Below are 56,645 nucleotides of genomic sequence, written 5' to 3'. Positions count from 1 at the left end.
TGTCCTGACAGACAGCGCATCAGCGTGGTCTTCCCGCTTCCGCGCGGGCCGATCAGGGCGAGGATCTCGCCCTCGCGCACGCCCAGGGAGACGCCGGTGAGAACGTCCGAACCCTCCAGGGTGCAGTGCAGGGAACGCGCCCAGAGCACGTCGTTGTCCGGTGGGGCCATCGCGTACACCTCGATGTCGGATCCGATTCTTGCGTTCCCCCGTCCGGGGGAACGAAGGGACGGGCCTGTCGGTCACTGGGCACCGTAAGTATTCGGATCCGTTTGTACGGACAGCACGCGGCCCGGGCCGCCGCCATCCACTCGGATGGCGGCATACCCGGGCCGGGGTCACGCCGTGAGGGCGGCGTGAGGTCCTGTGCCTCGAAGGGCGGGGACGGTCAGAGCTTGGTCCACGCCTCGGTGAGCACCGAGCGCAGGATGCCTTCGATCTCGTCGAAGGTGCCCTGGTCGGCGATGAGCGGCGGGGCCAGCTGGATGACCGGGTCGCCACGGTCGTCGGCGCGGCAGTACAGGCCGTTCTCGAACAGCGCCTTGGAGAGGAAGCCGTAGAGGACGCGCTCGGTCTCCTCGTCCGTGAAGGACTCCTTGGTGACCTTGTCCTTCACGAGCTCGATGCCGTAGAAGAAGCCGTTGCCGCGGACGTCGCCGACGATCGGGAGGTCGTGCAGCTTCTTCAGGGTCTCGAAGAAGTTGCCCTCCTGGTCCAGCACGTGCTGGTTCAGGCCTTCCTTGTCGAAGATGTCGAGGTTGGCGATGGCGACCGCCGACGACACCGGGTGGCCACCGAAGGTGTAGCCGTGCAGGAAGGTGTTGTCGCCCTTGTAGAACGGCTCCGCGATGCGGTCCGAGACGATGCAGGCGCCGATCGGGGAGTAGCCCGAGGTCATGCCCTTGGCGCAGGTGATCATGTCGGGCACGTAGCCGAACTTGTCACAGGCGAACATCGTGCCGAGGCGGCCGAAGGCGCAGATCGTCTCGTCGGAGACGAGCAGCACGTCGTACTGGTCGCAGATCTCGCGGACCCGCTGGAAGTACCCGGGCGGCGGCGGGAAGCAGCCGCCGGCGTTCTGCACCGGCTCCAGGAAGACGGCCGCGACGGTCTCGGGGCCCTCGAAGAGGATCTGCTGCTCGATCTGGTCGGCGGCCCAGCGGCCGAAGGCCTCGGGGTCGTCGCCGTGGATCGGGGCGCGGTAGATGTTGGTGTTCGGCACCTTGTGCGCGCCGGGGACCAGCGGCTCGAAGGGGGCCTTCAGGGCCGGCAGACCGGTGATCGACAGGGCGCCCTGCGGGGTGCCGTGGTAGGCGACCGCACGCGAGATGACCTTGTACTTGGTGTGCTTGCCCTGCAGCTTGAAGTACTGCTTGGCCAGCTTCCAGGCGGTCTCGACGGCCTCGCCGCCACCGGTGGTGAAGAAGACCTTGTTCAGGTCGCCCGGGGCGTAGTCGGCCAGCCGCTCGGCGAGCTCGACGGCCTTGGGGTGCGCGTACGACCACACGGGGAAGAACGCGAGCTCCTGGGCCTGCTTGTACGCGACCTCGGCCAGCTCCTTGCGGCCGTGACCGGCGTTGACCACGAAGAGACCCGCGAGACCGTCAAGGTAGCGCTTGCCCTTGTCGTCGAAGATGTAGGTGCCCTCACCACGCACGATGGTGGGGACGGGGTTGTTCTCGTACGACGACATGCGGGTGAAGTGCATCCACAGGTGGTCGTACGCGGTCTTGGACAGGTCCTGGGTCACGGTTATCGAGTTCCCCACATATAGGTCTGCTTCTTGAGCTTGAGGTAGACGAAACTCTCCGTGGAGCGCACGCCGGGGAGAGTCCGGATGCGCTTGTTGATCACATCCAGCAGGTGGTCGTCGTCCTCGCAGACGACCTCCACCATCAGGTCGAACGAGCCCGCGGTCATCACCACGTACTCACATTCAGACATGGCAGTCAGGGCGTCCGCGACCGGATCGAGGTCACCCTCGACGTTGATGCCGACCATCGCCTGCCGCCGGAGGCCCACGGTGAGGGGGTCGGTGACGGCGACGATCTGCATGACGCCCTGGTCGAGCAGCTTCTGGACGCGCTGTCGTACGGCTGCCTCGGAGAGGCCCACGGCCTTGCCGATGGCGGCGTACGGACGGCGGCCGTCCTCCTGGAGCTGCTCGATGATCGCCAGGGAGACGGCATCGATCGTCGGGGACGAACCGGAACCGGTTCTGGAGTTCGTGCTTTGACTGGCCACGGCTTCACTCTGCACCGAGACTCGTCGGTCTGGCAAGCCCGGAGCGATGTAATTCGTTGTTTCAGGCTGCAGATCTCACTGAATCCGAAGTTGGCGGATGTCGGGCCTGTCGAAAGCGTCAGGGAAGCGATTAGGCTGAGGTGTCTCAGCAAACGGGACGCCGCACGATGAAGTGCGACCAAGAACGTGACAGGAGGGGTGGCAAAGTGACCACCGAGCTGCGCCGGCTGCGTAACTACATCAACGGGGAGTTCCGGGACGCCGCCGACGGACGGACCATCGATGTGGTCAACCCGGCCACGGGCGAGGTCTTCGCCACGTCTCCGCTCTCCGGACAGGCGGACGTCGACGCCGCCATGGACGCGGCCGAGGCCGCGTTCCCGGCCTGGCGGGACACGACGCCGGCCGAGCGCCAGAAGGTCCTGCTGAAGATCGCGGACGCCTTCGAGGAGCGCGCCGAGGACCTGATCGCCGCCGAGGTCGAGAACACCGGCAAGCCCGTCGCCCTGACGGCGAGCGAAGAGATTCCCCCCATGGTGGACCAGATCCGCTTCTTCGCGGGTGCCGCCCGGATGCTCGAGGGCCGTTCGGCCGGCGAGTACATGGAGGGCATGACCTCCATCGTCCGCCGCGAGCCCGTGGGTGTCTGCGCCCAGGTCGCGCCGTGGAACTACCCGATGATGATGGCCGTGTGGAAGTTCGCCCCGGCGCTCGCGGCGGGCAACACGGTCGTCCTCAAGCCGTCCGACACGACCCCCGCGTCGACCGTCCTGATCGCCGAGATCATCGGGCAGATCGTGCCCAAGGGCGTCTTCAACGTGATCTGTGGCGACCGCGAGACCGGCAAGGCGATGGTCGAGCACCCGACCCCGGCGATGGCCTCCATCACCGGTTCGGTACGCGCCGGCATGCAGGTCGCCGAGTCGGCGTCCAAGGACGTCAAGCGCGTCCACCTGGAGCTGGGCGGCAAGGCCCCGGTCGTCGTCTTCGAGGACACCGACATCGCCAAGGCCGTCGAGGACATCTCGGTGGCGGGCTTCTTCAACGCGGGCCAGGACTGTACGGCCGCGACTCGTGTCCTCGTGCACGAGTCGATCCACGACGAGTTCGTGGCGCAGCTCGCCAAGGCGGCCACGGACACGAAGACCGGTCAGCCGGACGACGAGGACGTGCTGTACGGCCCGCTGAACAACGCCAACCAGCTGAAGCAGGTCTCCGGCTTCATCGACCGCCTCCCGGCCCACGCCAAGGTCGAGGCCGGCGGCCACCAGGTCGGCGACAAGGGCTACTTCTACGCCCCGACCGTCGTCTCCGGCCTCAAGCAGGACGACGAGATCGTCCAGAACGAGGTCTTCGGCCCGGTCATCACCGTCCAGTCCTTCCGTGACGAGGACCAGGCCCTGGAGTTCGCCAACGGCGTCGAGTTCGCCCTCGCGTCCTCGGTCTGGACGAAGGACCACGCCCGCGCGATGCGCATGTCGAAGTCCCTCGACTTCGGCTGCGTGTGGATCAACACCCACATCCCGCTGGTGGCGGAGATGCCGCACGGCGGCTACAAGAAGTCCGGCTACGGCAAGGACCTCTCGGCGTACGGCTTCGAGGACTACACGCGCATCAAGCACGTGATGACGTCCCTCGGCTAGATCGCCGGCTTCTCCGTCCGCGGCCCCGACACCCTTGATCGACAGGGTGTCGGGGCCGCGGCCGTTCGGTCGACGTACCGTCCATTGTTCCTTCGTGGCGGGCCCGGGATGCTGCACGGGTGAGAGCGACAGCCAGGAACAACATGTCCCGCCGGTCCCTGCTGCGCGGGATCGGTGGTGTGGGGGCCGCGACCGTGCTCGCCGGGTGCGGGGTGCCCGCCGCCTATGTCGAGCCGGGGGAGCGGGCCGGGCGGGACCTGTCCGCCCGGGACCGGACGCTCGACTTCGCGAACTGGCCCCTCTACATCGACACCGATGACGACGACACCTCGAAGCGGCCCACGCTGGACGCCTTCGGCGCCCGCACCGGGATCTCCGTCCGCTACACCGAGGAGATCAACGACAACGACGAGTTCTTCGGCAAGATCAGCCCGGCTCTGATGAACCACCAGGAGATCGGCCGCGACCTCATCGTCGTCAGCGACTGGATGGCCGCCCGGTTCGTACGGCTCGGCTGGGTGCAGGAGATGGACCGGGCGAAGCAGCCGAACATCACCCGGCACCTGGACCCGCAGTTGCGCTCGCCCTCCTTCGACGAGGGCCGGCTGCACTCCGTCCCCTGGCAGTCCGGGATCACCGGCATCGCGTACAACCGCAGGAAGCTGGGCCGGGAGATCCGGTCGGTCAAGGAGCTGTGGGACGACGAACTGCGCGGGAAGGTCACCCTGCTCTCCGGGCTCGACGAGTCCTTCGCGCTGCTCATGCAGGGCAACGGCGTCGACGTGACCAAGTGGACCGCCGACGACTTCCACGCGGTGTGCGAGCAGATCGAGGGGCTCGTACGGAACCGGCACATCCGGCGCTTCACCGGCAACGACTACATCAAGGACCTGTCGACCGGCGACGTGCTGGCCTGCCAGGCCTACTCGGGCGACGTGATCCAGCTCCAGGCCGACAACCCCGACATCGAGTTCGTCGTCCCCGAGGAGGGCGCCGAGCTGTGGGCCGAGTCGCTGATGATCCCCAACCTGGCGCGGCACAAGACCAACGCCGAGAAGCTGATCGACTACTACTACGAGCCCGAGGTCGCCGCCGAGCTCGCCGCCTGGGTCAACTACGTCTGCCCGGTCCCCGCCGCCCGTGACGTCCTCGCCGACTCCGACGACGAGGAGCTCGCGGCCCTCGCCGAGGACCCCCTGATCTTCCCCGACGACGAGATGCGGGGGCGGCTGGCGATCGCCCGGGACATCACCTCACAGGAGCGGACCGCGTTCGCGAAGAGGTGGAACTCGATCGTCGGCCTGTGAGTTCACCGGGGGTGACCTCGAACGTGAACGCGAACGTGAACTCGGCCGTGACGTACGGACTGTTGGCGGCCTGGGCCCTGCACGACACCGAGGAGGTCCTCTTCGGGCCACGCTGGCTCCGGGAGCATCTGCCGGAGCTGCGCGAGCGCTTCCCGCAGGCCCCGGAGGCGGTGTGGAAGGTCGTGGAGAGCATCGACGAAAGGGAGTTCGCCGTCGCCGTGACGGCGGTGGGGGCCGTCGTGGCCGCCGCGGCCGTCGCCGGACAGCGCTCCGGCGGCCGGTCGGCCTTCTACCAGGCCGCGCTGAACGGCTTCGGCCTGCACGGCCTCGTCCATCTGGCGCAGGCCGCCGCCGTCCGCGGGTACACACCCGGATCGGCGACCACACCGCTGATCGTCGTGCCCTTCACGCTCTGGGCGCGCGGGCGGCTGCGGCGGGCCGGTGTGCTGCGGCCGACGAGGGCGCGGGACCTGGTGACGGGGCTCGGGGTGGCCGGCGGTGTGACCGTCGCCGCGCACGCCCTCGCTCGGAGGGTGACCGGCCGCCCCGGTTTTTGAACGCGTTCATGACGGGCGTAGGGTGCTGTCATGAACGAGACGAAGGGGCCGCAGGCCCTTCTCAGGCGTATCCGTGTGTGGCTGGTCGTCTTCATCGTCTGTCTGGTGCTGAGCGGGGTCACCGCCTTCCCGCTCGTCACCGAACTGCACCTGGCCGAGGACGCGTTGACGTCCTGGGCGTCGCCCGTCGCCGAGCTCTTCCCCGGTCTCCTGGAGTGGATCGAGCGGGTGAGGGACGGACTCGACACCGCCGACGCGCAGTACCCCTTCCTGCTCTACGGCACCGACTGGCTGGCCTTCGCCCACCTCGTCATCGCCGTCGCGTTCTACGGTCCCTACCGCGACCCGGTCCGGAACATCTGGGTGATCGAGTTCGGGATGATCGCCTGCGCCGGCATCATCCCGCTCGCCCTGATCTGCGGACCGATCCGGGGCATCCCCTTCTGGTGGTCCGTCATCGACATGTCGTTCGGCGTCTTCGGAGTGATCCCGCTGCTCGTCGTACGACGGATGATCAAGCGCCTCGAAGCGGTGCGGGCCGTTGCCGAGGCGCCTCAGGCCGTCGGCGCGCCGTAGGCCGCCACCATGATGTTCAGCGCGACCTTGTTGACGTCCTGGCCCTTCGCGTCCGTGGAGTTGACGCTGTAGACCAGGGTGCGCGCGCCGTCGCGGGTCGAGGCGATCGCCGCGTTGTAGCCCCAGCGGCCGCCCGTCTTGCCCCACACCTCGCGCCCGCCCAGCTTCTTCATCGCCAGCCCGGCCGCGTACGCGGCCGGGTCGCCGCTCGTGAAGTCCGTGACCTTCGGCAGCGTGAACATCTCCTCCAGGAGCGGGCCGCGCACCACCCGACCCCGGAACAGGGCCGTCGTGAAGCGCTCCAGATCGGCCGTCGTCGAGATGATGTCGCCGGCCGCCCAGCCGTCCGTCGTCCCCCACACCGACACATCGCGCAGCCCGGTCGTGCCGTCTTCCAGCCTCATCGTCTGGTACCCGTGGTTGTGCGGACCCCTGATACGGGGGTCGGTCCCGGGGAAGTAGGTGTCGCGCAGTCCCAGCGGCCGCAGGACGCGCGCCGCGACCTGGTCCTCGTACGTGTCGCCGGTGACCCGCTCGATCAGCAGACCCGCGATCGTGTAGCCGATGTTGAGGTAGTGCTGGCGGGTGCCGGGGGCGAACTCCCGCTCCTTCGCCGTCGCGGAGCGGACCATCTCCCTCGGGTCGTGGATCTCGAAGCGGTTCGCGTACCACTCCTCGACCGTCGTGCCGGCGAAGTCCGGGGCCGGGATGCCGTGCGTGTGGTTGATCAGCTGGCGGACCGTCACCTTCCCGTACCGGTACGGAATCAGCTCCGGCAGGTAGGAGCGGGCCGGGCGGTCCAGGTCCAGCCGCCCCTCGGCGGCCAACTGGAGGACGACCGCGGCCGTGAACACCTTGGTCACCGAGCCGGCCCGGAAGCGCGCGCCCGCGTCGGCCGGTCGCATCGTCGTCAGATCGTGCACGCCCGAGGCGCCGCGCCAGACGCCCTCGGTGCCCCCGACCCGCACCAGCGCGGCCGTGGCAGAGGCCTTCGGCAGTCCGGCGATCGCCGCTTCGAGCGCCGGGTCCGAGATCGGCGCCGCGACGGACGCGGGAGCCGACGGGCCGGTCGCGGAGGCCGGCAGCACCGCGGGGCCCGCCACGACCCCCAGGACGAGGGCGGCGGCCAGCAGCGTGCGCGTGGTGTTCCTCATGGTCAACTCCGTGGATGTGAGCCGGTGTTCTCGATGTCTCTCATCCTGCTGACCTGCGGCGATCCGCGGATCGCCGGAGCGGGGGATCTTCGCCCGCCGCGTTCATCCCCCGGGCGGGGGAGAGCCGGCCGTGATCAGCCCGCTCTCGTACGCGCAGATCACCGCCTGGATCCGGTCCCGAAGACCCAGCTTGGCGAGCACGTTCCCCACATGCGTCTTCACCGTGTGGTCGCTTACCACCAGCTCCGTCGCGATCTCCGCGTTGGAGAGGCCCCGCGCGAGCAGCATCAGCGTCTCCCGCTCGCGGGCCGTCAGCGCGTCGAGGCGCGGATCGGGCCGGGGCGCGCGCCGGGTCGGGCGGGTGTACTCCGCCACCAGGCGCCGGGCCACGGACGGAGCGAGCAGCGAGTCGCCCCGCGCCACCACCCGTACCGCATGCACCAGGTCGTCCCGGCGCACGTCCTTCAGCAGGAAGCCGCTCGCGCCCGCGTGCAGTGCCTCGTACACGTACTCGTCGGAGTCGAAGGTCGTCAGCATCACCGTCCGGCAGGCCGACTCGGCGCTGATCGTCCGGCAGGCCTCGATGCCGTCCATGCCCGGCATCCGGATGTCGAGCAGCGCCACATCGGGGTCGAGCCGGCGCACGGCCTCGACCGCCTCGGCCCCGTCGCCCGCCTCCGCGACCACCTCGATGTCCGACTGCCCCTCCAGGATCATCGCGAAGCCGCTGCGGACCAGCTCCTGGTCGTCGGCCACCACCACGCGGATCGTCAACGCGCCACCTCCGAGATCGACGTCACGGGGAACGCGACCCGTACCTCGAAGCCCTGGCCGTCCGGCCCCGGTCCACACACCGCGGTGCCGCCGTGCGCCGCCGCCCGCTCGCGGATCCCGACGAGCCCGTGCCCGCCGGAGCCCACCGGGGAGCCGCGCCGCGAACCGCGCCCGTCGTCCGTCACCACGATCTCCAGGACGCCGTCCGCATGGTCCAGCCGTACGGAGGCGGTGCGCGCCCCGGCGTGCTTCACCACGTTCGTCAGCGCCTCCTGGACGATGCGGTGGACGGTCGCCCCGACGGCGGACGGCAGGGCCCGCACCCCGCCCGTCGTCGTGTACGAGACGTCCAGCCCACTGGCCCGGACCCGTTCCACCAGCGCCGGGAGCCCACCGAGATCCGGCTGCGGCTCCCGGGGAGCGTCGCTCTCCGTCCCGTCGCGCAGCACTCCCAGCATCCGGCGCAGCTGCACCATGGCGTCCCGGCCGGTCGCGGAGATCGCGTCGAACGCGGCCTCCGCCCGCTCCGGAGCCGCCCGCACCGCCACCGGACCGGCCTCCGCCTGCACGACCATCAGACTCACCGCATGGGAGAGGATGTCGTGCATCTCCCGGGCGATCCGGGCCCGTTCACGCGCCGCCGCCTGCTCGGCCTCGACGCGATGGGCCCGCTGCCGGGCGTCGGTCAGCCGCCCGAAGACGTAGGCCGCCGCGAACACGAAGAGGGAGAAGGTCAGTTCACGCGCCGAGCGGGTGTTGAGCCACACCGACACGGGCACCGCCACCACCAGCAGCGCCAGGGTCGTGAGCCGCTGCCACGCCGGCGCCATCGCGGCGATCGTGTAGACCACGACGAGCCCGGTGTACGGCAGCGGCTGGCCCGGACCCTCCACGGCCAGCTTGTACAGCGCACTGGCCACCAGGACCGCCAGGAGCGTCGCGAAGGGCGCGCGCCGCCGCCAGACCAGAGGCAGCACCGTGAGCGTGGTCAGCCCGTACGCCGGCCAGGTCGCCGGCTCCAGCTCCGGCGGGCGGGGCACCACGAACGGCATCGTCATGGCCGCCTGGACGAGCAGCGCGATCCCGACGTCCACGGCCTGCGGACGGGAGGCCCCGAACTCCCGCGCCCGCTCCCACCACCCTCGTACGTCCCCCCGTATGCCCATTACGGCTTCCGGCCCACCGCGCCGAACTGGGCCACCTCGCTCGCCGGGGCGAACCGCCAGCTCGCGCAGGAGACGATCCCCGGCTCCAGGACGTCGAGACCGTCCAGGAAGGAGGTGAACTCGGCGCGGGTGCGGGCCGTGATCGGCGGCGTCGCGTTCTCGTTCCAGAACGCCATCGCCGCCACGTTCCCCTCGCCGCCGAGCTCCGGCTCCAGCGTCGGATGGGTCAGCACGAGGTACGAGCCGGAGGGGACCGCGTCCATCAGCGTGCGGACCACGGACCGGGCCTCGTCGGTGTCCAGGACGAAGTTGAGGATGCCGAGCATCATCACCGCGACCGGACGCGACAGGTCGAGCGTCCGCGCCGCCGCCTCCAGGATGAGCTCCGGGCTCCGCGCGTCCGCGTCGATGTACTCGGTGACCCCCTCCGGGGCGCTGGTCAGCAGCGCGCGGGCGTGCGTGAGCACGATCGGGTCGTTGTCGACGTAGACGATCCTGGCCTCCGGCGCGACCCGCTGGGCGACCTCGTGGGTGTTGTCGGCCGTCGGCAGGCCCGTGCCGATGTCCAGGAACTGGCGCACCCCGCCCTCGCCCGCCAGATGCGTCACCGCCCGGCCGAGGAACGCCCGGTCCGCGCGGGCCACTTCACCGATGCTCGGGTAGAGGCCGGTGACCTGGTCGCCGACCGCCCGGTCGACGGGATAGTAGTCCTTCCCGCCCAACCAGTAGTTCCACACGCGGGCGTTGTGCGCGATGTCGGTCCGGATCCGCTCGGCCCCTGTCACCGGTGGTCTCCCCTTCGCAGTTCGGCGGCTCGCAGTTCGGCTGCGAGCGCGTCCACCCGGTTGGTGGTGATCGCATCCACCCCGTGGGACAGGAGCTTACGCATGGAGCGCCGGGTGTCCGCGGTCCAGGCCGACAGCAGGTAACCGTCCCGGTGCACGTGCTCCACCAGCGCCCGACTCACCAGGCCGAAGCGGTAGTTGAGCCACCGCGGCCTGACCGCGTCCAGGAGCACCGCACGCGGTGGCGCCAGCGTCGTCCATGTCAGGGCGATCTCCGCGGCCGGGTCGGCGGCCCGGACCTGGAGCATCGCCACCCCGCCCGCGCAGTAGTACACGCGCTCGGCGGCCCCGCACTCGCGGACCGTGCCGACGATCGTGCGGACCGACTCCTCGTTGCCGCCGGGCAGGTCGAGCATCAGCCGGTGCGGCCCGGCCGCGATCAGCGCCTCGCGCAGCGTCGGCACCCCGCCGTAGGTCAGCTCCCGCAGCTGCGCGTGGGTGAGCGCGGACAGCGGCCGGTCGTGACCCCACAGCCGTTCGAGCGTGTCGTCGTGGAGCAGGACGGGGACACCGTCACGGGTGAGCCGTACATCGATCTCCACGGCGTCCGCGCCGCCCTCGATCGCCGAGACGATCGAGGGGATCGTGTTCTCCCGCACGCGGTACGGGTCGCCGCGGTGGCCTACGACAGTGACGTGGTCCGGGGTGACGTGGTCCATGGGGCCATTGTTGCGGCTGGGACGCCGCTCAGCGCGCGAGCCACGTCTCCGTGTAGTCGTCGATCTCGGCGGCGAGGCGGGCCTTTCCGGCCTCGTCCAGGAAGGACGCCTCGACCGCGTTCTTGGCGAGGGCGGCCAGACCGCGCTCGTCGAGCTCCAGGAGGCGGGCGGCGACCGCGTACTCGTTGTTCAGGTCCGTACCGAACATCGGCGGGTCGTCACTGTTGATCGTCACCAGGACGCCGGCCGCGACCATCTCCTTGATGGGGTGCTGGTCCAGATCGGCCACCGCGCGGGTCGCGATGTTCGAGGTCGGGCAGACCTCCAGGGCGATCCGGTGCTCCGCGAGGTGGGCCAGGAGCGCCGGGTCCCGCACGGCGCTGGTGCCGTGACCGATGCGCTGGGCGCCCAGCTCGTTCAGGGCGTCCCAGATCGTCTCCGGGCCCGTCGTCTCGCCCGCGTGCGGAACGGAGCGCAGGCCGGCCGCGATCGCCCGGTCGAAGTACGGCTTGAACTGCGGGCGCGGTACGCCGATCTCCGGGCCGCCGAGGCCGAAGGAGACGAGGCCCTCGGGGCGCAGGTCGACCGCGAGCCGGGCGGTCTCCTCCGCGGCCTCCAGACCGGCCTCGCCGGGGATGTCGAAGCACCAGCGCAGCACGATGCCCAGCTCGGCCTCGGCGGCCTTGCGGGCGTCCTCGATGGCCGCCATGAAGGCGCGCTCGTCGATCCCGCGGCGGGTGGAGCTGTAGGGGGTGATGGTCAGCTCGGCGTACCGGATGTTCTGCCGCGCCATGTCCCGGGCGACCTCGTACGTCAGCAGCCGGACGTCCTCCGGGGTGCGGACGAGGTCGACGACCGAGAGGTAGACCTCGATGAAGTGCGCGAAGTCGGTGAAGGTGAAGTAGTCGACGAGCGCCTCGGGGTCCGTGGGGACCTTCGAGTCGGGGTGACGGGCGGCCAGCTCGGAGACGATCCGCGGGGAGGCGGAGCCGACGTGGTGGACGTGCAGCTCGGCCTTGGGGAGGCCCGCGATGAAGGCGTGGAGATCGGTCATCGGATCATCGTAGGCCGGGCAGGTCCGCCGTCGGAGCGAGGTCGTAGCATGGCGTGACCACGATGGGGGAGGCCCATGTCTGACAACAGCGACCAGCCTCGGGGCGGGTACGACCCGGCGGACCCGTGGGCTCCGCCGAACCGGGACGGGGTGGAACTGAGCAAGCCGGCGACGCCCGCGCCACAGGACCGTCCGCCGGTGCACGATCAGCCGACGATGACGTCGATGCCGGCGGCCGGGGACGTTCCGCCGCCGCCCGTCGCCCCCGGGGGGCCCGCGACCACGCCCGGCGCGTACGGCTACCCGGCCGCGACGCCGGCCGCGCCCGCGCCGGCGGCGTACGGCTACCCCGGCTACCCGGGATACAGCGGCGGCGGCTACGGCCAGACCGGCTGGCAGGCGGCCCCGTCCAACGGGATGGGCACGGCGTCGATGGTGCTCGGCATCATCGCGACCGTCGGCTTCTGCATGTACGGCCTCGGGGTCGTCCTGGGCATCCTGGCCCTGGTCTTCGGCATCATCGGCCGCAAGAAGGTGCAGCGGGGCGAGGCGAGCAACGGCGGCATGGCGACCGCGGGCATCGTCCTCGGCTCGATCGGCATCCTGATCAGCTCGGTGTTCCTGGGCTTCATCATCTGGGCCATCGCCCAGGACGAGACCTACGGCAGTGACTCGGACGACCCGTGGCAGACGAGCCTGGTGGTCCGGAACCGCTAGGACGCCTCGCACAGGAGAAGGGGCCCCGCGCGCCTGCCGGCCGCCGGGCCCCTTCTCCTTCGCGCCGCCCATGCCGCTACGCGCGGCGCAGGCGCTCCCGCGCCTCCATGAGCGCGAAGCCCAGCAGGTTCAGCCCCCGCCAGCGGGCGGGATCCATCGCACGGGGGTCGTCGGCGGCGAGCCCGATGCCCCACACGCGGTCCAGCGGGCTCGCCTCCACCAGGACGCGGCCTCCCGTGCCGAGCAGGTACGCCCGCAGCGCCTCGTCCGACGCGAACTTGTGGACGCTGCCCTCGACGACGATCCCGAAGCGCTCCCGCTCCCACACCGCCTCGTCGAACCCGCGGACCAGCCGCCCCGCCTTCTTCGCCTCCGCGGGCGTAAGGGACGACAGCGCGGCCCGCTCGGCCTCCGGGTCGCCGAAGAGCCGGGCCTTCGCCGCCATCATCCAGTGCTCGGCCGTCGCGTACCGCACCCCGTCGACCTCGAAGGGTGACGTCCACCATTGGCTGAGACAGCTCGCCGAGAGCTGCCCGTCCGGCCTCGGGCGGTGGCCCCAGAAATGCAGCCACTTCACCTTCTCGCCCCTGCTGACCTGCTCCGTCAGCTCGTCGATCTTCCTCATGCACGCGATTCTGGCAGCCGCCACGGACATTCCGTACGGTCATTTACCCGACCCCTCGACACATGGTCGACCGATTCCGTCGCGTAACCAAAAGGCAACAACGGAATCACTTGTTGGCCTGGTATAGCTCTGTCAGGATCGGCACTCAATTCGAGCTGGAACAACGGAGAGCGTCATGGGCAACCGCTTCCAGGTGACGGACCGCTTCGCGGACGGCGCACAGTACATCGGCGGGCGTCTGCGGCCCGGGACCTCGGGTGAGGAACACAGTGTCGTCGACCCGGCCACGGGCGAGCGCGTGTACACCTACACACTCGCGAGCACGGCGGACGTGGACGCCGCCGTCGCCGCCGCGAAGGAGGCGTTCCCCGGCTGGGCCGGTGCCACCCCCGGCGAGCGCTCGGACGCGCTGCACCGGTTCGCCGGCGTGCTCGCCGAGCGGGCCGAGGACTTCGCCCGCGTCGAGTCCCTCCAGTGCGGCAAGCCCATCAAGCTGTCCACCGAGTTCGACGTACCGGGCACGGTCGACAACACCGCCTTCTTCGCCGGGGCGGCCCGCCACCTCCAGGGTCAGTCGGCCGGCGAGTACAGCGGCGACCACACCTCGTACGTACGGCGCGAGCCGATCGGTGTCGTCGGCTCCATCGCCCCCTGGAACTACCCCCTCCAGATGGCCGCCTGGAAGATCCTCCCGGCGATCGCGGCCGGCAACACGATCGTCCTGAAGCCGGCCGAACTCACCCCGCTCACCTCGCTGATGTTCGCCCAGGCGGCCACCGACGCCGGTATCCCCGACGGTGTCGTCAACATCGTCAACGGCGCCGGACGCACCGCCGGCGAGCGCCTCGTCGGCCACCCGGACGTGGTCATGACCTCCTTCACCGGCTCCACCGCGGTCGGCAAGCGCGTCGCCGAGATCGCCACCTCCACCGTGAAGCGGCTCCACCTCGAACTCGGCGGCAAGGCCCCCTTCGTCGTCTTCGACGACGCCGACCTGGAGGCCGCGGCCCACGGCGCCGTCGCGGCCTCCCTCATCAACACGGGCCAGGACTGCACCGCCGCCACGCGCGCGTACGTCCAGCGCCCGCTCTTCGACGCCTTCGTCGCCCGCGTCGCCGAACTGATGGAGACCGTCCGCCTGGGCGACCCCTTCGACCCGTCCACCGACCTGGGCCCGCTGATCAGCCACGTCCAGCGCGACCGGGTCGCCGCCTTCGTCGACCGCGCCCGCGGCTACGCCACCGTCGTCACCGGCGGCGAGGCCCCGGGCGGGGAGCTGAAGAACGGCGCGTACTACCGTCCGACCCTGATCACCGGCGCCGCGCAGGACAGCGAGGTCGTGCAGTCGGAGATCTTCGGACCGGTCCTGGTGGCGCTGCCCTTCGACAGCGACGACGAGGGCATCCGGCTCGCCAACGACACCCCCTACGGCCTCGCCGCCTCCGCCTGGACCCGCGAGGTCTTCCGGGCGAACCGCGCCACCCGCGAGATCAAGGCGGGCTGCGTCTGGGTCAACGACCACATCCCGATCATCAGCGAGATGCCGCACGGCGGCTACAAGGCCTCCGGCTTCGGCAAGGACATGTCGGCGTATTCCTTCGAGGAGTACACGCAGGTCAAGCATGTGATGTACGAAAACACCGCGGTGGCCAGGAAGGACTGGCACCGCACGATCTTCGGAGACCGGTAGTCCTCCCCAACCCCCGAGAGGCACAGCGCATGGAGCAGTACGAGCCCGACAGCCTGTCCCCCGCGCAACTCGCCGCGATGCGGCGCAGTCTGACGAGCGGCCGGGGCGCCCTCACCCGCCGTTCGATGCTGCGCGCCGGAGGCGTCGGCGCGCTCACGATCGGCGGCCTCGCGTCCCTGAGCGCCTGTGGCATCCCGCCGGCCAAGCGCGAGGGCCAGGGCGGCCCCGCGTCCACGGACTTCTCGGCCAAGGAGAAGCAGGTCGCCTTCTCCAACTGGACCGAGTACATGGACGTCAGCGAGGACGAGAAGTCCCGCCCGACCCTGGAGGCGTTCACCAAGCGCACCGGGATCAAGATCAAGTACACCGAGGACATCAACGACAACGTCGAGTTCTTCGGCAAGATCAAGCCTCAGCTCGCGGCCGGCCAGGACACCGGACGCGACCTGATCTGCGTCACCGACTGGCTCGCGGCGCGCATCATCCGGCTCGGCTGGGCGCAGAAGCTCGACGCGGCCAACCTCCCCACCGCGTACGCCAACCTGTCCGCGCAGTTCCGTCGCCCCGACTGGGACCCGGGCCGCGCCTACTCGTACCCGTGGACCGGCATCTCCACCGTCATCGCCTACAACTCCAAGGCGACCGGCGGCAAGAAGGTCGACTCCGTCACGCAGCTCCTCGACGATCCCTCGCTCAAGGGCCGGGTCGGCTTCCTCACCGAGATGCGCGACTCCGTCGGCATGACCCTGCTCGACATGGGCAAGGACCCGGGGAAGTTCACCGACGCCGAGTACGACGAGGCGATCGGCCGGCTGCAGAAGGGCGTCGACAAGAAGCAGATCCGGCGCTTCACCGGCAACGACTACACCTCCGACCTGGACAAGGGCGACCTCGCGGCCTGCCTCGCCTGGGCCGGTGACGTCATCCAGCTCCAGGCCGACAACCCGGACATCAAGTTCGCGATACCTTCCGCCGGTTACATCACCTCCAGCGACAACCTGCTGGTCCCGGCCAAGGCGCGCCACAAGGCCAACGCCGAGAAGCTCATCGACTACTACTACGAGCTCCCGGTCGCCGCGCAGCTTGCCGCGTACATCAACTACGTCTGCCCGGTCGACGGGGTCAAGGACGAGCTCGCCAAGATCGACCCCGAGCTGGCCAACAACACGCTGATCCTGCCGGACAAGGCCATGGCCGCGAAGTCGCACGCCTTCCGCTCGCTCACCAGCGAGGAAGAGACGGCGTACGAGGAGAAGTTCACCAAGCTCATCGGTGCCTGATCTCCCGCAGCGGCAAGCGCGGGGGCGCCACCATCGTCGTCCACCTCTTACGAACCTGGGATCGCAACCCATGACTGACAAGAACACCGGCGGCGACGTCCGTCTCACCGGGATCAGCAAGACCTACGGCTCCTTCACCGCCGTCCATCCGCTCGACCTGACGATCCCGCAGGGCTCGTTCTTCGCCCTCCTCGGCGCCTCCGGCTGCGGCAAGACCACCACGCTGCGCATGATCGCCGGCCTGGAGGAGCCCACCGGCGGCACCGTGTTCCTCGGCGACAAGGACGTCACCGACCTCCCGCCCTACAAGCGGCCGGTCAACACCGTCTTCCAGTCCTACGCGCTCTTCCCGCACATGGACATCTACGAGAACATCGCCTTCGGTCTGCGCCGACGGGGCATCAAGTCGGTGAAGAAGCAGGTCGACGACATGCTGGAGCTCGTCCAGCTCGGCGACAAGGCCCGCCACAAGCCGCACCAGCTCTCCGGCGGCCAGCAGCAGCGCGTCGCCGTGGCCCGGGCCCTCATCAACCACCCGCAGGTCCTCCTCCTCGACGAGCCGCTCGGCGCCCTCGACCTCAAGCTGCGCCGCCAGATGCAGCTGGAGCTCAAGCGCATCCAGACCGAGGTCGGCATCACCTTCGTCCACGTCACCCACGACCAGGAGGAGGCCATGACCATGGCCGACCAGGTCGCGGTCATGAACGGCGGACGGGTCGAGCAGCTCGGCGACCCCGCCGACCTGTACGAGAACCCGCGGACCACGTTCGTGGCGAACTTCCTGGGCACCTCCAACCTCATCGAGGCCGAGGTCGTCGAGAACGGCGGTTCCGACCTGGTCGTGACGGCCGGCGGCGGCAAGCTCCGGCTGCCCGCGGACCGCTGTTCGGCGACCGTGCGCACCGGGGGCAAGGTCCTCGTCGGTGTCCGCCCCGAGAAGATCTCGCTCGCGCACGCCGACGACGCGGGGAAGATCGCCGACGGCCGCAACAAGGTCACCGGCCGCATAGCCGACTCCTCCTTCATCGGCGTCTCCACCCAGTACGTGGTGAACTCGCCGGCGGGGGCGGAGCTCCAGGTCTACGAGCAGAACATCGAGCGGGACGCGCGTCTGCTGCCCGGCGCCGAGGTCGTCCTGCACTGGAACCCGGCCCATACGTTCGGCCTGGACGCCGATCAGGACATCGACGCGGGCGTGGAGACGGTGGAGGACGCCGGATGAGCACTTCCACCCTCACCAAGGAGGAGGAGACCGCGCCGGCCGCAGTACCGGCGACGCGCAAGCCCTCCACCCGCAAGCGGCTCGTCCCGTACTGGCTGCTGCTGCCCGGCATCGTCTGGCTGCTCGTCTTCTTCGCGCTGCCGATGGTCTACCAGGCGTCGACCTCCGTGCAGACCGGCTCGCTGGAGAAGGGCTTCGAGGTCACCTGGCACTTCCAGACGTACTGGGACGCCTTCCAGGAGTACTGGCCGCAGTTCGTCCGCTCCCTGCTGTACGCCGGTACGGCCACGCTGCTGTGTCTGCTCCTCGGCTATCCGCTGGCGTATCTGATCGCCTTCAAGGCCGGCCGGTGGCGCAACCTCCTGCTGGTCCTCGTCATCGCCCCCTTCTTCACCAGCTTCCTCATCCGGACGCTGGCGTGGAAGACGATCCTCGCCGACGGCGGCGCGGTCGTCGGCGCGCTCGACGCGCTGCACGTCCTGGACGTGACGAGCTGGCTCGGCTGGACCGAGGGCGACCGGGTGCTCGCCACCCCGATGGCGGTGGTCTGCGGTCTGACGTACAACTTCCTGCCGTTCATGATCCTGCCGCTCTACACCTCGCTGGAGCGGATCGACGGCCGGCTGCACGAGGCGGCCAAGGACCTGTACGCCTCCCCGGCCACCACCTTCCGCAAGGTGACCTTCCCGCTCTCCATGCCGGGCGTGGTCTCCGGCACGCTGCTCACGTTCATCCCGGCCAGCGGCGACTACGTCAACGCCGAACTCCTCGGCTCGACCGACACCAAGATGGTCGGCAACGTGATCCAGTCGCAGTTCCTTCGGGTCCTCGACTATCCGACGGCCGCCGCGCTGTCCTTCATCCTCATGGCGATCGTGCTGCTCATGGTCACCGTCTACATCCGCCGTGCGGGAACGGAGGACCTGGTCTGATGCGTTGGATACGCCGGAACCTCGTCGCCCTCATGGGCCTGCTGACGCTCGCGTACATGATCCTGCCGAACATCGTCGTGATGGTGTTCTCGTTCAACAAGCCGAACGGGCGGTTCAACTACGCCTGGCAGCGCTTCTCCCTGGACGCCTGGAAGGACCCCTGCGGCGTCGCCGATCTGTGCGGCTCGCTGACCCTGTCGTTGCAGATCGCCGCCTGGGCCACGCTCGGGGCCACGATCCTCGGCACGATGATCGCCTTCGCGCTGGTCCGCTACCGCTTCCGGGCGCGTGGCGCGATCAACTCGCTGATCTTCCTGCCGATGGCCATGCCCGAGGTCGTCATGGCCGCCTCCCTGCTCACGCTCTTCCTGAACATGGGCGCCGAGCTGGGCTTCTGGACCGTCCTGATCGCCCACATCATGTTCTGCCTGTCGTTCGTCGTGACGGCGGTCAAGGCACGGGTGATGTCGATGGACCCCCGTCTGGAGGAGGCCGCGCGCGACCTCTACGCCGGCCCGGTGCAGACCTTCGTACGGGTCACGCTGCCGATCGCCGCCCCCGGAATCGCCGCCGGAGCGCTGCTCGCCTTCGCGCTCTCGTTCGACGACTTCATCATCACCAACTTCAACGCGGGCTCGACCGTCACCTTCCCCATGTTCGTCTGGGGCTCGGCACAGCGCGGCACGCCCGTCCAGATCAACGTCATCGGCACGGCCATGTTCATCATTGCCGTACTGGTGGTGGTAGCCGGACAGATCATCACGAACCGGCGCAAGAAAACAGCGACAACCTGAGCAAGCCCTGAAGGAGTTGGAAACCATGGCCCCAGTCGCCATGCGTCTCGCTGCACAATCTCTCTCCGACGCCCAGCCCGTCCCCTTCTGGCTGGAAGACCCCGGCAAGCCCGGAGCGCTGCCCGCCCTCACCGGCACCGAGAAGTGCGACCTTCTCGTCGTCGGCGGCGGATACAGCGGACTGTGGACCGCGCTCCTCGCCAAGGAGCGCGACCCCTCCAGGGACGTCGTCCTGATCGAAGGCCGCGAGGTGGGCTGGGCCGCCTCGGGCCGCAACGGCGGCTTCTGCGCCGCCTCCCTCACCCACGGCTTCGGCAACGGACTCGCCCGCTGGCCGGGCGAGCTGCCGAAGCTCGAGGAGCTCGGCGAGCGCAACCTCGACGCCATCGAGGCGGCGGTCGCCCGCTACTCGCTCGACTGCGACTTCGAGCGCACCGGCGAGATCGACGTCGCCACCGAGCCGTACCAGATGGAGGAACTCACGGAGGTGTACGCGGAGATCGAGCGGCTCGGTCTCGCGGACGGCCTCGACCTGCTCGACGGCGACGCCGTCCGCGCGGAGGTCGACTCCCCGACCTTCCTCGGCGGCCTGTGGGACCGGCGCGGCGTCGCGATGCTCAACCCCGCCAAGCTGGCGTGGGGCCTGAAGCGGGCCTGCGCCGACCTCGGGGTGCGGATCTACGAGAACACCCCCGGCCTCGACCTCGTCTCCGTCGGCGCGGGCATGGGCGTGCGCACCCCGTACGGCAGGGTCCTCGCCCGCCGGGTCGCGCTCGGCACCAATGTCTTCCCCTCGCTGGTCAAGCGGGTCCGGCACTACACCGTCCCGGTCTACGACTACGCCCTGATGACCGAGCCGCTCAGCCCCGAGCAGCTCGCCGCGATCGGCTGGAAGAACCGTCAGGGACTCGGGGACTCCGCCAACCAGTTCCACTACTTCCGGATCACCGCCGACAACCGGATCCTGTGGGGCGGCTACGACGCGATCTACCAGTTCGGCGGCCGGCTCAGCGCCGAGATGGACAACCGCCCGGAGACGTATCTGAAGCTCGCCGAGCACTTCTTCCGCTGCTTCCCGCAGCTGGAGGGGCTCCGCTTCAGCCACGCCTGGGGCGGCGCGATCGACACCTGCTCGCGCTTCTCCGCCTTCTTCGGCACGGCGTACCAGGGCAAGGTCGCCTACGCCGCGGGCTTCACCGGCCTCGGTGTCGGCGCCACCCGCTTCGGCGGCGATGTGATGCTGGACCTGCTGGCCGGTGAGCGCACGGAGCGTACGGAGCTGGAGATGGTCCGCTCCAAGCCGCTTCCGTTCCCGCCGGAGCCGATCGCCTGGGCCGGCATCGGCATCACCAAGTGGTCGATGGCGCGGGCCGACGAGAACGGCGGCCGCCGCAATCTGTGGCTGAAGGCGATGGACCGCCTCGGCCTGGGCTTCGACAGCTAGCCCCGGTCAGGCGGTCCGGTCGGCGGGGTCACGGCTTCTGCCGTGGCCCCGCCGAGCTGTTCGCGGTCGTCTCGGCCAGCACGCCCTCGCCCTCGGTGTCCAGGTGCGGCAGGATGCGGTCCAGCCAGCGCGGGGTCCACCAGGCTTTCGGCCCGAGCAGGGTCATCACTGCGGGCACCAGGAGCAGACGAGCGATCGTCGCGTCGATCAGCACGCTCGCCGCCAGGCCGAGACCCAGCATCTTCACCACGATGTTGTCGCTGACGATGAAGGCAGCGAAGACGCTGACCATGATGAGCGCCGCGCAGGTGATGACCCGGGCCGTGATCTCCAGGGCATGCGCGACGCTCGCCTTGGCGTCGCCGGTGCGCAGCCATGCCTCGTGGACGCGGGACAGCAGGAAGATCTCGTAGTCCATGCTCAGACCGAAGACGATGGCGAACATCATCATCGGCACGTAGCTCTCGATCGGCACCTTTCCGGAGACGCCGAGCGCCGGGCCTCCCCAGCCCCACTGGAAGACGGCGACCACCACTCCGTACGAGGCGCCGATCGAGAGCAGGTTGAGGATGGCGGCCTTGGCGGCGACGAGCGGCCCGCGGAAGACCACCAGGATGACGAGGAACGCCAGGGCCACGACCACGGCGATGATGAGCGGCAGCCGGCTGGAGACGATGTCGAGGAAGTCGACCTGGGCGGCGGTCGTGCCGGTGACGTACGTGGTGGCCACGGTCCCGTCGACCGCGTTCGGAAGGACGGTGTCGGTCAGGTCGTTGACCAGCTGCGTCGTCCGCTCGTCCTGGGGCGCGGCGACCGAGTAGGCGGTGCCGAGCAGGACGTCGCCGTCGGAGGTCGGCTGCAGCGGCGTGATCAGGGCGGCGTTCGGGACCCCGGTGAGGGCCTTCTGCGCCTGCGAGGCGAGGGCGGACCGGTCGGCGGCGGGCACCGAGGACTGGTCGATCACCACGGTCAGCGGACCGTTGGAGCCGGGCCCGAAGGCCGAGGACATCAGGTCGAAGGCGCGCCGGTCGGTGAAGGACTTCGGATCGGCGCCGTCGCCGATGTGCCCGAGCTGCATGAAGAACATGGGAATGGCGAGGATGACGAGGGCGACGACGCCCGCGGTCAGGAACCACCAGGGGCGCCGCTCCACCCGCAGCGCGTAGCGGTGCCAGGTGCCGGTCTCCTCGCCCTCCTCGACGTTGGTCTCGGCGACCGGGGTGCGCACCCTCAGCTTGTCGATCCGCCGCCCGATCAGACCGAGCATCGCCGGTACGAGCGTCAGCGCGCCGATCACGGCGGTGACCACGGTGGAGGTCGCCGCCAGACCGAGCAGGCCGATGAACGTCAGCCCGGAGACCCACAGCCCGGACAGGGCGATGATGACGGTGCATCCCGAGACGAGGACGGCCCGGCCGCTCGTGGCGGCGGCGGTCCCGGCGGCTGTCACCGGGTCCACGCCGTTCATCAGCAGCTGGCGGTGACGGGTGATCAGGAAGAGCGCGTAGTCGATGCCGACACCGATGCCGATCATCGTGGCCAGGGTCGGTGAGACGGTCGCGAAGGTCCACACGGAGGCGAGCAGCCCGAGCACCGCGATTCCGCACAGGGCCGCGAACAGGGCGGTGACCAGCGGCAGCACGGCGGCCAGCACACTGCCGAAGCCGATCAGGAGTACGACGATCGCGACCCCGAAACCGATCGCCTCGCTGGTCCGGTCGTCCGCCTCGGGCCGGGCCAGCTCGCCCAGCGAACCGCCGTACTCGACCTCGACACCGGCGGCGCGCAGCGGCTCCACCGCGCTGTCCACACCATCCAGGTAGTCGTCGCCGAGGGTCGAGGGCTGGACGCTGAAGCGCATCGTGATGTACGCGGTCTTGCCGTCCGTCGAGAGCGGTCCGACGTTCGGGGTGCCCGGGGGCGGGGCCGGCGGTGTGGTGCCGGGCGCCGGCAGCGGGTTCTGCGCACTGAGGACCTCCGGCAGCTTCCCGAGGGCGGTGACCGTCGACGAGATCTGGTCGCTCACCTCGGTGAGCGGCTTCGCGGAGTCGTACAGCACCACCTGGGCGCTGTAGCCGCCGGCCGCCGGCTCGTGCTCCCGGAGGACGTCGAGCCCCTCCTGGGACTGGGTGCCGGGCAGGGAGTAGTTGTCGGAGTACTCACCGCCGTACGCGTGCTGAAGGACCAACAGTCCCGCCAGCGCGACGATCCACCCGGCGATCACGATGACGAAATGGCGTGCCGACCACGCGCCGAGCCGCCACAGCAGCCCCTTCTTCTTGCCGGAGCTTCGACTGCCGGGTGCGGCACCCGATGACGGCGGGAACGGCATGAATACTCCCGTGGTGAGCGTGGTGCGGAGGCCCATACGAACACGTGCGTGCGGGCGGGCGGCGGACGCCGCCGACCCGGCCCGCCGCCGTCCACCCGATCGGGCGCGTCCCGGCCGACCCCGGACCCGGGGTGTGCGCCGGGTGTGCGCCCCCGCGCACACCAGTCGGTCGCGATGTGACCCAGTTCACTACCAACCCATGGCCCGAACCCGCGTAATGATCGTCGCCGACCCCGCTCTCTGTGTGTGGACGTCGCGTCCGCACACGGAATGGAGGCCAAGGCAATGACCGCTTCGGGGGCCAGGACCGCAGTGGAATGGCTGGCGTCGGTGGCGCCGGATCCCGACGCCTGCCGCTGGGAATGGGAGCGCAACCCGCACGGGGTGGCGCTGCTGCCCGCGGGCAGGCGCTGGGACGTGCTGATCCTGCCGGGGGAGCTCGGCTGCCCCACGCTCGACGTGCTCACCCGGCTGGTGGCGCGGCCCGGGCCGGTGCTCGCCGACTTCGGCGAGGCCCGTACGGGGTTCTTCGTGCCGCCCGGCACGGCCGCGCGCTGGCTCGGTACGGGGGTGCGCAGCGCCGGTCGCGGCACCTGGATCGTCGTCCCCTACCCGGGGCGGGCCACCGGGGGTGTGCGCTGGCTGATCCCGCCCGACGGAAGCGGGACGCTCAACGACGCCTCTCTCCTGGAGCTGGCGATGCACGAGGCGGCGGGCCGACTGGCCCGGGGGGAAGGGGGGCAGAGGTCTTGACCACTTGATTGGTCTGGACCATGCTGTGGCGCGCTCCACCTCGATTCCCCCACCCCCGGAGGCAGTTGTGGACCGCACCAGACCTCTCACCCTTCTGCTGGCGGGCGTCCTCGCCGCCGGCGGACTCGTCTCCCTCACCCCCGTGGCCCAGGCCGCCGACACCGAACTCGCACGCAACGGCGGCTTCGAATCGGGGCTCGACGGCTGGAGCTGTGCGGCGGGCAGCGGAGCCGTCGTCGCGTCACCCGTGCGCAGCGGGACGAAGGCGCTGCAGGCGACCCCCGCGGGCAGCGACCACGCCAAGTGCTCCCAGACCGTCACCGTGAAGCCGAACTCCGCGTACACGCTGAGCGGTTGGGTGCGCGGCAGCTACGTCTACCTCGGCGCGTCCGGAACCGGCACCACCGACGTCTCCACCTGGACCCAGTCCGCCCCCGACTGGCAGAAGCTGAACACCACCTTCACGACCGGGGCCTCGACGACCTCGGTGACGATCTACACCCACGGCTGGTACGGCACCGGCGCGTACCACGCCGACGACGTCTCCCTGATCGGCCCCGGCGGAGACCCCGTCCAGATACCGGCCACCCCCACCGGGCTCACCGCGGGCTCCCCGACCTCCACCTCCGTGCCGCTGTCCTGGCCCGCCGTCGCGGGCGCCACGTCGTACAAGGTCTACCGCGGCGGAACCCTGGCGGGGACCGTCACCGGCACCTCGTACACCGCGACCGGCCTCACGCCCTCCACCTCGTACTCCTTCCAGGTCTCGGCCGTGAACAGCGCGGGCGAGTCGGCCAGGTCCGCCGCGGTCTCCGCGACCACGACCTCCGGCGGCGGAGGTAACCCCGGCGGCGACCTCCCCGCCCACGCGCTCGTCGGCTACCTCCACGCCGGCTTCGCCAACGGCTCCGGCTACACCCGGATGGCCGACGTCCCCGACTCCTGGGACGTCATCAACCTCGCCTTCGGCGAGCCGACCTCGGTGACCTCCGGTGACATCCGCTTCTCCCTCTGCCCGGCCACCGAGTGCCCGAACGTGGAGTCCGTCGCGGACTTCAAGGCGGCGATCAAGGCCAAGCAGGCCGCCGGCAAGAAGGTCCTGATCTCCATCGGCGGCCAGAACGGCCAGGTGCAGCTCTCCACCACGGCCGCCCGCGACACCTTCGTCTCCTCCGTCTCGAAGATCATCGACGAGTACGGACTCGACGGCCTGGACATCGACTTCGAGGGCCACTCCCTCTCGCTCCAGACCGGTGACACCGACTTCCGCAGCCCGACCAGCCCGGTCATCGTCAACCTGATCTCCGCGGTGAAGTCCCTGAAGGCCAAGTACGGCTCCGACTTCGTCCTGACGATGGCGCCGGAGACGTTCTTCGTCCAGCTCGGCTACCAGTACTACGGCTCCGGCCCCTGGGGCGGCCAGGACCCGCGCGCCGGCGCCTACCTCCCGGTCATCCACGCCCTGCGCGACGACCTCACCCTGCTCCACGTCCAGGACTACAACTCGGGCTCGATCATGGGCCTCGACAACCAGTACCACTCCATGGGCGGCGCGGACTTCCACATCGCGATGACCGACATGCTGCTCACCGGCTTCCCGGTCGCCGGCAACACCGAGCGCGTCTTCCCGGCGCTCCGCCCCGAACAGGTCGCCATCGGCCTCCCGGCCTCCACCCAGGCGGGCAACGGCCACACGACACCGTCCGAGGTGAACAAGGCCCTGGACTGCCTGACGAAGAAGACGAACTGCGGCACCTACCAGACCCACGGCACCTGGCCCGCGCTGCGCGGGCTGATGACCTGGTCGATCAACTGGGACCGGTTCAACGGCTGGGAGTTCAGCCGGAACTTCGACGCCTACCGCTGGAGCTGACGGCGGGTCGAGGGCCTGCGCGGCGAGCCGCGCCGGTGGACGGCCTGCCCGGGAGTCGTGCTGGTGGTCGGATGCCCGGCGGGGCAACTCCGGTGGACGGCCTGCCCGGCGAGCCGGGCCGGTAGTCGGACGCCCGGCGGGCCGAGCCCGGTGGGCGACCTGCCCGGTCGGTCACGCGATCGCTCGCGTGGCCGACCGGGCCGCGGCGCGCGTTCAGCCGGCCGTGGCTGCCGTGCGCGGTTCCAGCCCGGCGCGGCGCAGGGCCCGGCCCATGGCCGGGAGGTCCGGGGCGCTCCCGTCCTCCGGGGCGGCGTAGGACTCCAGCAGCTCGGGCGTCAGCCGGTACCCCTCGGCGTGCTCCATGAGGAGCTCCGGATCCGGCCCGTCGTGCCGGATGTGATCGTTCAGCAGGCGCAGGGCGTCGTCCCGGTCGACGAAGCGGCTCATGCCGCAGTCGAGGCCGTCGTCGTCCAGGTCGTCGGGGTACGGGGCGCGGGCCCAGGCGCCGTTCTCGTACCAGTAGACACAGCCCAGTTCGTTCCCCGCGAGCCGGTCGCGCAGCTCCTCGTACGGGAGCCAGTCGGGGCCGCCCGCCAGCATGTCGATCGGCGTCTCGTGCCACTTGACGCCGCTCGACTCGTCCTCGCCGAACAGCACGTACCGGCCCTCGCCGACGCGGGAGAACGTCCACCAGGTGCAGCCGCAGTCGTCGAGGTGGAGGCCCTCCTCGTCGATCCAGTGGCCGGTCCGGTACCTCTTGCTCTCCTCCGCCTCGGTGGTCGCCTCCAGTGCGGCGACCAGCGCCCAGCGTGCCCACAGCAGCTCCGGGGACGGCAAGTCTCCTGGCAGTCCCGGCCGTTGAATCGTCATCCCGCTCTCCGGATCGTCGGTCACGAACGTGAAGGGCGACCGTACCGTTCGGCTACGACAGGCCAGGTGAGCAGGGGCACGCACAGGGCGAGCGAGGCCAGCACGTCCAGCGGCCAGTGGTAGCCGCGCAGGATCAGGCCGATGCCCGTCAGCGCCGTCAGGACGGCGGCCACCGGGACGAGACGGTTCGAGACCAGGAACGCGGCGCCGAAGTACGCCACCATCGCCGTCGCCGTGTGGCCCGACGGGTAGTAGCCCGCGGCCCAGGGCTCCAAGGGGCCCGGGCGGGCGGTCCACTCCTTCAGGGGGAGGACGAGGGCCGGTACGAGCGCCATGGTGACCCCCGCGCACAGAGCCTGGGCGCGCCGGCCGCGGAGGATCGCGTACGCCATCGCGCACACGAGGACCGGAAGGGCGACCGTCATATTGCCGAGATCGGCGCCGAGTTCGGAGAGCCGTCGGGGAACGGTGTCGACGAGAGCGCGCGAGAGGCGTTCGTCGAGCCGGGCGAGAGGGCCCCCGACGAGGACCTGCCAGGTGACGAGGGCGAGAGCCACGACCGCCGAGAAGACAGCCGGCCTCCCCGGAACAGGGGGGGTGGTTCCGGGGAGGCCGCCTTGACCGGGCCACCGCGCGCCCCGGGGGGTGTGGGGCGAGCGGCCATCCGATCGGTGAGGAGTTCCGGAGCCGGAGGCTCCAGTGGTGTGCGCGAAGGCACGATCAAGGCGGGGCTGGGGAGGCTCCGCCCTGTTGTCGCCCGCAGTCTCCTGTGAGCGAGGTGTTTCTCTCATCTGCAGAAACCGTACGGCAGAGAAAGGGGGACCGACAGCCGGAACTCCATCCCGCCATCGGCCCCCCACACCTTCTTCACACCCTGCGCCGAAGAGGCGTCAGATCTGGCCGAACGCGCTCTCGATGACGTCGAGACCCTCGTTCAGCAGGTCCTCGCCGATCACCAGCGGCGGCAGGAAACGCAGCACGTTGCCGTAGGTGCCACAGGTCAGGACCATCACGCCCTCGGCGTGGCAGGCCTTCGCCAGCGCGCCCGCGGCCTCCGGGTTCGGCTCCTTGGTCGCCGGGTCCTTGACCAGCTCGATCGCGATCATGGCGCCGCGGCCGCGGATGTCGCCGATGATCTCGTACTTCTCCTGCATGGCGGCCAGACGGGCCTTCATGAGCGACTCGATCTTCTTCGCCGCGGCGTTGAGGTCGAGCTCCTTCATGGTCTCGATGGAGCCGAGCGCACCGGCGCAGGCCACCGGGTTGCCGCCGTAGGTGCCGCCGAGGCCGCCGCCGTGGACGGAGTCCATGATCTCGGCGCGGCCGGTGACGGCGGCGAGCGGCAGACCGCCCGCGATGCCCTTGGCGGTGGTGATCAGGTCCGGGACGATGCCCTCGTCCTCGCAGGCGAACCACTGGCCGGTGCGGCAGAAGCCGGACTGGATCTCGTCGGCGACGAAGACGATGCCGTTGTCGTTGGCGAACTTCACGATCGCCGGCAGGAAGCCCTTGGCCGGCTCGATGAAGCCGCCCTCGCCGAGGACCGGCTCGATGATGATCGCGGCGACGTTCTCGGCGCCGATCTGCTTGGAGATCTGGTCGATCGCCTGGGCGGCGGCCTCGGGGCCGCAGTTCTCGGCGCCGGTGGGCCAGCGGTAGCCGTAGGCGACCGGCACGCGGTAGACCTCGGGCGCGAACGGGCCGAAGCCCTGCTTGTACGGCATGTTCTTCGAGGTCAGCGCCATCGTCAGGTTCGTACGGCCGTGGTAGCCGTGGTCGAAGACGACGACGGCCTGGCGCTTGGTGTACGAACGGGCGATCTTGACGGCGTTCTCGACGGCCTCGGCGCCCGAGTTGAACAGCGCGGACTTCTTGGCGTGGTCGCCCGGGGTCAGCTCGGAGAGCGCCTCGCAGACCTCGACGTAACCCTCGTACGGCGTCACCATGAAACAGGTGTGCGTGAAGTCGGCGAGCTGCGCGGCGGCGCGGCGGACGACGGCCTCGGCGGAGGCGCCGACGGAGGTCACGGCGATGCCGGAGCCGAAGTCGATCAGGCGGTTGCCGTCGACGTCCTCGATGATGCCGCCGCCGGCCTTCGCGGTGAAGACGGGCAGCACGGAGCCCACGCCGCCGGCCACGGCGTCGAGGCGGCGGGCCTGCAGCTCCTGCGACTTCGGACCGGGGATGGCGGTGACGACGCGCCGCTCCTGCGGGACAGCGTTCATGCGGGGCTCCTGGGGGTGTTCTGGACGCACTTGTGGGTTTCTTCCGCAGGCTAGGCGCGGGGGAGGGGCGTGGGCATGCGCCGATCGGGAGTGTTGGGGGGTGTGTCGTTGTCCGGTGTGGACATGGCGGCCGCGAAACCGCTCCGCGGCGTCCCATGCCCACTAGATTGACGGTGGCACAGATGCGGCGACCCGGCTGGTCAGGGGGCAGGGGTTTCATGGAGACCGAAGGCACGTACGAGTCACGCGACACGCGGGGGAGCGCGGTCCCGCGCCCGGCGGGTCCGCCCGTGCCGCCCGGCCCCCCGCACCAGGGCCCCGCCCTACCGCCGCCGCCCGCCCACGCGCCCACGCACGGAACCTCCCTGGGTACCTGGCTGCGTGTACCGCGCCCCGAGGCCGAGCCCGGCGTCTGGCGCTACGGACATGTGCCACGGCCGGCCGAAGCGCCCGACGACGTGCCCGGGCGGCAACTCCTGAGCGGTGCCCTGATCTCGTTCCTCGCCGGTCTCCTGCTGTGGTCGCTGCACGCCAACTACTACATCCCTTACTGGCTGGACCCGCTGTACTGGACCAGCGCCCTGGTGAAGCTCAGCGACAACGCGGTGGTCAAGGGGATCATCGGCGGCATCATCGACATCGCCCTGCTGGTGGGTCTGGTCGCCTTCTTCTACCGCGTCGGCCGGTGGGGCGAGGTGGGCCGCCGTTATCTGCTGCCGCTCTTCGGTGTACGCCGCGCCGACGCGGGCCCCAAGCCCCCGCGTCCCGTTCTGGAAGGCTCCCCCGAGGACCCCGCGCAGTGGTGGCAGCTGCGTGCCGCCGGGCAGGCGGAGGTGGCCGACCGGCTGGCCGAGGAGGCTCGGTCGGGCCGGATGGGCGACGTCGACTACGCCAGGATCGTGCGTGCCTGGCACACGGTCCAGATCAACCCCTCGCGCCTCGGCCCCTTCGTCGACGCCGTGCTCCGTCATGGCGCGGCCGCCTTCGCGCACCCGTCCGGCGTCCGCGACCTGCCCTTGCGGTCGGCACGCCACGACCTCTACGCGCACCAGGTGAAGATCGGCACCGCTCATCCTGGCGAGCGCAACCCCTACCCCCGCCGCACCACCGGTGTGGCGCTCGAGCCCGGGTTGCTCGGGACCTCGTTGGTGGCTGTCGGGCCGGCCGGGGCCGGGAAGACCGTGCGGCTCGTGCGGCCCGTGGTCGAGTCGCTCTGTCTTCAGGCGCTCGCCAACCGTGCCGCCGTCGTCGCCGTCACCTCCCACGGCACCGCGCTCGGCCCCGACGAAGGCTTCGACGTCGTCGTCTCCGTCGGGCGGGCCGAGTCCACGCACGACCTCGACCTGTACGGCGGCGCCGACGATCCCGACGAGGCCGCGCGGATCCTCGCCGAGGCGCTCGTCGGGGACCTCGCCGCCGACAGCCGGCGCGCCGCCACCGCGCTCGCCCAGCTGATCGGGCCGTTCCGGGCCGCGCACGGGCGCTTCCCCGGCGTGCCCGAGCTGCGCGAGCTGCTCGGCGGGACGCCCGGGGCCTTCGCCGCGCTGCGCGAGGCCGTCGCCGGCGACCCCGCCCAGCTGCGCGAGCTCGACGCCCGGCAGCGCCAGGCCGATCGCGGCGACGACGTCGGCGTCCTCCTCGCCGAACGCATCGCCTTCCTCGACCGCCCCGCCTTCGCCCGCTTCTTCCGCACCGAGGACTCCGAAGGAGCCAAGCCGCAGTTCTCCCTCCGCGCCGTCGAGCACCCCCTCCGCGTCCGCGTCGACCTCCCCGAACGCGGCCACGCCGAAGCCTCCCGGATCGTCTCCCGGCTGCTGCTCGCCCAGTTCGCCGAGGCCGTCCTCGCCCGCCGCGACCGTTCCCTCTTCGCCTGCCTGGTCCTGGACGACGCCACGTACACCGTCACCGGTGACTCCGTACGCGCAATCCAGCGGCTCCGTTCCGCCAACGCGGGCGTCGTCCTCGCGCTGCGCAGTCTGGAGGACGTGCCCGAGGCGCTGCGGGGGCCGCTGCTCGGGGCGGTCGGCTGCCGGATGGCGTTCGCCGGGATCGCGCCCTGGGACGGCGGACGGTTCGCCGAGACCTGGGGCACGGAATGGGTGCAGACCCGGGACGTCACCAACCGGCAGATCATCTCCGACGAGCCCCTCACCAAGGCCCTGCACTTCATGCGGCGCCTCGTGACCGGCAAGGCGACGACCGCGGAGGCCGTGACCGTACGGGAGGTGGAGCGCGAGCGCTGGTCGGCCTCCGACCTCGCCCACTCCGTCCCCGCCGGGCACGCCGTCCTCTCCCTCACTCATGTCCGGGGCGAGCACACCCCGCCCCTTCTCGTGGATCTGCGGAGCTGAGGCGGAGCCGACGCGGAGCCGGAGCGGCCACCGGCGGGCCCTGGCACAATCGAGGGCGCCGCTCGGCTGAGCGGCGCCCCCTCCCCAAAGGTCCGACGGTCCCCAATGCCGCCCACCCTCGCCTCACTCGTCCAGCACTCGGCGCTCAAGCTCACCGTCCGCGCTGGTGAGGACCGCCTCGACACCCCCGTGCGCTGGGCCCACGTCAGCGAGCTCGCCGACCCCGTCCCGTACATGGAGGGCGGCGAGCTGCTGCTCACCACCGCGCTCACCCTGGACGCCGAGGACTCCGAGGCGATGCGCCGCTACGTCCGGCGGCTGCTCGCCGCGGGCGTGGTGGGGCTCGGCTTCGCCATCGGCGTCAACTACGAGGACATCCCGCAGCCCCTCGTGGACGCGGCGGGGGCCGAGGGGCTGCCGCTCCTCGAAGTGCCCCGGCGCACCCCGTTCCTGGCGATCAGCAAGGCCGTCTCGGCGGCGATCGCGGCCGATCAGTACCGGGCCGTGACGGCCGGCTTCGAGGCCCAGCGGGAGCTGACCCGCGCCGCGCTCGCCGAGGGCCCGGACGCGGTGATCGCGCGGCTCGCGGCCCATGTGGACGGCTGGGCGGCGCTGTACGACACCTCCGGCACCGTCCTCGCCGTCTCGCCCGAGTGGGCGACCCGCCGGGCCGCCCGCCTCACGCCCGACGTCGAACGGCTCCGGGAGCGGCCCGCGCCCGCGAGCGCGGTCGTCGGCGGCACGGACGACCGGGTGGAGCTCCAGTCGCTGGGAACCGGACGGCGGGTCAGGGGCGCCCTCGCGGTCGGCACCGGCGCGCCGCTCGGGACGGCGGAGCGGTACGCGGTGCACTCCGCGATCGCCCTGCTGACACTCACCACGGAACGCTCGCGCTCGCTCCAGGCGGCCGAGGCGCGGCTGGGTGCGGCGGTGCTGCGGATGATGCTGTCCGGCCAGCCCGACCACGCCCGGGCGGTGGCGGGCGACCTGTACGGCGGCCTCCTCGACGCGCCCTTCCGGCTGCTGATCGCCGAGACGGCGGCGGGGGAACGGGAGGGCGAACCGCCGCTTCCGGTGCTCGCCGAGGAGCTGGAGTCCGCCGCCGCCCGCGCGGGCGAGACGGTCCTGACCGTTCCGGAGGGCGAGGAGCGGCTCCTGGTCCTCGCCGGGGACGGCGGGGCGGTCGTCACGGCCTGCGAGAGGTACACGGAGCGGGACGCGGAGGAGACCGGCGTCGTCGTCGGCCTCTCGGCGCCGGCCGGGCCGATCGCAGCGGCGACCGCGTACAAGCAGGCCGAACAGGCGCTGTCGGTGGCGCGCAGGCGCGGCCGGGCGCTGGTCGAGCACGAGGACCTGGCGGCGGGCTCGGTCCTGCCGCTGCTGGCCGACGACGCGGTCCGCGCCTTCGCCGACGGGATGCTCCGCGCCCTGTACGAGCATGACGCCACGGGCCGCGGCGACCTGGTGGCCTCCCTGCGGGCGTGGCTCTCCCGCCACGGCCAGTGGGACGCGGCGGCGGCCGACCTGGGCGTCCACCGCCACACCCTTCGCTACCGGATGCGCCGGGTGGAGGAGATCCTCGGCCGCTCCCTGGACGACCCGGACGTCCGGATGGAGCTGTGGCTGGCGCTGAAGGCGACCGGGGCGGACGCGGAGGAGCGGTAGACCCGTTCCGCCGGCGCCACCGCCTCGAATGCGCCGATCCTGCCCGATGACGGGCAGGATCATTGATCATTCGCCCTGGAACTCCCTACTCTCCTGGTCATGACAAGCCCCGCGGCCGATCCCGCCTCCGAGGAACGCACCTCCCGACCCGCCGCCCCCGGAGGCGCCCCCCGCCGCATCTCCGGCGCCGTCTGGCTCGCCCTCGGGATCGTGTACGTCGTCTGGGGGTCCACCTACCTCGGGATCCGGATCGTCGTCGAGACGATGCCGCCGTTCCTCTCCGCGGGGATCCGGTACGTCGCCGCCGGTCTGCTGCTCGCCGTGATCATCGCCTGGCGGCAGGGTCCCGCCGCGCTGAAGGTGACCCCGCGCCAACTGGGATCCGCGGTCCTGGTCGGCCTGCTGCTGCTCGTCGGAGGCAACGCGCTCGTCGTCCTCGCCGAGACCGACATCCCCTCCGGCCTCGCCGCGCTGCTCGTCGCGAGCGTGCCCGCCTGGGTCGTCGTCCTGCGCGCGTCCGCCGGTGAGCGTCCCGGTCGCGGCGCCTTCGCCGGAGTGGCCCTCGGTCTCGTCGGCCTCGGCGTCCTCACCCTCCCCGGCCTCAGCGGCGAGGTCAGGATCGGCGGCGTGGTCCTCGTCGTCGTCGCCGCGCTCCTCTGGTCGATCGGCTCCTACTCCTCCGGCCGGCTCCCGATGCCCGCCAACCCCTTCTCCGCCAGCGCGTACGAGATGTTCGCCGGCGGCCTCGGGGGACTCGCCGTCGCCCTGGTCCGCGGCGAGCACCACGGCTTCGACCTCGGCGAGGTCTCCAGCCGCTCCTGGATCGCCCTCGGCTACCTCGTCCTCTTCGGCTCGCTGATCGCCTTCACCGCCTACGCCTGGCTCCTCCAGACCGCCCCGCTCTCCCTGGTCGCCACGTACGCCTACGTCAACCCGGTCGTCGCGGTGCTCCTCGGCGCCCTCGTCCTCGGCGAGGCCCTGACCTGGCCCATCGCGCTCGGTGGCGCGATCGTCGTGGGCGGGGTCTGTCTCATCGTCTCGACGGAACGGCGGGGATGATCATCGTGGGCCGGTGAGGGCCGGGGCCGCCTTCCGCCAAAGCGGACAGGACGCCCCGCGCACCACTCCACGGCGGACAAGCGCCACTCCGCCCGCTTCGCCCTAACGTGGCACGAGAGCGATCGCTCGCACCCCCGATACGGAAAGGGCCGGGACGCAATGACGACCACCCACGCCTTCTGGCTCGCCGGCCGCGAGGCCACCGGCGAGGCCACCTTCGACGTCACGAACTCCTTCGACGGACGTCTGGTCGGCAAGGTCAGCGTGCCCACCGAAGCCCAGGTCGAGGAGGCCGTCGCCGCCGCGCACGCCGTCGTCGACGAGTTCGCCGCGACGCCGGCGCACGTCCGCGCCGCCGCCCTCGACCACGTGTCGAAGCGTCTCGCCGAGCGCACCGAGGAGATCGCCCAGGTCATCTCCGCCGAGAACGGCAAGCCCATCAAGTGGGCCCGCGGCGAGGTCGGCCGCGCCGTATCCGTGTTCCGCTTCGCCGCCGAGGAAGCCCGCCGCTTCAACGGCGGCGAGGCCCAGCGCCTCGACACCGAGGCCGGTGGCGTCGGCCGGCTGGCGATCACCCGCCGTATCCCCAAGGGCGTCGTCCTCGGCATCGCGCCGTTCAACTTCCCGCTGAACCTCAGCGCCCACAAGGTCGCCCCGGCCATCGCCGTCGGTGCCCCGATCATCCTCAAGCCGGCCCCGGCCACCCCCATCTCGTCCCTGATCCTGGGCGAGCTGCTGGCCGAGACCGACCTGCCGGCCGGCTCCTGGTCCGTCCTCACCGTGCCGAACGACCGGATGCCCGCCCTCGTGAAGGACGAGCGCCTCCCGGTCATCTCCTTCACCGGCTCCGACAAGGTCGGCTACGCCATCCAGGAGTCCGTGCCGCACAAGCACTGCACCCTGGAGCTCGGCGGCAACGCCGCCGCCGTCGTCCTCGGCGACTGGGCGTCCGAGCAGGACCTGGACTGGGCGGCGAGCCGTATCGCCACCTTCTCCAACTACCAGGGCGGCCAGTCCTGCATCTCCGTGCAGCGCGTGATCGCCGACGCCTCCGTCTACGACCGGCTCGTCCCGAAGGTCGTCGCCGCCGTCGAGGCGCAGGTCACCGGCGACCCGGCGGACGACACCACCGACGTCGGTCCGCTCGTCGACGAGAACGCCGCCAAGCGCGTCGAGGGCTGGGTGGACGAGGCCGTCGCGGCCGGCGCGAAGCTGCTCGCGGGCGGCAAGCGCGAGGGCGCGACCTACGCCCCGACCGTCCTCACCGACCTCCCGGCCGACGTCACCCTGGCCCGCGCCGAGGTCTTCGGCCCGGTCCTCACCATCGCCAAGGTCGACGGCGAGGCCGAGGCCTTCGCCGCCGTCAACGACTCGGACTTCGGCCTCCAGGCCGGCGTCTTCACCCACGACCTGCAGACCGCCTTCCGCGCCCACCGCGCGCTGGAGGTCGGCGGCGTGATCATCGGCGACGTCCCCTCCTACCGTGCCGACCAGATGCCGTACGGCGGCGCCAAGAAGTCCGGCGTCGGCCGCGAGGGCGTCAAGTACGCCATGGACGACTACACCTACGAGCGGGTCCTGGTCCTCACGGGCCTGGCGCTGTAACCCGTATTCAGTAGTCCGTACGAACTCGTACGGAACCCTGAGACCGACGGCCGGAGCCCACTGTGCGGGGGCTCCGGCCGTCTTCTCGTCTATCGGTCCGCCCGGAAATCGGGTACTACGGACGAGTAGCCACAAGGCCCCCCTACGAGCGGCGAGGTGAGCTCCTCATGTCCGCACCCACCCAGCGGCCCAAGGTCACCGAACGCGAGGCCCGGCAGGTCGCCGAGGCAGCGCGCGAGCAGGACTGGCGCAAACCCAGCTTTGCCAAGGAACTCTTCCTCGGCCGCTTCCGACTGGACCTCATCCACCCCCATCCGCTCCCGTCCGAGGAGGACGTACGGCGCGGCGAGGCATTCCTCGCCAAGCTGCGCGTCTTCTGCGAGACGCGCATCGACGGCCGGCTGATCGAGCGCGAGGCCCGCATCCCCGACGAGGTCGTCACCGGTCTCAAGGAACTCGGCGCCCTCGGGATGAAGATCGACCCGAAGTACGGCGGGCTCGGCCTCACCCAGGTCTACTACAACCGCGCCCTCGCCCTTGTCGGCTCCGCGAGCCCCGCGATCGGCGCGCTGCTCTCGGCCCATCAGTCCATCGGCGTTCCCCAGCCGCTGAAGATCTTCGGCACCCAGGAACAGCGCGACACCTACCTCCCCCGCCTCGCCACCACCGACATCTCGGCCTTCCTCCTCACCGAACCCGACGTGGGCTCCGACCCGGCCCGGCTCGCCACCACGGCGGTACCGGACGGCGACGACGCCTACGTCATCGACGGGGTGAAGCTCTGGACGACCAACGGGGTCGTCGCCGACCTGCTCGTCGTCATGGCGCGCGTGCCCGCGTCACCGGGCCACCGGGGCGGCATCACCGCCTTCGTCGTCGAGGCGGACTCGCCCGGCGTCACCGTCGAGCACCGCAACGCCTTCATGGGCCTGCGAGGGCTCGAGAACGGCCTCACCCGCTTCCACGGCGTCCGGGTCCCCGCCGAGAACCGCATCGGCCCGGAGGGCGCCGGCCTCAAGATCGCGCTGACGACGCTGAACACCGGCCGGCTCTCGCTCCCCGCCATGTGCGTCGGCGCCGGGAAGTGGGCCCTGAAGATCGCCCGCGAATGGGCGGCCGTACGGGAGCAGTGGGGCAAGCCGGTCGCACGCCACGAGGCGGTCGGCACGAAGATCTCCTTCATCGCGGCCACCACGTTCGCCCTGGAGGCGGTCGTCGACCTCTCCTCGCAGATGGCCGACGAGGACCGCAACGACATCCGCATCGAGGCGGCGCTCGCCAAGCTCTACGGCTCGGAGATGGGCTGCCTCATCGCCGACGAACTGGTCCAGATCCGCGGCGGGCGCGGCTACGAGACAGCCGACTCGCTGGCGGCGCGCGGGGAACGGGCCGTACCGGCCGAGCAGCTGCTCCGGGACCTGCGGATCAACCGGATCTTCGAGGGCTCGACGGAGATCATGCATCTGCTCATCGCCCGCGAGGCCGTCGACGCCCATCTGGCCGTCGCCGGCGACATCATCGACCCGGAGAAGTCGCTCGGCGACAAGGCGAAGGCGGGTGCGCGGGCCGGTGGCTTCTACGCCCGCTGGCTGCCGAAGCTCGTCGCGGGACAGGGACAGGTGCCGGGCGCGTACCGGGAGTTCGGCCCCCTCGCGACCCATCTGCGGTACGTGGAGCGGACGTCGAGGAAGCTCGCCCGGTCCACCTTCTACGCCATGTCGCGCTGGCAGGGCCGGATGGAGCTGAAGCAGGCGTTCCTCGGCCGGATCGTGGACATCGGCGCCGAGCTCTTCGCGATGAGCGCGGCGTGCGTACGGGCGGACCTGCTGCGGAACACCGACGACCACGGCAAGGAGGCGTACGCGCTCGCCGACGCCTTCTGCCGGCAGTCCCGGCTGCGCGTGGAGGAGCTCTTCGGGCGCCTCTGGTCCAACACGGACGACCTGGACCGCCGGGTCGTCGACGGGGTCCTCGCCGGCCGCTTCGAGTGGCTGGAGGCGGGAGTGGTCGACCCGAGCGACGACGGGCCCTGGATCGCGGACGCGGCCCCGGGCGCCTCGACGGAGGAGAACGTCCACCGCAAGATCCCCTGACCGGCGGGCGCGGGCCGTCGCGCCGCAGGCGTCCCGTCCTGCGGAACGACGGCCCACGACGGGGGAAGCCACGGCAGGATGGTCCCGTGACCGTCATAGAGATTCCCGGTTCCAAGTCCGTCACCGCCCGCGCGCTCTTCCTCGCCGCCGCCGCCGACGGGACCACCACCCTCCTCCGGCCGCTCCGCTCCGACGACACCGAGGGATTCGCCGAAGGGCTGAGGACCCTCGGATACGAGGTCCGGCAGGAGCCGGGGGCCTGGCACATCGAGGGCCGGCCCGCGGGTCCCGCCGTGGACACCGCCGACGTGTACTGCCGCGACGGCGCCACCACCGCCCGCTTCCTTCCCACCCTCGCCGCCGCCGGCCACGGCACCTTCCGTTTCGACGCCTCGCCCCAGATGCGCCGCCGCCCCCTCGGCCCCCTCTCCACCGCCCTGCGCACCCTCGGCGTCGACCTCCGCCACGAGGAGAACGAGGGCCACCACCCGCTCACCGTCGCCGCCCAGGGCATCAAGGGCGGCGCGCTCACCCTCGACGCCGGCCAGTCCTCCCAGTACCTGACAGCGCTGCTCATGCTCGGCCCGCTGACCGCCGAGGGCCTCGCCATCACCGTCACCGACCTGGTCTCGGAGCCGTACGTCGAGATCACCCTCGCGATGATGCGTGCCTTCGGCGCCGAGGTGACCCGGCAGGACCGCACCTACACCGTCGCCCCCACCGGCTACAAGGCGGCCACCTACCCCGTCGAGCCCGACGCCTCCACCTCCTCGTACTTCTTCGCCGCCGCCGCCCTCCGGCCCGGCCGTACCGTCACCGTTCCGGGCCTCGGCACCGGCGCGCTCCAGGGCGACCTCGGCTTCGTCGACGTCCTGCGCCGGATGGGCGCCGACGTGGAGATCACCGACACGGCCACCACCGTCCGCGGCACGGGAACGCTGCGCGGTCTGACCGTCAACATGCGCGACATCTCCGACACCATGCCGACCCTCGCCGCCCTCGCGCCCTTCGCCGACGGACCCGTCCGCATCGAGGACGTCGCCAACACGCGCGTCAAGGAGTGCGACCGCCTCGACGCCTGCGCCGAGAACCTGCGACGCCTCGGCATCGAGGTCGCGACCGGCCACGACTGGATCGAGATCCGGCCCGGGACCCCGGCGGGCCCCGCCGAGATCGCCACCCACGGCGACCACCGGATCGTCATGTCCTTCGCCGTCACCGGGCTGCGCACCCCCGGCATCACCTTCGACGACCCCGGCTGCGTGCGGAAGACGTTCCCGGACTTCCACCGGGCCTTCGGCGAGGCCTTCGGAACGGCCGCCTCCGCCGAGTGACCACAACGGGCGAAGACACCCACGGGAGGCACCCCGTGAAGACCGCACAGTCTTTGCGGCAAGAATGGGGGGCATGAGCGACCGCCCCTCTCCTCTCGCCGACCCGCACATCGTCTTCGCACCGGTCGAAGGCCGCCGGGACATCGTCGTCCTCGGCTCCACGGGATCCATCGGCACCCAGGCCATCGACCTGGTCCTGCGCAACCCCGACCGGTTCCGGGTCACCGCCCTCGCCGCCTCCGGCGGCCGCGTCGGGCTGCTCGCCGAGCAGGCGCACCGGCTGAAGGTCGCGGCGGTCGCCGTCGCCCGTGAGGACGTGGTGCCCGAGCTGCGCGACGCGCTCAAGGAGCTGTACGGCGCCGAGCCCCTGCCCGAGATCCTGGCAGGGGCCGACGCCGCCACCCAGCTCGCCGCCTCGCCCTGCCACACGGTGCTCAACGGCATCACCGGATCCATCGGCCTGGCGCCCACGCTCGCCGCCCTCGAAGCCGGCCGCACCCTCGCCCTGGCCAACAAGGAGTCGCTGATCGTCGGCGGCCCGCTGGTCAAGGCCCTCGCCAAGCCCGGCCAGATCATCCCGGTCGACTCCGAGCACGCCGCCCTCTTCCAGGCCCTCGCCGCCGGCACCCGCGCCGACGTCCGCAAGCTGGTCGTCACCGCCTCCGGCGGCCCCTTCCGCGGCCGCACGAGGGAAGAGCTGGCCCATGTCACCCGGGAGGACGCGCTCGCCCACCCCACCTGGGCCATGGGCCCGGTGATCACGGTGAACAGCGCCACCCTGGTGAACAAGGGCCTGGAGGTCATCGAGGCCCACCTCCTCTACGACATCCCCTTCGACCGCATCGAGGTCGTCGTCCACCCCCAGTCGTACGTCCACTCCATGGTCGAGTTCACCGACGGCTCCACCCTCGCCCAGGCCACCCCGCCGGACATGCGCGGCCCGATCGCCGTCGGCATCGGCTGGCCCGAGCGCGTCCCGGACGCCGCCCCCGCCTTCGACTGGACCAAGGCGTCCAGCTGGGAGTTCTTCCCGCTCGACACCGAGGCGTTCCCCTCCGTGGGCCTGGCCCGGCACGTCGGCGAACTGGGCGGCACCGCCCCCGCCGTCTTCAACGCCGCCAACGAGGAGTGCGTGGAGGCGTTTCTCGCCGGACGGCTGCCGTTCAACGGAATCATGGATACGGTCACGGCAGTCGTCACCGAACACGGAAAGCCCACCCAGGGAACCTCCCTCACGGTGTCGGACGTCCTCGAAGCGGAGACCTGGGCCCGCGCCCGGGCCCGTGAACTCGCAGAACTCGCAGTGAACGCAACCGCGGAGGCGCGCGCATGACCGTACTTCTGACGCTCCTCGGCATCGCGCTGTTCGCGGTGGGGCTGCTCGTCTCCATCGCCTGGCACGAGCTCGGCCACCTCTCCACGGCCAAGCTCTTCGGCATCCGTGTGCCGCAGTACATGGTCGGCTTCGGCCCCACCATCTGGTCGAGGAAGAAGGGCGAGACGGAGTACGGCATCAAGGCCATCCCCGCCGGCGGCTACATCCGCATGATCGGGATGTTCCCTCCCGGCAGGGACGGCCGCATCGAGGCCCGCTCCACCTCCCCGTGGCGCTCCATGATCGAGGACGCCCGTGAGGCCTCCTTCGAGGAGCTCCAGCCCGGCGACGAGAACCGGCTCTTCTACACGCGCAAGCCGTGGAAGCGCGTCATCGTGATGTTCGCCGGCCCGTTCATGAACCTGATCCTCGCCGTGCTGCTGTTCTTCGGCAGCGCCATGGCCGTCGGGTTCGAGACGCAGACCACCAAGGTCGCCGGCGTCACCAACTGCGTCATCGACCAGAGCGAGAAGCGCGACACCTGCAAGGCCAGCGACCCCGAGTCGCCCGCCAAGGCCGCCGGACTCCTCAAGGGCGACCGCATCGTCGCCTTCAACGGCGAACGCGTCTCGGACTGGAACACCCTCTCCGACCGCATCCGCGCCACCACCGGGGCCGCGACCGTCACCGTCCAGCGGGACGGCAAGGAGACGGACCTCAAGGCCACGCTCCTCGAGAACAAGGTGCTCAAGAAGGACGCGGACGGCAAGGTCGTCCAGCCGCTGCAGTACGTCACCGCCGGCTACCTGGGCTTCGAGTCCGGCCGCGAGGTCGTCCCGCTCACCTTCGGCGAGTCCGCCTCCCGCATGACCGACCAGCTCCAGGCCGGTGCCGAGTCCGTGCTCGCCCTGCCCGGCAAGATCCCGGACCTGTGGGACGCCACCTTCGGCGACGGCGAACGCAAGGCCGACTCCCCGGTCGGCGTCGTCGGGGCCGCCCGCATCAGCGGCGAGCTGATGAACATCGACGCGCCCCCGCAGACGATCCTGGTCTTCTTCCTGCAGCTGGTCGTCATGTTCAACGTCTCGCTGTTCCTGTTCAACATGCTGCCGCTGCTCCCGCTCGACGGCGGACACATCGCGGGCGCCCTGTGGGAGTCCGTGCGCCGCCACACCGCGCGGATCTTCCGGCGCCCCGACCCGGGCCCGTTCGACGTGGCCAAGCTGATGCCGGCGGCCTATGTGGTGGCGGGAGTGTTCGTCTGCTTCACGCTCCTCGTCCTCGCCGCGGACATCGTCAACCCGGTGAAGCTGACGTGACCGGAGGGTGGCCGGACCCCCTGGGTGTCCGGCCACCCGCCACCGGGGCGGTAATCTCGAAGACCTGAGCCCGATGAACCACACCTTGGGGTTGTACAGCTGATGACCGCGATCTCTCTCGGTATCCCGTCCGTTCCGACCAGGCTCGCCGAGCGGCGCAAGAGCCGCCAGATCCAGGTCGGATCGGTGGCCGTGGGCGGCGACGCACCCGTCTCTGTCCAGTCCATGACGACGACCCGAACCTCCGACATCGGCGCCACGCTCCAGCAGATCGCCGAGCTGACCGCCTCCGGCTGCCAGATCGTCCGTGTCGCGTGCCCCACCCAGGACGACGCCGACGCGCTGGCGACCATCGCCAAGAAGTCGCAGATCCCGGTCATCGCGGACATCCACTTCCAGCCGAAGTACGTCTTCGCCGCCATCGACGCCGGCTGCGCCGCGGTCCGCGTCAACCCCGGCAACATCAAGCAGTTCGACGACAAGGTCAAGGAGATCGCGCACGCCGCCAAGGCCGCGGGCACCCCGATCCGGATCGGCGTCAACGCGGGCTCGCTCGACGCCCGGCTGCTGAAGAAGTACGGCAAGGCCACCCCCGAGGCGCTGGTCGAGTCCGCGCTGTGGGAGGCCTCCCTCTTCGAGGAGCACGGCTTCGGCGACATCAAGATCTCGGTCAAGCACAACGACCCGGTCGTCATGGTCAACGCCTACCGCCAGCTGGCCGCCGCCTGCGACTACCCGCTCCACCTCGGCGTCACCGAGGCCGGCCCCGCCTTCCAGGGCACCATCAAGTCCGCCGTCGCCTTCGGCGCGCTGCTCTCCGAGGGCATCGGCGACACCATCCGCGTCTCGCTCTCCGCGCCGCCGGTCGAGGAGGTCAAGGTCGGCAACCAGATCCTGGAGTCGCTGAACCTCAAGCCGCGCCGCCTGGAGATCGTCTCCTGCCCGTCCTGCGGCCGCGCCCAGGTCGACGTCTACAAGCTGGCCGAAGAGGTCACCGCCGGCCTGGAGGGCATGGAGGTCCCGCTGCGCGTCGCCGTCATGGGCTGCGTCGTCAACGGCCCCGGCGAGGCCCGCGAGGCCGACCTCGGCGTCGCCTCCGGCAACGGCAAGGGCCAGATCTTCGTCAAGGGCGAGGTCATCAAGACCGTCCCCGAGTCGAAGATCGTCGAGACCCTCATCGAAGAGGCGATGAAGATCGCCGAACAGATGGAGAAGGACGGCGTGATGTCCGGCGAGCCGACGGTCGCCATCGGCGTCTGACCGGCCCGAGCACCCCACGAAGCCCCGCCGCGGCGCCCGTCGAACCGGGCCCCGGCGGGGCTTCGTCGCGCTCGCCCGACACCTCCGCGACGCGCCAGGTACAGTGCGGAGATCAGCAGACCGCATGGTGAGGCCCCCTCGTGTTGACGCAGACCACCACCCGGGTCCTCGACCCCGCCGACCTCGGCGCCGCGCTCGCCGTCCTCGAGAGCGCCCCCGTCGAGAACGCCTTCGTGACCGCCCGCGTCCAGGCGGCCGGACTCGATCCCTGGCGCCTCGGCGGCGAGATGTGGGGCTGGTACGCCGACGGACAGCTGCGCTCCCTCTGCTACTCAGGCGCCAATCTCGTCCCCATCTGCGCCACCCCCGACGCCGTCCGCGCCTTCGCCGACCGCGCCCGCAGGACCGGCCGCCGCTGCTCCTCCATCGTCGGCCCCGCCGAGCCCACCACCCAGCTGTGGCGGCTCCTCGAACCCAGCTGGGGGCCCGCCCGCGACGTCCGCGGCCACCAGCCTCTGATGATCACCGAGGAGCCCTCCGCCACCGTCGAGCCCGACCCTCTCGTCCGCCGCATCCGCAAGGACGAGATGGAGGTGATCATGCCCGCGTGCGTGGCCATGTTCACCGAGGAGGTCGGCATCTCGCCGATGGCCGGCGACGGCGGACTGCTCTACCAGGCCCGCGTCGCCGAACTCGTCGGCGCCGGCCGATCCTTCGCCCGCATCGAGGACGGCAAAGTCGTCTTCAAGGCCGAGATCGGCGCCGCCACCCGCCTGGCCTGCCAGATCCAGGGCGTCTGGGTGGCCCCCGAGTTCCGCGGCCGCGGCCTCTCCGAGACCGGCATGGCCGCCGTGCTGCGCTACGCCCTCGCCGACGTCGCGCCCGTCGTCAGCCTCTACGTCAACGACTACAACGCCCCGGCCAGGGCCTCTTACCGCCGCGTCGGCTTCCGTGAGGTCGGGGCCTTCATGAGCGTGCTCTTCTGAGGCACTTGTAAAGTCGGCGCATGGATGACGCTGACGTCACGATCGGACCGGTCAATCTCGCCGCGCGGGTGGACGACGCCCTCGCGGTCCAGGCGCTGGCCTTCGGGCTCAGCGAGGACGAGATCGTCGTACGACGCCACATCGTGCTCCGCCATCTGCTCAACCCCGGCGCCTGCGCCTACGGCGCGACCGACGCCGCCGGCCGGCTGGTCGGCTTCGTGTACGGGATGCCCAACGACCGCACCCACTGGTGGTCCGGCATCGTGGAGCCCTACCTCCGCGCCGGCGGCACCGCGGACTGGCTCGACGACTCGTTCGTGATCACCGAGCTCCATGTCCACCCCTCCTACCAGGGGCGGGGCATCGGCCGTGAGCTGATCACCGCCATCACCGACCAGTCGGACCTGCCCCGGTCGATCCTCTCGGCGATCGACACCGAGAGCCCCGCCCGCGGCCTGTACCGGGCCCTCGGCTACAAGGACCTGGCCCGCCGGGTCCACTTCCCCAGCGCACCCCGCCCGTACGCCGTGATGGGCGCCCCGCTGCCGCTGCCGCGCCGGAACGGACTCGGCGCAACCGGTTCGCCACGGAACTGATTTCACCCAGCCCGCACCGCCCGGCTAACCTCCTAGGGGGTGTCCGGCGGACCACGGCCGGGGCCACGACGTCCGGCACGGCACCTCGCCGCGTTGCCGAAACGCCTGAATGGCTCCGCTATTGAGGCGCTCCGGCTGCGATGCGTCCCCTAGGCCCTGGGGGCCTGGGGAGACCCCAGGCACCGGACGCCGCGTCCTTTCCGGCCCTGGTCCGCCGGACACCCCCAGCCATCACCCTTACCGCAGGAGTACGAGAACCATGGCCAACGTACCGGTCCAGCGCATGTCCCAGTTGATGGCGAAGACGCTGCGCGACGACCCGGCGGACGCCGAGGTCCTCAGCCACAAGCTCCTCGTCCGCGCCGGCTACGTCCGCCGCACCGCCGCCGGCATCTGGAGCTGGCTGCCCCTGGGCAGGAAGGTCCTCGCCAACGTCGAGCGCATCGTCCGCGAGGAGATGGACGCCATCGGCGCACAGGAGGTCTCCCTCCCCGCCCTGCTGCCCCGTGAGCCCTACGAGGCGACCGGCCGCTGGGACGAGTACGGCGCCGAGCTGTTCCGCCTCCAGGACCGCAGGGGCGGCGACTACCTCCTCGGCCCGACCCACGAGGAGATCTTCACCCTCCTGGTGAAGGACCAGTGCTCGTCCTACAAGGACCTGCCGGTCATCCTGTACCAGATCCAGACGAAGTTCCGCGACGAGGCCCGCCCCCGCGCCGGCATCCTGCGCGGCCGCGAGTTCCTGATGAAGGACTCGTACTCCTTCGACACGGAGGACGAGGGCCTCGCCCAGTCCTACGCGCTGCACCGTGAGGCCTACAAGCGCGTCTTCGAGCGCCTCGGCCTCGACTACCGCATCGTCGCCGCCACCGCCGGCGCCATGGGCGGCTCGAAGTCCGAGGAGTTCCTCGCCCCGGCCGAGGCCGGCGAGGACACATTCGCCGACTGCCCGAACTGCGACTTCGCCGCCAACACCGAGGCGATCTCCTACGAGCTCAAGCCCGTCGACGGCTCGGCCGTCGCGGCCGCCGAGGAGATCCCCACCCCCGACACCCCGACCATCGAGACCCTGGCCGCCTCCCTCGGCGTCCCGGCCTCCGCCACGCTCAAGAACCTCCTCGTGAAGGTCGACGGCGAGATCGTCGCCGTGGGCGTGCCCGGCGACCGCGAGGTCGACATGGGCAAGGTCGAGGAGCACTTCGCCCCCGCGACCGTCGAGATGGTCACCGAGGCCGACTTCGCCGAGCGCGAGGACCTCGTCCGCGGCTACGTCGGCCCGCAGGGCCTGGAGAAGGTCAAGTACATCGCCGACCCCCGCGTGGCGCCGGGCACGGCGTGGATCACGGGCGCGAACAAGGAGGGCATGCACGCGAAGAACGTCGTCGCGGGGCGTGACTTCGAGGTCGACGAGTACGTCGACGTCGTGGTCGTCCAGGTCGGCGACCCGTGCCCGAAGTGCGGCACCGGCCTGACGCTGGACCGCGCGATCGAGATCGGCCACATCTTCCAGCTGGGCCGCAAGTACGCCGACGCCCTCAAGCTCGACGTCCTCGGCCAGAACGGCAAGCCGGTCCGCGTGACCATGGGCTCGTACGGCATCGGCGTCTCGCGCGCCGTGGCCGCGCTCGCCGAGCAGTCCGCCGACGACAAGGGTCTGTGCTGGCCCGCCGAGGTCGCCCCGGCCGACGTCCACGTCGTCGCCGCCGGCAAGGCCCTCCAGACCGAGCTGGCCCTGGAGGTCTCCGAGAAGCTGCGTGCGGCCGGTCTCCGCGTGCTCGTGGACGACCGCGCGGGCGTCTCGCCCGGCGTGAAGTTCACCGACGCGGAGCTGATCGGCGTCCCGAAGATCCTGGTCGCCGGCCGTCGCTCGGCGGAGGGCGTCGTGGAGCTGAAGGACCGCCGCACGGGGGAGCGCGAGGAGCTCCCCGTGGCAGAGGCGATCGCGCGCCTGAGCGCGTAGTGGTCCGGGGCGGGCTCACCCGAAACGGGTGGCCCGCCCCGCACTGCGGAACGCCTGCCCGCAGATCCGGTCGCGCGTCGGGCCGCCTACGCCGCCTCGTCCCGCGGGACCGGGTCCGCCGGGGGACCCGCGACCGTCTCGTCCGGTAGGGGCGGGAGGTCCGCCAGGTCCGCCAGATCGGGGAGGTCCCTCGTGGGGCGGGGCTCCGTCGGGGGTCCCGGCAAGGGATCCTGGAAGGTCTCCGGTGCCGCCACGGGCACATGCGGCGCGGCCGACTCACCGGACTCCGCGCCCTGCGGCGTCCCCGCCCGCTCCAGGAACCGCAGCAGCTCCACCGGGATCGGCAGCACCAGCGTCGAGTTCTTCTCCGCCGACACCGCCATCACCGTCTGCAACAGCCTCAGCTGCAGCGCCGCCGGCTGCTCCGACATCACCCCGGCCGCCTCGGCCAGCTTCTTCGACGCCTGCAGCTCCGCGTCCGCGTTGATCAGCCGTGCCCGCCGCTCCCGGTCCGCCTCCGCCTGCCGCGCCATCGAGCGCTTCATCGTCTCCGGCAGCGAGACGTCCTTGATCTCGACCCGGTCGATCGCGACACCCCAGCCCATCGCCGGACTGTCGAGCATCAGCTCGAGACCCTGGTTGAGCTTCTCCCGGTTCGACAGCAGGTCGTCCAGATCGCTCTTGCCGATGATCGACCGCAGCGAGGTCTGCGCCATCTGCGAGACGGCGAACTTGTAGTCCTCCACCCGCACGAGCGCGTCCGCCGCGTCGACCACCTTGAAGTACACGACGGCGTCCACCCGCACCGTCACGTTGTCCCGGGTGATGCCCTCCTGCGCGGGCACGGGCAGCGTCACGATCTGCAGGTTCACCTTGTGGAGCCGGTCGATGACCGGCACGATCATCGTGAACCCCGGCTGCCGGACCTCGTTCAGCAGCCGACCGAAGCGGAACACCACGCCTCGTTCGTACTGCTTCACCACGCGCGCGGCCGCGGCCGAGTACACCACGGCCGCAGTCGCGGTCGCCGCCGCCGCTGTCAACAGCTCCTCGAGCATCGCGGCCCCCTGAGGTCCGAGCCGAGCGTTACAGCAAGGGTATTCCCCTACAGCCAGCCCGCGAACTCCAACAACAGCTCCGCATCCTGATGACGCCCCGCCGTGAGCGCCCGTGTACCCGACTCGACCGCCCGGAAGAGAGTCCAGCCGCGCAGCCGCTCGCGGTCCACCTCCAGCGAGTCCGCCAGCTTGTTGACCCTGCGGCGGGCCGCCGACGCTCCAGCCGATGCCGCCACCAGGTCCTCGACCCGGTCCCGTACGAGCCGCGCCAGGTCGTAGGCGCGCTCGCCGACCAGCGGTTCGGGGCCCACGGCCAGCCAGGGCGCGCGCTCTCCGGCCAGGACCTTGCCCTGCCGGAAGCAGCCGTGCAGGAGCAGCGTCTCGGGGGAGTCGCCGGCCAGCTCCTCGCGCGCCGCCAGCGCGGCGGCCGTGAGCGCCCCGGCCTCGGAGTGGGCGCGGTAGGACTCCATCGCCGCCGCCTGCCGGGCCGTGCGCTCGGCCACGGACTCGAAGCCGTGCCCCGCGGGCGGCTCGACCCACAGCTTCCGGACCGTACCGGCGGCTTCGAGCAGCGCCTTCGCCTCCGGGAGGGAACGCAGCGACACCTCGGTGTGCAGCCGTTCGAGGACCAGCGAGCCGTCCTCGGCCGCGTCCAGCAGCCTTACCGCGCCCCAGCCGTTCCAGTGCGCCAGCGCGTCCCGCTCCAGGTCCGGCCGGGCGATCTCGGGGGCGATCTTCAGCGCCGCCGGGGAGCCGTCCTGCCGCCGCACGAGGACGACCAGGCTGCTGCGCCCGCCGGGCGCCACCACCCGTTCGCTGTCCAGTGAGGCATGCTCCAGCGCGGTCCGCGCCAGCTCGGGCAGCTTCCCGAGCCACTCGGTCGCGACAGCGTCCCCGTACGTCTCACCGAGCGCCCGTACCAGTCGCTGCGGCGGTTCGAAACCCATGCGTACGTTGTTCCTTCTGCAGTACCGGAGCCTGGTCAGGGCCGTCAGAGCCGGACTCACACCCGCTCGGCGAGCCCAGGAAAGGTTACGTCGGTGCCGCGCCAGCGAACGGCCCGTACCGCCGCCTCGCGCAACGCGGCGGCCGCGTCCCGCCGCAGCGGTCCCTCGGCGGCCCGCACGAGATCGGAGTACACCCCTGCCACCCGGTCCTCCAGGACCGCGGCGAGCCGCACGGCCGCGGCGGTGTCCGGCACCGGGAACGGCAGTTCGTAGCCGGCCGCCGCGGCGGCCGGCTCCCCGCCCAAATCCCGTACGGTCCTGCGCAGTCCGTCCCGCCGGGCCCGGTGCGCCTCGTAGGCCGAAGTGGCCTCGGTGCGCCTCTCGGTGCCGATCCGGCCGCCGACGACGCCGTACCCGTACACCGCCGCATGCTCGGCGGCGAGCGCGGCCTGCGCCGCGTCCAGGGCGCTCATGCCCGGCCTCCTTCGGTCAGCAGATACGCGTGGGCCGCGCCGGCCGCCGCCACCGAGGCGAGCAGCCGGGCGTACTCGGGCGGCGCGTCGAGCAGCGTCGCCGTGTGCGCGTCGGCGGTCCTGCGGACGGTGGCCGCGAGGTCCTTGAGGGCGGCCACCGGGTCGGCCGGAACGGGCGCGGGAGTCGGCGTCGGCGTCGTGCCCGACGCGGTGACACCGGGGGTGTCCGCCGGCCGGGTGTCCGCCGTTCGAGCGGCCTTGGCTCCCGGTCCGTCCGAGGCGGGGGCCTTCGCCTCCGTGCCCTCCGCGTCGCGCGGCTCCCCGCTCGCGGTGGACCCGCCGGTCGGCAGCGGCGTCACTCCCTCGGCCAGGGCGGCGGCGTGCGCCGCCACCGCGCGTCGCAGCGGGGTCAGTTGCTCCGTCAGCGACGGGTGCGCAGCCAGCACCGCGTCGTAACGTTCCAGCAGGGTCAGGGTCGTCGTCACCGATCCGCGGCGCAGCGCGGCCTCGGCGAGTGCCGCCCGTTCGGCCGCGGTCTGCTTCCTCGGCCGCTCGCCGCCACCCCCGTCGGACGTGCAGCCGACCAGTGTCACCGCCCCCGCCGCCAGGAGCGCCCGTCTGCCCACGGTCCCCGTGCGCCCCACATCCACTCCCTCGGCCTCGGTCGAAGATCACCGCAGGCGAGCGTACCCGCGGCCCTCGGCCCCGTGGACGGCAACACCCCCCGGGACCGGATACCCTTTGGTCTGACACGCGACGAACCCACAACAGCACACGCGGCCGAGGAGTCACCCGGATGAGCACCACCCAGAGCGACAGGCTGCGAGCACTCCTTGAGCCGCTCATCGCCTCGCAGGGACTCGAACTCGAAGAGCTCGAGGTGGCCTCCGTGGGACGCAAGCGGGTGCTGCGCGTCGTCGTCGACTCCGAAGAGGGAGCCGACCTGGACCAGGTCGCCGATGTGAGCCGCGCGCTCTCGGAGACGCTGGACGAGACGGACGCGATGGGCGAGGGGGAGTACACCCTCGAGGTCGGCACCCCGGGCGCGGAACGCCCGCTCACCGAGCACCGCCACTACGTGCGCGCCACCGGCCGCCTTGCCAAGCTGCAGCTGAACGATGGTGGAGAGCTCGTCGCGCGGATCCTCACCGTGGACGAAGACGGCATCGACCTCGAAGTGCCGGGCGTGAAGGGGCGCAAGCCCACCGCCCGCCGAGTCGAGTTCGCCGACATCGCCAAGGCGCGTGTCGAGATCGAGTTCAACCGCAAGGACAAGAAGGAAGAGGAGGCGTAGCCGTGGACATCGACGTGAAGCTCCTGAAGGGCTTGGCACAAGAGAAGGAGATCTCCTTCGACCTGTTGGTCGAGGCGATCGAGTCGGCCCTCCTCATCGCGTACCACCGCACCCCGTCCGCCCGCCGCCACGCGCGCGTGGAGCTGAACCGGCAGACCGGTCATGTGACGGTGTGGGCCAAGGAGGACCCCTCCGAGCTGGAGGAGGGCCAGGAGCCCAAGGACTTCGACGACACCCCGTCGGACTTCGGCCGGATCGCGGCGAGCACCGCCCGTCAGGTCATCCAGCAGCGGCTGCGTGACGCCGAGAACGACGTCACCTTCGGCGAGTACGCCCGCCGCGAGGGCGACATCGTCGCCGGCCAGGTGCAGCAGGGCAAGGACCCGAAGAACGTCCTCGTCAAGCTCGACGACAAGCTGGAAGCCATCCTTCCGGTGCAGGAGCAGGTGCCGGGCGAGGAGTACACGCACGGTCTGCGGCTGCGCACGTACGTGGTCCGCGTCGCCAAGGGTGTCCGCGGTCCGTCCGTCACCCTTTCGCGCACGCACCCCAATCTGGTGAAGAAGCTGTTCGCGCTGGAGGTCCCCGAGATCGCCGACGGTTCCGTCGAGATCGCGGCGATCGCCCGTGAGGCCGGTCACCGCACCAAGATCGCCGTACGGTCCACCCGTTCGGGCCTGAACGCCAAGGGCGCCTGCATCGGCCCCATGGGCAGCCGCGTGCGCAACGTCATGGCGGAGCTGCTCGGCGAGAAGATCGACATCGTCGACTGGTCCGACGACCCGGCCGAGATGGTGGCCAGCGCGCTCTCCCCGGCGCGGGTCTCCAAGGTCGAGATCGTGGACCTGGCGGCCCGGTCCGCCCGGGTGACCGTGCCCGACTACCAGCTGTCGCTGGCCATCGGCAAGGAGGGGCAGAACGCCCGCCTCGCCGCCCGCCTCACCGGCTGGCGCATCGACATCCGTCCGGACACGGAGCAAGCGTCCGACGAGCGGCGCGACCGCGACTGAGCGCGCCGCAGGGAATGCATCTCGCCCTCGTCACGTTCTGTGAGAGCGAGATCACGACAAACGACCGTTCGATTTTTGCCCCAAACGGGTGAGGTCGCTACGGGGAGGTAGACTTAGCCGTGTCTGGCCGGACGCAAGACCGAGCGTGCCCTGAGCGAACCTGTGTGGGATGCCGGGAGCGAGCGGCCAAGAGCGATCTGCTGCGCATCGTGGAGGTCGAGGGCGCGTGTGTCCCCGATCATCGCGGTACGCTGCCCGGCCGGGGTGCGTATCTGCATCCCGCCTCGGTCTGTCTCGACCTGGCGGTCCGCCGCCGGGCGTTCCCGAGGGCCTTCAGGGTCCAGGGGCCGCTCGAAACGGCGGATATTCGCTATCACGTAGAGCGGCAGACTTTGTAAGAAGAAGTACGGCACGGAAGACCGTGCGGTCAGGTACCTCGCGAGTTGGAAGTAGGTCGAGATTGCGATGAGCACTCGATGAGTACGCGATGAGTACGCCCATGAAGTAGCGACGGTCCGGCGGTAACCGGACCTAAAAGGAGCGAAGTGGCTAAGGTCCGGGTATACGAACTCGCCAAGGAGTTCGGTGTGGAGAGCAAGGTCGTCATGGCCAAGCTCCAAGAACTCGGTGAATTCGTCCGTTCGGCGTCCTCGACTATCGAGGCGCCGGTCGTGCGCAAGTTGACTGATGCGTTGCAGGGTCCCGGCGGTGGCGCCGGCAAGACCGCTGCGAAGCCTGGCGCGCCTCGCAAGGCCGCCCCCTCGAAGCCCGCGGCGCCGTCTCCGGCCGCCGCGGCACGTCCCGCTGCCCCGAAGCCCGGCGCCCCGGCCCCCAAGCCGGCCCCCGCCGCGCCTGCGGCGCCGGCCCCGGTCACTCCGGCCGCGCCCGCGAGCAGCACCCCCTCTCCGGCTCCGGCCGCCTCGGGCCCCCGCCCGGGCCCGAAGCCCGCGCCCAAGCCGGTCACGCCGGCTCCGGCCGCGCCCGAGTTCACCGCGCCCCCGTCGGCTCCCGCCGCCGGTCAGCGCCCCGGTGGCGCGACCCCGGGACCCCGTCCCGCCGGCGAGCGTCCCGCCCGTCCGGGTCAGGGCGCGCCGCGTCCGCAGGGCCAGGGTGCCCCGCGTCCGCAGGGCCAGGGCGCTCCGCGTCCGGGCGGTGCCCGTCCGGCCGGTCCGCGTCCGGGCAACAACCCCTTCACCTCGGGTGGCTCCACCGGAATGGCGCGCCCGCAGGCGCCCCGTCCGGGTGGCGGTGCCCCCCGTCCCGGCGGCGGTGCCGTTCCGGGTGCCCCGCGTCCGCAGGGCGGCCCCGGTGGCGCCCCGCGTCCCCAGGGCCAGGGCGGCGCGCGTCCCACCCCCGGTGGCATGCCGCGTCCGCAGGCTCCCCGTCCGGGCGGCGCGCCCGGCGGTAACCGTCCGAACCCCGGCATGATGCCGCAGCGTCCCGCTGCCGGCCCGCGTCCCGGTGGTGGCCCTGGCGGTCGTGGCCCCGGTGGCCCCGGCGGTCGTCCGGGTGGCGGCGGCGGTCGTCCCGGTGGCGGCGGCGGCTTCGCCGGCCGTCCGGCCGGTCCCGGCGGTGGCGGCGGCGGCTTCGCCGGTCGTCCCGGTGGTCCCGGTGGCGGCGGCGGTCGTCCGGGTGGTCCCGGCGGCGGTGGCGGCGGCTTCGGCGGTCGTCCCGGCGGCTTCGGTGGACGTCCCGGTGGCCCCGGTGGCCGTGGTGGCACGCAGGGCGCCTTCGGTCGTCCCGGCGGTCCCGCGCGTCGTGGTCGCAAGTCGAAGCGTCAGAGGCGCCAGGAGTACGAGGCCATGCAGGCCCCGTCGGTCGGCGGCGTGATGCTGCCCCGCGGCGGCGGCGAGACCATTCGCCTGTCGCGCGGTGCGTCCCTCACCGACTTCGCCGAGAAGATCGGCGCCAACCCGGCGTCGCTCGTCGCGGTGATGATGAACCTCGGTGAGATGGTCACGGCCACGCAGTCCGTCTCCGACGACACGCTGACGATGCTCGGCGAGGAGATGAACTACACCGTTCAGATCGTCTCGCCGGAGGAAGAGGACCGCGAGCTCCTCGAGTCCTTCGACATCGAGTTCGGCGAGGACGAGGGCGGCGAAGAGGCTCTGGTCTCCCGTCCGCCGGTCGTCACCGTCATGGGTCACGTCGACCACGGTAAGACCCGACTTCTCGACGCGATCCGCAAGACGAACGTCGTCGCGGGCGAGGCCGGTGGCATCACCCAGCACATCGGTGCCTACCAGGTGGGCACCGAGGTCAACGGTGAAGAGCGCAAGATCACCTTCATCGACACCCCGGGTCACGAGGCGTTCACCGCCATGCGTGCCCGTGGTGCGAAGTCGACCGACATCGCGATCCTCGTGGTGGCGGCCAACGACGGTGTGATGCCTCAGACGATCGAGGCGCTGAACCACGCCAAGGCGGCCGACGTGCCGATCGTGGTCGCGGTCAACAAGATCGACGTCGAGGGCGCGGACCCGACCAAGGTCCGTGGTCAGCTGACCGAGTTCGGTCTGGTGGCCGAGGAGTACGGCGGCGACACGATGTTCGTCGACATCTCCGCCAAGCAGGGTCTGAACATCGACTCGCTGCTGGAGGCCGTGGTCCTCACCGCCGACGCCTCGCTCGACCTGCGGGCCAACCCGGAGCAGGACGCGCAGGGTATTGCGATCGAGTCCCACCTCGACCGCGGTCGCGGTGCCGTCTCGACCGTCCTGGTCCAGCGCGGAACGCTGCGCATCGGCGACACCGTGGTGGTCGGCGACGCGTACGGCCGCGTCCGGGCGATGCTCGACGACAAGGGCAACAACGTCGAGGAGGCGGCTCCGTCGACTCCCGTCCTGGTGCTCGGTCTCACCAACGTGCCGGGTGCCGGCGACAACCTCCTGGTCGTCGACGAGGACCGTACGGCCCGTCAGATCGCCGAGAAGCGTGCTGCGCGTGAGCGCAACGCCGCCTTCGCCAAGCGCGTCCGCCGGGTGTCCCTCGAGGACCTCGACAAGGTGCTCAAGGCCGGTCTGGTCCAGGAACTCAACCTCATCATCAAGGGCGACGCGTCCGGTGCGGTCGAGGCTCTCGAGTCCTCGCTGCTCCAGCTCGACGTCGGCGAAGAGGTCGACATCCGTGTCCTGCACCGCGGTGTGGGTGCGGTCACCGAGTCCGACATCGACCTGGCCATGGGCTCCGACGCCATCGTCATCGGCTACAACGTCCGCGCTGCCGGCCGTGCCGCGCAGATGGCGGAGCGCGAAGGCGTCGACGTCCGGTACTACTCGGTGATCTACCAGGCCATCGAGGAGATCGAGGCGGCCCTCAAGGGTCTCCTCAAGCCGGAGTACGAAGAGGTCGAGCTCGGTACGGCGGAGATCCGCGAGGTCTTCCGCTCGTCCAAGCTGGGCAACATCGCCGGTGTCCTCATCCGCTCCGGCGAGGTCAAGCGCAACACCAAGGCGCGCCTCGTCCGCGACGGCAAGGTCATCGCCGAGGACCTCACGATCCACGGTCTGCGCCGCTTCAAGGACGACGTCACCGAGATCCGCGAAGGCTTCGAGGGCGGTATCAACCTCGGAAACTTCAACGACATCAAGATCGACGACGTCATCGCGACGTACGAGATGCGCGAGAAGCCGCGCTCCTGAGCGCAGCGATAGGACGGGGCCGGTCGGCGGGAGTTATTCCGTCGATCGGCCCCGGCCGTTGCGTGTACGGTTCTGGTGTTCCTGCCAAGCGACGGCGTGGCAGGCCACCGAACCCGAACCGGCGGGACATCCGGCATTACATGTACGTGGGGACTCTGTCCTTCGATCTGCTCCTCGGCGACGTTCATTCGTTGAAGGAGAAACGCTCCGTCGTCCGGCCCATCGTCGCCGAGCTCCAGCGCAAGTTCTCCGTGAGCGCGGCCGAGGTGGGCGACCAGGACCTCCATCGCAGGGCCCGCCTGGGCGTCGCGCTGGTGGCGGGGGACCCGGGGTTCGTATCGGACGTGCTCGACCGCTGTGAGCGGCTGGTCGCGGCACGGCCCGAGGTGGAGCTGCTGTCGGTGCGACGCAGGCTCCACACTGATGAAGACTGAATGAGCAAGGCAAAGAAGGAGAAGGACCAGTGGCCGACAACGCGCGGGCGAAGAAGCTGGCGGACCTCATCCGGGAGGTGGTCGCCGAGAAGCTGCAGCGCGGCATCAAGGACCCGCGCCTGGGTACGCACGTGACCATCACGGACACCCGCGTCACCGGTGACCTGCGGGAGGCCACGGTCTTCTACACGGTCTACGGCGACGACGAGGAGCGGGCCAGCGCGGCCGCCGGGCTGGAGAGCGCCAAGGGCATCCTGCGCTCCGCCGTCGGTGCCGCGGCCGGGACGAAGTTCACGCCGACGCTGACCTTCGTCGCGGACGCCCTCCCGGAGACCGCCAAGACGATCGAGGACCTCCTCGACAAGGCGCGGGCCTCGGACGCCAAGGTGCGCGAGGCGTCCTCGGGCGCCAAGTACGCCGGCGAGGCCGACCCGTACCGCAAGCCCGAGGACGAGGACGAAGAGGGCACCACCGCCTGATGAGCACCGCAAAGACGCCCGACGGCCTTGTCATCGTCGACAAGCCGTCGGGCTTCACTTCGCACGACGTCGTGGCCAAGATGCGCGGGATCGCCAGGACCCGTCGCGTCGGCCACGCGGGCACGCTCGACCCCATGGCGACGGGCGTCCTCGTCCTCGGCGTGGAGCGGGCGACCAAGCTGCTCGGTCACCTCGCGCTGACCGAGAAGGAGTACCTCGGCACCATCCGCCTCGGCCAGACAACGATCACCGACGACGCCGAGGGCGAGATCACGGCCTCCGTGGACGCGTCCAAGGTGACCCGTGAGGGGATCGACGCGGGCGTGGCGGAGCTGACCGGCGCCATCATGCAGGTGCCGTCCAAGGTCTCCGCCATCAAGATCGACGGCAAGCGGTCGTACGCGCGCGTGCGCGGCGGCGAGGAGTTCGAGATCCCGGCCCGGCCGGTCACGGTCTCGTCCTTCCAGGTGTACGACGTCCGGGAGGCCACCGCCGAGGACGGCACGCCCGTCGTCGACCTGGTCGTCTCCGTGGTCTGCTCCTCCGGTACGTACATCCGGGCGCTCGCCCGTGACCTGGGCGCCGGACTCGGCGTGGGCGGTCATCTGACCGCGCTGCGGCGGACCCGGGTCGGCCCGTACAAGCTGGACTCGGCCAGGACCCTGGACCAGCTCCAGGAGGAGCTGACGGTCATGCCGGTCGCCGAGGCGGCCGGGGCGGCGTTCCCCCGCTGGGACGTCGACGAGAAGCGGGCCCGGCTGCTGCTGAACGGCGTGCGTCTGGAGATGCCGTCGTACCCGGCGGGCCCCGTGGCGGTCTTCGCCCCGGACGGCCGGCTGCTGGCGCTCGTGGAGGACCAGAAGGGCAAGGCCAAGAGCCTGGCCGTCTTCGGCTGAGAGCCCTGGTCATGGTGGAGCGGGGAGGCCCCCCGGCCCCCCGCAACGAGCCCCGCCCCGGGCAGGGAAAACAATCCCCAAACCCCAATAAACACAAACGGCAGTCCCACCGCTGGAAAAAGGGGGGATAC

The 56,645-nt window shown here is 71.0% G+C and carries 50 protein-coding genes (1 of these 50 only partly in view); 32 read left to right on the top strand and 18 right to left on the bottom strand.

What is annotated here, in order from left to right; genetic code table 11:
- The 3 genes from ACFQ7Q_RS12485 to ACFQ7Q_RS12475 all read right to left on the bottom strand — a co-directional run.
- A protein-coding gene (locus tag ACFQ7Q_RS12485; protein WP_383553114.1) for an ABC transporter ATP-binding protein crosses the window boundary here: on the bottom strand, nt 1–170 show its 5' end (the start). The gene continues 559 nt to the left of window position 1, outside the view; 170 of the gene's 729 nt are visible here — the first part of the coding sequence; the start codon lies at nt 168–170; its stop codon lies beyond the left edge, outside the window.
- A gap of 218 nt (nt 171–388) precedes the next feature.
- A complete protein-coding gene (locus ACFQ7Q_RS12480) occupies nt 389–1,768 on the bottom strand; it encodes an aspartate aminotransferase family protein (RefSeq protein WP_376439517.1) in 1,380 nt (459 codons plus the stop codon).
- Nucleotides 1,753–2,244, bottom strand: coding sequence for an Lrp/AsnC family transcriptional regulator (locus ACFQ7Q_RS12475; RefSeq protein WP_362368194.1), 492 nt, complete (start codon nt 2,242–2,244; stop codon nt 1,753–1,755). The genes ACFQ7Q_RS12480 and ACFQ7Q_RS12475 overlap by 16 nt, the downstream gene beginning before the upstream one ends.
- A 206-nt stretch (nt 2,245–2,450) precedes the next feature.
- Between ACFQ7Q_RS12475 and ACFQ7Q_RS12470 the strand changes: the two genes are divergently transcribed.
- The 4 genes from ACFQ7Q_RS12470 (at nt 2,451) to ACFQ7Q_RS12455 (ending at nt 6,327) form a co-directional block, all read left to right on the top strand.
- A complete protein-coding gene (locus ACFQ7Q_RS12470; protein WP_383553109.1) occupies nt 2,451–3,887 on the top strand; it encodes a gamma-aminobutyraldehyde dehydrogenase in 1,437 nt (478 codons plus the stop codon).
- 143 nt (nt 3,888–4,030) lie between these two features.
- Nucleotides 4,031–5,194 (top strand): PotD/PotF family extracellular solute-binding protein, encoded by a 1,164-nt coding sequence (locus ACFQ7Q_RS12465; protein WP_383553106.1) that lies wholly within the window; start codon nt 4,031–4,033, stop codon nt 5,192–5,194.
- A 23-nt stretch (nt 5,195–5,217) separates the two neighbouring features.
- Nucleotides 5,218–5,751: an HXXEE domain-containing protein gene (locus ACFQ7Q_RS12460; protein WP_383553103.1), complete on the top strand. Its 534-nt coding sequence runs from the start codon at nt 5,218–5,220 to the stop codon at nt 5,749–5,751.
- A gap of 30 nt (nt 5,752–5,781) precedes the next feature.
- Nucleotides 5,782–6,327 carry a hypothetical protein gene (locus ACFQ7Q_RS12455; protein ID WP_383553100.1) on the top strand — a complete coding sequence of 182 codons (546 nt, stop codon included), beginning with the start codon at nt 5,782–5,784 and terminating at the stop codon, nt 6,325–6,327.
- On the opposite strand, the gene ACFQ7Q_RS12450 is transcribed toward ACFQ7Q_RS12455, so the two are convergent.
- The 6 genes from ACFQ7Q_RS12450 to ACFQ7Q_RS12425 form a co-directional block, all read right to left on the bottom strand.
- The gene (locus ACFQ7Q_RS12450; RefSeq protein WP_383553097.1) at nt 6,306–7,481 is read right to left on the bottom strand and encodes a serine hydrolase domain-containing protein; all 1,176 of its coding nucleotides are present in this window, start codon (nt 7,479–7,481) and stop codon (nt 6,306–6,308) included. The genes ACFQ7Q_RS12455 and ACFQ7Q_RS12450 overlap by 22 nt on opposite strands.
- 102 nt (nt 7,482–7,583) lie before the next feature.
- Nucleotides 7,584–8,255: a response regulator gene (locus tag ACFQ7Q_RS12445; RefSeq protein WP_383553095.1), complete on the bottom strand. Its 672-nt coding sequence runs from the start codon at nt 8,253–8,255 to the stop codon at nt 7,584–7,586.
- Nucleotides 8,252–9,421 (bottom strand): sensor histidine kinase, encoded by a 1,170-nt coding sequence (locus tag ACFQ7Q_RS12440; RefSeq protein WP_383553092.1) that lies wholly within the window; start codon nt 9,419–9,421, stop codon nt 8,252–8,254. Before ACFQ7Q_RS12440 ends, ACFQ7Q_RS12445 begins: the two co-directional genes overlap by 4 nt.
- Nucleotides 9,421–10,206 carry an SAM-dependent methyltransferase gene (locus tag ACFQ7Q_RS12435; RefSeq protein WP_383553089.1) on the bottom strand — a complete coding sequence of 262 codons (786 nt, stop codon included), beginning with the start codon at nt 10,204–10,206 and terminating at the stop codon, nt 9,421–9,423. The genes ACFQ7Q_RS12440 and ACFQ7Q_RS12435 overlap by 1 nt, the downstream gene beginning before the upstream one ends.
- Nucleotides 10,203–10,925 carry a glycerophosphodiester phosphodiesterase gene (locus ACFQ7Q_RS12430; RefSeq protein WP_383553086.1) on the bottom strand — a complete coding sequence of 241 codons (723 nt, stop codon included), beginning with the start codon at nt 10,923–10,925 and terminating at the stop codon, nt 10,203–10,205. The genes ACFQ7Q_RS12435 and ACFQ7Q_RS12430 overlap by 4 nt, the downstream gene beginning before the upstream one ends.
- Before the next feature lie 28 nt (nt 10,926–10,953).
- Entirely contained in the window at nt 10,954–11,979 is a 1,026-nt protein-coding gene (locus ACFQ7Q_RS12425) for an adenosine deaminase (RefSeq protein WP_383553083.1), read from the bottom strand.
- 75 nt (nt 11,980–12,054) lie between these two features.
- Here ACFQ7Q_RS12425 and ACFQ7Q_RS12420 point away from each other — a divergent pair, with 75 nt between their 5' ends.
- Nucleotides 12,055–12,696, top strand: a complete 642-nt coding sequence (locus tag ACFQ7Q_RS12420) for a DUF4190 domain-containing protein (protein ID WP_383553080.1) — start codon at nt 12,055–12,057, stop codon at nt 12,694–12,696.
- A gap of 76 nt (nt 12,697–12,772) precedes the next feature.
- Here the strand turns inward: ACFQ7Q_RS12420 and ACFQ7Q_RS12415 are convergent, their stop codons facing one another.
- On the bottom strand, nt 12,773–13,321 hold the full coding sequence (locus ACFQ7Q_RS12415) for an NADAR family protein (protein ID WP_383553077.1): 549 nt from the start codon (nt 13,319–13,321) through the stop codon (nt 12,773–12,775).
- 175 nt (nt 13,322–13,496) lie between these two features.
- Here ACFQ7Q_RS12415 and ACFQ7Q_RS12410 point away from each other — a divergent pair, with 175 nt between their 5' ends.
- The 6 genes from ACFQ7Q_RS12410 (at nt 13,497) to ACFQ7Q_RS12385 (ending at nt 20,683) form a co-directional block, all read left to right on the top strand.
- Nucleotides 13,497–15,011: a gamma-aminobutyraldehyde dehydrogenase gene (locus ACFQ7Q_RS12410; RefSeq protein ID WP_383553074.1), complete on the top strand. Its 1,515-nt coding sequence runs from the start codon at nt 13,497–13,499 to the stop codon at nt 15,009–15,011.
- Between the two features lie 29 nt (nt 15,012–15,040).
- Nucleotides 15,041–16,291 carry a PotD/PotF family extracellular solute-binding protein gene (locus ACFQ7Q_RS12405; RefSeq protein WP_383553071.1) on the top strand — a complete coding sequence of 417 codons (1,251 nt, stop codon included), beginning with the start codon at nt 15,041–15,043 and terminating at the stop codon, nt 16,289–16,291.
- 70 nt (nt 16,292–16,361) lie between these two features.
- Nucleotides 16,362–17,513, top strand: coding sequence for an ABC transporter ATP-binding protein (locus tag ACFQ7Q_RS12400; protein WP_383553068.1), 1,152 nt, complete (start codon nt 16,362–16,364; stop codon nt 17,511–17,513).
- Nucleotides 17,510–18,445 carry an ABC transporter permease gene (locus tag ACFQ7Q_RS12395; RefSeq protein ID WP_383553065.1) on the top strand — a complete coding sequence of 312 codons (936 nt, stop codon included), beginning with the start codon at nt 17,510–17,512 and terminating at the stop codon, nt 18,443–18,445. Before ACFQ7Q_RS12400 ends, ACFQ7Q_RS12395 begins: the two co-directional genes overlap by 4 nt.
- Entirely contained in the window at nt 18,445–19,239 is a 795-nt protein-coding gene (locus ACFQ7Q_RS12390; RefSeq protein WP_383553061.1) for an ABC transporter permease, read from the top strand. Before ACFQ7Q_RS12395 ends, ACFQ7Q_RS12390 begins: the two co-directional genes overlap by 1 nt.
- A 25-nt stretch (nt 19,240–19,264) precedes the next feature.
- The gene (locus tag ACFQ7Q_RS12385) at nt 19,265–20,683 is read left to right on the top strand and encodes an NAD(P)/FAD-dependent oxidoreductase (RefSeq protein ID WP_383553058.1); all 1,419 of its coding nucleotides are present in this window, start codon (nt 19,265–19,267) and stop codon (nt 20,681–20,683) included.
- A 28-nt stretch (nt 20,684–20,711) separates the two neighbouring features.
- Here ACFQ7Q_RS12385 and ACFQ7Q_RS12380 read toward each other — a convergent pair whose 3' ends face one another.
- Nucleotides 20,712–23,015 carry an MMPL family transporter gene (locus ACFQ7Q_RS12380; RefSeq protein WP_383553055.1) on the bottom strand — a complete coding sequence of 768 codons (2,304 nt, stop codon included), beginning with the start codon at nt 23,013–23,015 and terminating at the stop codon, nt 20,712–20,714.
- A 285-nt stretch (nt 23,016–23,300) separates the two neighbouring features.
- On the opposite strand from ACFQ7Q_RS12380, the gene ACFQ7Q_RS12375 reads away from it, so the two are divergent.
- Entirely contained in the window at nt 23,301–23,768 is a 468-nt protein-coding gene (locus ACFQ7Q_RS12375) for a hypothetical protein (RefSeq protein WP_383553052.1), read from the top strand.
- A gap of 67 nt (nt 23,769–23,835) precedes the next feature.
- Nucleotides 23,836–25,641 carry a chitinase gene (locus tag ACFQ7Q_RS12370; protein ID WP_383553049.1) on the top strand — a complete coding sequence of 602 codons (1,806 nt, stop codon included), beginning with the start codon at nt 23,836–23,838 and terminating at the stop codon, nt 25,639–25,641.
- Between the two features lie 213 nt (nt 25,642–25,854).
- Here the strand turns inward: ACFQ7Q_RS12370 and ACFQ7Q_RS12365 are convergent, their stop codons facing one another.
- From ACFQ7Q_RS12365 to gabT, 3 genes are all read right to left on the bottom strand, one after another.
- Nucleotides 25,855–26,478 carry a hypothetical protein gene (locus tag ACFQ7Q_RS12365; RefSeq protein WP_383553046.1) on the bottom strand — a complete coding sequence of 208 codons (624 nt, stop codon included), beginning with the start codon at nt 26,476–26,478 and terminating at the stop codon, nt 25,855–25,857.
- A 53-nt stretch (nt 26,479–26,531) separates the two neighbouring features.
- Entirely contained in the window at nt 26,532–27,068 is a 537-nt protein-coding gene (locus ACFQ7Q_RS12360; protein WP_383553043.1) for a phosphatase PAP2 family protein, read from the bottom strand.
- 333 nt (nt 27,069–27,401) lie between these two features.
- Nucleotides 27,402–28,736, bottom strand: a complete 1,335-nt coding sequence (gabT, locus tag ACFQ7Q_RS12355) for a 4-aminobutyrate--2-oxoglutarate transaminase (protein ID WP_383553040.1) — start codon at nt 28,734–28,736, stop codon at nt 27,402–27,404.
- 218 nt (nt 28,737–28,954) lie between these two features.
- Here gabT and ACFQ7Q_RS12350 point away from each other — a divergent pair, with 218 nt between their 5' ends.
- The 12 genes from ACFQ7Q_RS12350 (at nt 28,955) to ACFQ7Q_RS12295 (ending at nt 46,279) form a co-directional block, all read left to right on the top strand.
- A complete protein-coding gene (locus tag ACFQ7Q_RS12350) occupies nt 28,955–31,087 on the top strand; it encodes an ATP-binding protein (RefSeq protein ID WP_383553036.1) in 2,133 nt (710 codons plus the stop codon).
- A gap of 105 nt (nt 31,088–31,192) precedes the next feature.
- Nucleotides 31,193–32,752 carry a PucR family transcriptional regulator gene (locus tag ACFQ7Q_RS12345; RefSeq protein WP_383553033.1) on the top strand — a complete coding sequence of 520 codons (1,560 nt, stop codon included), beginning with the start codon at nt 31,193–31,195 and terminating at the stop codon, nt 32,750–32,752.
- A 99-nt stretch (nt 32,753–32,851) separates the two neighbouring features.
- Complete coding sequence (locus ACFQ7Q_RS12340; RefSeq protein WP_383553030.1) at nt 32,852–33,811, top strand: EamA family transporter; 960 nt, start codon at nt 32,852–32,854, stop codon at nt 33,809–33,811.
- 159 nt (nt 33,812–33,970) lie between these two features.
- Nucleotides 33,971–35,416 (top strand): aldehyde dehydrogenase family protein, encoded by a 1,446-nt coding sequence (locus ACFQ7Q_RS12335; protein WP_383553027.1) that lies wholly within the window; start codon nt 33,971–33,973, stop codon nt 35,414–35,416.
- Nucleotides 35,417–35,583: 167 nt separating this feature from the next.
- Nucleotides 35,584–37,509 carry an acyl-CoA dehydrogenase family protein gene (locus ACFQ7Q_RS12330; protein WP_383553024.1) on the top strand — a complete coding sequence of 642 codons (1,926 nt, stop codon included), beginning with the start codon at nt 35,584–35,586 and terminating at the stop codon, nt 37,507–37,509.
- A gap of 86 nt (nt 37,510–37,595) precedes the next feature.
- A complete protein-coding gene (gene aroA / locus ACFQ7Q_RS12325; protein WP_383553021.1) occupies nt 37,596–38,843 on the top strand; it encodes a 3-phosphoshikimate 1-carboxyvinyltransferase in 1,248 nt (415 codons plus the stop codon).
- Nucleotides 38,844–38,916: 73 nt separating this feature from the next.
- On the top strand, nt 38,917–40,176 hold the full coding sequence (dxr, locus tag ACFQ7Q_RS12320; protein WP_383553018.1) for a 1-deoxy-D-xylulose-5-phosphate reductoisomerase: 1,260 nt from the start codon (nt 38,917–38,919) through the stop codon (nt 40,174–40,176).
- Nucleotides 40,173–41,477 carry a M50 family metallopeptidase gene (locus tag ACFQ7Q_RS12315; RefSeq protein WP_383553015.1) on the top strand — a complete coding sequence of 435 codons (1,305 nt, stop codon included), beginning with the start codon at nt 40,173–40,175 and terminating at the stop codon, nt 41,475–41,477. Before dxr ends, ACFQ7Q_RS12315 begins: the two co-directional genes overlap by 4 nt.
- Before the next feature lie 102 nt (nt 41,478–41,579).
- Complete coding sequence (ispG, locus tag ACFQ7Q_RS12310; protein ID WP_329115266.1) at nt 41,580–42,737, top strand: flavodoxin-dependent (E)-4-hydroxy-3-methylbut-2-enyl-diphosphate synthase; 1,158 nt, start codon at nt 41,580–41,582, stop codon at nt 42,735–42,737.
- A 140-nt stretch (nt 42,738–42,877) separates the two neighbouring features.
- Nucleotides 42,878–43,723, top strand: a complete 846-nt coding sequence (locus tag ACFQ7Q_RS12305; RefSeq protein WP_383553012.1) for a GNAT family N-acetyltransferase — start codon at nt 42,878–42,880, stop codon at nt 43,721–43,723.
- A gap of 20 nt (nt 43,724–43,743) precedes the next feature.
- Nucleotides 43,744–44,319, top strand: a complete 576-nt coding sequence (locus ACFQ7Q_RS12300; RefSeq protein ID WP_383553009.1) for a GNAT family N-acetyltransferase — start codon at nt 43,744–43,746, stop codon at nt 44,317–44,319.
- 259 nt (nt 44,320–44,578) lie between these two features.
- Nucleotides 44,579–46,279: a proline--tRNA ligase gene (locus tag ACFQ7Q_RS12295; protein ID WP_383553006.1), complete on the top strand. Its 1,701-nt coding sequence runs from the start codon at nt 44,579–44,581 to the stop codon at nt 46,277–46,279.
- 86 nt (nt 46,280–46,365) lie between these two features.
- Here the strand turns inward: ACFQ7Q_RS12295 and ACFQ7Q_RS12290 are convergent, their stop codons facing one another.
- Genes ACFQ7Q_RS12290 through ACFQ7Q_RS12275 form a run of 4 tightly spaced genes read right to left on the bottom strand, consistent with a single transcriptional unit; the run spans nt 46,366 to nt 49,401 of the window.
- Nucleotides 46,366–47,337: an SPFH domain-containing protein gene (locus tag ACFQ7Q_RS12290; protein WP_383553003.1), complete on the bottom strand. Its 972-nt coding sequence runs from the start codon at nt 47,335–47,337 to the stop codon at nt 46,366–46,368.
- A 47-nt stretch (nt 47,338–47,384) separates the two neighbouring features.
- Entirely contained in the window at nt 47,385–48,284 is a 900-nt protein-coding gene (locus ACFQ7Q_RS12285; RefSeq protein WP_383553000.1) for an aminoglycoside phosphotransferase family protein, read from the bottom strand.
- A 56-nt stretch (nt 48,285–48,340) separates the two neighbouring features.
- On the bottom strand, nt 48,341–48,757 hold the full coding sequence (locus ACFQ7Q_RS12280) for a ferritin-like domain-containing protein (protein WP_383552997.1): 417 nt from the start codon (nt 48,755–48,757) through the stop codon (nt 48,341–48,343).
- Nucleotides 48,754–49,401 (bottom strand): hypothetical protein, encoded by a 648-nt coding sequence (locus ACFQ7Q_RS12275; RefSeq protein ID WP_383552994.1) that lies wholly within the window; start codon nt 49,399–49,401, stop codon nt 48,754–48,756. Before ACFQ7Q_RS12275 ends, ACFQ7Q_RS12280 begins: the two co-directional genes overlap by 4 nt.
- 152 nt (nt 49,402–49,553) lie before the next feature.
- Between ACFQ7Q_RS12275 and rimP the strand changes: the two genes are divergently transcribed.
- From rimP to truB, 7 genes are all read left to right on the top strand, one after another.
- Complete coding sequence (gene rimP / locus ACFQ7Q_RS12270; protein ID WP_383552991.1) at nt 49,554–50,051, top strand: ribosome maturation factor RimP; 498 nt, start codon at nt 49,554–49,556, stop codon at nt 50,049–50,051.
- A gap of 2 nt (nt 50,052–50,053) precedes the next feature.
- The gene (gene nusA / locus ACFQ7Q_RS12265) at nt 50,054–51,061 is read left to right on the top strand and encodes a transcription termination factor NusA (protein ID WP_383552988.1); all 1,008 of its coding nucleotides are present in this window, start codon (nt 50,054–50,056) and stop codon (nt 51,059–51,061) included.
- Between the two features lie 119 nt (nt 51,062–51,180).
- Nucleotides 51,181–51,459, top strand: coding sequence for a YlxR family protein (locus ACFQ7Q_RS12260; RefSeq protein ID WP_383552985.1), 279 nt, complete (start codon nt 51,181–51,183; stop codon nt 51,457–51,459).
- 147 nt (nt 51,460–51,606) lie between these two features.
- Entirely contained in the window at nt 51,607–54,705 is a 3,099-nt protein-coding gene (infB, locus tag ACFQ7Q_RS12255; protein WP_383552982.1) for a translation initiation factor IF-2, read from the top strand.
- A 140-nt stretch (nt 54,706–54,845) separates the two neighbouring features.
- On the top strand, nt 54,846–55,139 hold the full coding sequence (locus ACFQ7Q_RS12250; RefSeq protein ID WP_056644720.1) for a DUF503 domain-containing protein: 294 nt from the start codon (nt 54,846–54,848) through the stop codon (nt 55,137–55,139).
- Between the two features lie 29 nt (nt 55,140–55,168).
- Nucleotides 55,169–55,618 (top strand): 30S ribosome-binding factor RbfA, encoded by a 450-nt coding sequence (gene rbfA, locus ACFQ7Q_RS12245; RefSeq protein ID WP_361434416.1) that lies wholly within the window; start codon nt 55,169–55,171, stop codon nt 55,616–55,618.
- The gene (gene truB / locus ACFQ7Q_RS12240) at nt 55,618–56,514 is read left to right on the top strand and encodes a tRNA pseudouridine(55) synthase TruB (protein WP_383552978.1); all 897 of its coding nucleotides are present in this window, start codon (nt 55,618–55,620) and stop codon (nt 56,512–56,514) included. Before rbfA ends, truB begins: the two co-directional genes overlap by 1 nt.
- The last annotated feature ends 131 nt before the right edge of the window (nt 56,515–56,645 follow it).

Origin of the sequence: Streptomyces sp. NPDC056527 (assembly GCF_042794475.1) — a bacterium.
Classification (GTDB): Bacteria; Actinomycetota; Actinomycetes; order Streptomycetales; family Streptomycetaceae; genus Streptomyces.
Note: the sequence above shows the minus strand (reverse complement) of the source record. Positions and strands in the feature narration are given on the sequence as shown.

Excerpts from the sequence above, each read along its gene's own strand:
- ACFQ7Q_RS12465 (WP_383553106.1), top strand. The coding sequence starts at position 4,031 with ATGTCCCGCCGGTCCCTGCTGCGCGGGATCGGTGGTGTGGGGGCCGCG.
- ACFQ7Q_RS12455 (WP_383553100.1), top strand. The coding sequence starts at position 5,782 with ATGAACGAGACGAAGGGGCCGCAGGCCCTTCTCAGGCGTATCCGTGTG.
- ACFQ7Q_RS12450 (WP_383553097.1), bottom strand. The coding sequence starts at position 7,481 with ATGAGGAACACCACGCGCACGCTGCTGGCCGCCGCCCTCGTCCTGGGG.
- ACFQ7Q_RS12440 (WP_383553092.1), bottom strand. The coding sequence starts at position 9,421 with ATGGGCATACGGGGGGACGTACGAGGGTGGTGGGAGCGGGCGCGGGAG.
- ACFQ7Q_RS12430 (WP_383553086.1), bottom strand. The coding sequence starts at position 10,925 with ATGGACCACGTCACCCCGGACCACGTCACTGTCGTAGGCCACCGCGGC.
- ACFQ7Q_RS12425 (WP_383553083.1), bottom strand. The coding sequence starts at position 11,979 with ATGACCGATCTCCACGCCTTCATCGCGGGCCTCCCCAAGGCCGAGCTG.
- ACFQ7Q_RS12420 (WP_383553080.1), top strand. The coding sequence starts at position 12,055 with ATGTCTGACAACAGCGACCAGCCTCGGGGCGGGTACGACCCGGCGGAC.
- ACFQ7Q_RS12415 (WP_383553077.1), bottom strand. The coding sequence starts at position 13,321 with ATGAGGAAGATCGACGAGCTGACGGAGCAGGTCAGCAGGGGCGAGAAG.
- ACFQ7Q_RS12410 (WP_383553074.1), top strand. The coding sequence starts at position 13,497 with ATGGGCAACCGCTTCCAGGTGACGGACCGCTTCGCGGACGGCGCACAG.
- ACFQ7Q_RS12405 (WP_383553071.1), top strand. The coding sequence starts at position 15,041 with ATGGAGCAGTACGAGCCCGACAGCCTGTCCCCCGCGCAACTCGCCGCG.
- ACFQ7Q_RS12400 (WP_383553068.1), top strand. The coding sequence starts at position 16,362 with ATGACTGACAAGAACACCGGCGGCGACGTCCGTCTCACCGGGATCAGC.
- ACFQ7Q_RS12395 (WP_383553065.1), top strand. The coding sequence starts at position 17,510 with ATGAGCACTTCCACCCTCACCAAGGAGGAGGAGACCGCGCCGGCCGCA.
- ACFQ7Q_RS12390 (WP_383553061.1), top strand. The coding sequence starts at position 18,445 with ATGCGTTGGATACGCCGGAACCTCGTCGCCCTCATGGGCCTGCTGACG.
- ACFQ7Q_RS12385 (WP_383553058.1), top strand. The coding sequence starts at position 19,265 with ATGGCCCCAGTCGCCATGCGTCTCGCTGCACAATCTCTCTCCGACGCC.
- ACFQ7Q_RS12380 (WP_383553055.1), bottom strand. The coding sequence starts at position 23,015 with ATGCCGTTCCCGCCGTCATCGGGTGCCGCACCCGGCAGTCGAAGCTCC.
- ACFQ7Q_RS12375 (WP_383553052.1), top strand. The coding sequence starts at position 23,301 with ATGACCGCTTCGGGGGCCAGGACCGCAGTGGAATGGCTGGCGTCGGTG.
- gabT (WP_383553040.1), bottom strand. The coding sequence starts at position 28,736 with ATGAACGCTGTCCCGCAGGAGCGGCGCGTCGTCACCGCCATCCCCGGT.
- ACFQ7Q_RS12350 (WP_383553036.1), top strand. The coding sequence starts at position 28,955 with ATGGAGACCGAAGGCACGTACGAGTCACGCGACACGCGGGGGAGCGCG.
- ACFQ7Q_RS12345 (WP_383553033.1), top strand. The coding sequence starts at position 31,193 with ATGCCGCCCACCCTCGCCTCACTCGTCCAGCACTCGGCGCTCAAGCTC.
- ACFQ7Q_RS12340 (WP_383553030.1), top strand. The coding sequence starts at position 32,852 with ATGACAAGCCCCGCGGCCGATCCCGCCTCCGAGGAACGCACCTCCCGA.
- ACFQ7Q_RS12335 (WP_383553027.1), top strand. The coding sequence starts at position 33,971 with ATGACGACCACCCACGCCTTCTGGCTCGCCGGCCGCGAGGCCACCGGC.
- ACFQ7Q_RS12330 (WP_383553024.1), top strand. The coding sequence starts at position 35,584 with ATGTCCGCACCCACCCAGCGGCCCAAGGTCACCGAACGCGAGGCCCGG.
- dxr (WP_383553018.1), top strand. The coding sequence starts at position 38,917 with ATGAGCGACCGCCCCTCTCCTCTCGCCGACCCGCACATCGTCTTCGCA.
- ACFQ7Q_RS12315 (WP_383553015.1), top strand. The coding sequence starts at position 40,173 with ATGACCGTACTTCTGACGCTCCTCGGCATCGCGCTGTTCGCGGTGGGG.
- ispG (WP_329115266.1), top strand. The coding sequence starts at position 41,580 with ATGACCGCGATCTCTCTCGGTATCCCGTCCGTTCCGACCAGGCTCGCC.
- ACFQ7Q_RS12300 (WP_383553009.1), top strand. The coding sequence starts at position 43,744 with ATGGATGACGCTGACGTCACGATCGGACCGGTCAATCTCGCCGCGCGG.
- ACFQ7Q_RS12295 (WP_383553006.1), top strand. The coding sequence starts at position 44,579 with ATGGCCAACGTACCGGTCCAGCGCATGTCCCAGTTGATGGCGAAGACG.
- ACFQ7Q_RS12290 (WP_383553003.1), bottom strand. The coding sequence starts at position 47,337 with ATGCTCGAGGAGCTGTTGACAGCGGCGGCGGCGACCGCGACTGCGGCC.
- ACFQ7Q_RS12285 (WP_383553000.1), bottom strand. The coding sequence starts at position 48,284 with ATGGGTTTCGAACCGCCGCAGCGACTGGTACGGGCGCTCGGTGAGACG.
- ACFQ7Q_RS12280 (WP_383552997.1), bottom strand. The coding sequence starts at position 48,757 with ATGAGCGCCCTGGACGCGGCGCAGGCCGCGCTCGCCGCCGAGCATGCG.
- rimP (WP_383552991.1), top strand. The coding sequence starts at position 49,554 with ATGAGCACCACCCAGAGCGACAGGCTGCGAGCACTCCTTGAGCCGCTC.
- ACFQ7Q_RS12250 (WP_056644720.1), top strand. The coding sequence starts at position 54,846 with ATGTACGTGGGGACTCTGTCCTTCGATCTGCTCCTCGGCGACGTTCAT.
- truB (WP_383552978.1), top strand. The coding sequence starts at position 55,618 with ATGAGCACCGCAAAGACGCCCGACGGCCTTGTCATCGTCGACAAGCCG.